Below are 55,275 nucleotides of genomic sequence, written 5' to 3'. Positions count from 1 at the left end.
CACCGTCCCTGCTCGCTCAGGACGCGGCGGCCACCGCGACCAGCTCACCGGCGAGGCCCGTCAGCCGCCGCGGCCCGGACCACACCGCGGTCAGCGGCCGCGTGATGCCGCGACCCTCGAAGGGCACCCGCAGCAGATGACCTCGCGCGAGGTGATCACGCAGGGCCAGCTCGCTCAGCACGGCCGGTCCCACGCCCGCCGCCACCGCGACCCGCACCGCGGCATTGCTGCTGAGCACCTGCGCCGGCTCGACGGGCACGTGCTCGGCCAGCAGCTCCTGCAGCGCCTCCCGGGTCCCCGAGCCCGGCTCGCGCACCACCAGCGGCGTCGCGGCCAGCTCGCGCAGGGAGATCTGGCCCGTGCGCGAGGCCCACTCGTGGTGCGGGCCGATCGCGACGAGGAGCTCGTCCTCCTGCACCACCCGCACGTGCAGACGGACGGGCACGTGCGGCGTCTCGACGAAGCCGAGCTGGAGGTGGCCCTGCTGCACCTGGTCGATGACCTGTGACGAGTTCAGCACGGAGACGTCGATCCGCGTGCCCGGCACCCGTGCACGGACCGCGGCCAGCCACGCCGGCAACAGGGTCTCCGCGATCGTCATGCTGGCCCCCACCCGCAGCCGGGTGGGCGGTGCGTCGCCCGTCTGGATCGCCCAGTCCCGCAATCCTTCGACCGACTCGAGCACCTCGCGCGCGTGCCCGGCGAGCGCCCGGCCGGACGGTGTGGGCACCGCTCCGGCCGGGCGTCTCTCGAGCAGGGCGAGCCCGACGGACGCCTCGAGCTCCGCAAGGGTCCGGCTCGCATTGGATTGCGCCATGCCCACCCGACGCGCGCCCGCACCGACGCTGCCCTCCTCCACCACCGCGACGAACAGCGCGAGCGTGCGGAGGTTCGGCCACCAGTCCTTCGTCACTCCCATATCGAAACCGTATGCCCCGGCATGGTGATTGACAACTGCCGGCCACGCCCTGGCCGCTGAAAGACTCCTCGCATGCTCCAACGCACCCCCGCCCCACCCTCCACCACCGCTCCCGTCCGTGCCGGGAAGGTGCAGAAGTACGTCCCCGGCCTCCTGCTCTGCGCCGGCGCGACCCTCATCGCGATGACCGTCAACGCCGTCCTGCCCGGCGTGAGCCCGCTGATCGTCGCGATCGTCGCCGGGATCGCGCTGACGAACGTGGTCCGTCTGCCCGCTTCGACCTCTCCCGGGATCACGCTGGCGGCCAAGAAGCTGCTGCGTCTGGGCATCGTCTTCCTCGGCCTGCAGCTGGTGATCTCCGACATCCTCTCGCTCGGCGCACCGATGCTGGTGGTCATCGTGTGCATCGTCGGCGGCGGTCTGCTCGGCACGGTGGCGATGGGCCGGCTGCTGAAGATGCGCTCCGGGCAGGCGCTGCTCATCGCCTGCGGGTTCTCGATCTGCGGGGCCGCTGCGGTCGCCGGCGTCGAAGGGGTGACCGACTCCGACGAGGAGGACGTGGTCACCGCGGTCGCGCTCGTGGTCATCTTCGGGACGCTGATGATCCCGCTCATCCCCTTCGCCGGCCAGATGCTCGGCATGGACCCCTATCTCAACGGGATGTGGGCCGGTGGCTCGATCCACGAGATCGCCCAGGTGGTCGCCGCCGGAGGCATCATCGGCGGCGGCGCGCTGGGAGTCGCGGTCATCGTGAAGCTCGCGCGCGTGCTCATGCTGGCCCCGATCGTCGCGATCCTCAGCGTCCGTCAGCGCCGGCTCGGGCACTCCTCGACCGAGGGCAAGAAGCCGCCGATCGTGCCGGTGTTCATCCTCGGCTTCCTGCTCATGGTCATCCTGCGCTCCACCCTCCCCCTGCCCTCCGTCGTGCTCGACATCGGCGGCCTGCTGCAGACGGCGCTGCTGTCCGCGGCGATGTTCGGCCTCGGCTGCGGGGTGAAGATCCGCAACCTCGTGCATGTCGGGGCCCGCCCGTTCATCCTGGCCGCGATGTCGACGGTGCTGGTCGCCGGGATCGCTTTCACCGGCGTCCAGATCAGCGGCCTCCTGGCCTGAGCACGCCGCTCCCACGCCGGGTCCCGCACCCGAGCCCACCACACACGACAGACGCAAGGACATCCCCATGACCTCCACCGCACCTGCCCGCGTGATCGCCGCCGTCGACGGCTCCGAGTCGTCCCTCCTGGCGCTGCGCACCGCTGCCGAGTACGCCGCGACCCTGCAGACAGAGCTGCTCATCATCACCTGCTGGAAGGCCCCGGATTTCTATACCGGAGCCATCGCCGGTGACGCCGAGATCTTCCGGACCGAGGCCGGACAGCAGCAGGAGGCAGCGATCGAGCGGGCGTTCCCCGGCGGCTGCCCGGTCACCGCCACGCGCCGCCTCACCCACGGTCGCCCGGCGCCCGCGCTGATCGCCGCCTCCGAGGACGCGCAGCTGCTCGTGCTCGGCACCCGTGGTCACGGAGAGTTCGCGGCGCTGATCCTGGGGTCGGTCAGCCTGGAGTGCATCACCCATGCTCACTGCCCCGTGCTGACCGTGCGCGCGCAGTGAGATCCGTGTGGGGCCAGATGCTGTGAGCGGCGGCGAGGCGCTGGTGGTGGGCCATTGACCGATCGGCAGGGCCCACGGGGCCGTCAGTCGATGATCTCGTCCTTCCCCGCCCGCCGCAGTTCGGCCAGCCCTTCCTGCATGGCCCGCACGCTCTGCTCGCTGTGCCGCGGCCAGTCCTCGAGCTTGCGCACCACCCGCACCGGCTCGAGCGTGCGATAGGACCGGGTCGGGTTCCCGGGGAACCTCGTGTCGGTGACGTTCGGGTCGTCCTCGAGCTCCCCCGTCGGCTCCACCACGTAGATGCGGGGCTCGGCAGCGCCGCGGGCGAGCTGGGCTCCCCAGGCCGCGGCGTGCAGGGTCGCGGTGACGTAGACGTGCCGCAGCGGAGCGTCCTCCCGGAAGTTCGAGGGCTGGGCCGGGGTGAGCAGCTCCCCCGGCACCAGCTGTGCCTTGGTGCCGTGGAGGTAGACCCCCTCCTCGTAGACCTCGAAGGGCTCGGGCTCGGTCATCGCGTTCTCTCCCCTCGCATCCTGCGCGAATGGCGCCGCCGCCACCCGCTGGCCATCTCCACGCTACGCGCAACCCTCCCGCTTCTCGGGCGCAGGATCTACCCTCGAAGCATCTGCATCCACTGCCGTGTGCGCCCTGCGACCAGGAGGAATCATGCTTCTCGAACGGATCTATGACGAGGACCTGTCCCAGACCAGCTACCTGATCGCCTGCCAGGCCAGCGGCGAGGCGATCGTGGTGGACCCGCGGCGCGACATCCAGGTGTACCTGGACCTCGCCGCGCAGCACGGCCTCACGATCACCGCAGTCACCGAGACCCACCTGCACGCGGACTTCCTCTCCGGCGTGCGGGAGCTGGCCGCCGCCACCGGCGCGACCGCCTTTGTGCCCGGCACCGGTGGCGAGGACTGGCAGTACGGCTTCGAGGCCGAGCGCCTGGGTGACCACGACACGATCGAGCTCGGCAACATCACGATCACTGCCCGCCACACCCCGGGCCACACCCCGGAGCACCTGAGCTACCTGGTCACCGACGGCGCCTTCGCGGACGAGCCCGGCTACATCCTCACCGGCGACTTCGTGTTCTCCGGGGACCTGGGCCGGCCGGATCTGCTGGACGAGGCCGTGGGCATGGAGAACACCCGCTTCGCCGGCGCGAAACAGCTGTTCGCCTCGCTGCAGGACGTGTTCCTCACCCTGCCCGATCATGTCCAGGTGTTCCCCGGCCACGGCGCCGGCTCCGCCTGCGGCAAGGCGATCGGTTCCCTGCCCTCGACCACCGTGGGCTATGAGCGCAGCTTCGCCTGGTGGGCCCCGCACCTGAAGAACGACGACGAGCAGGGCTTCATCGATGAGCTGCTGGACGGCCAGCCCGACGCCCACGCCTACTTCGCGAGGATGAAGCGGCAGAACCAGGAGGGCCCCGCCCTGCTCGGCGAGCGCGTGCTGCCCCGCGAGGTCTCGGCCGAGGAGCTGATGCGCGGACTCGACAGCGGCGACCTGGCCCTGATCGACACCCGACCCCTCGCCGAGGTCCACGCCGGCACCGTGCCCGGGGCGCTGAACATCCCGATGCTCTCCAAGGCCGCCGGCCACATCGCCTGGGCCTTCGACCCGGACACCGATGAGGCGCAGCTGGTGGTGCTCGCCCGGGACGCCGAGCACGCGGCTGTGTATGGCGACCACTTCGTGCGCGTGGGCATCGACTCCCTGATCGGGTACGTCCCCTCGCTCGAGGGCCTGCCCAGCACCGTCCCGTCGGTCATCTCCCCCGCCGAGCTCGAGGGACTGGGTGACGTGCCGCTGGTGGATGTGCGCACCCGCAACGAGTTCGCCGGCGGCACCATCCCCGGTGCCCAGCAGCTCTCCTGCGGGAAGGTGCTGTTCCACCAGAGCGAGCTGCCGGAACCGGACTCCGGACCGATCGTGACCTTCTGCCAGTCCGGGCTGCGCAACACCGTGGCCGCCTCGACCCTGCGCCGCGCCGGCTTCGACATCATCGAGCTCGACGGCAGCTTCGCCGGGTGGGCCCGCTGGAGCGCTGAGCAGTCCCGGACCGCCCCCGCCGAGAGGACCGCCTGACATGTGCCGACCCATCACCTGTTCCACCTGCAAAAAGACCACCTGGGCCGGCTGCGGTGAGCACATCGAGCAGGCCCTCGAGGGCGTGCCCACCGCGCAGCGCTGCCCGGGCCATCCCGAGGTCGCACCGACGAAGGGATTCTTCGCGCAGCTGCTGGGCCGGTGACGCTGCGCAGTGGCCCAGTTCCGCTGCGCCCTCTACGGCACCTCTCTCGAAGCCGGCATGGGCGCCAGGACCGTGTTGCTCAGCGGCACGGTCCGGGAGGACATCGTTCCCTCCGAGGTCCCGGCTCTGGTCGAGGCGATGCGTCGGCTCGTGGCAGAATACGCGCCCCGTGCAATCGTCTCCCGCGCCGAGGAACCCACCCTGCCGCTCTCGGACGCGACCGGGCAGCGACGCCGCTCGAGGAGCTGGTGAGCCGGGCCCGATCGGCGCGATAGCCGATCTCGCGGATGCCCGCGACGCCGAGGGCGAGCACCATGATGCATGAGTCGAGCCCGGTTGCTGGTAGGAGAGGTTCGCCGGGCTGCCGGCGCAGCAGCCGAGCAGGACGCACCGGCCGAGGAGGGCGCGCCTGCCGAGGACGCACCGGTGGAGGGCTCCGAGGTCCCGGCCGATCACACGTCTGCGTCGACGCAGGACGAGTCCTTCTCCTCCACCATGAACATGTCGAAGAAGGGCATCTTCGATCAGCTGACCTCCGCGTACGGCGGCCCGTTCACCCAGGAGCAGGGCAACGTGGGCGCGGGCGAGGTCCTCACTCGTCGTCGGCGCGCGGTTCTCGCGCCAGGTTCTCGGGAGCCCGGAGTGGGACGGGGATCCGCCCCATCCCCAGAATCTGCGCATGTGCGATGAGCTGGGATCGCAGATACGGCCATGCCTCAGCGAAGACGGCGGGGACCCATTCCTCGTCACCGTCCGACCGGCGCTCCGCATCGATACGGAAAGTGACCCGCCCCGAGAAGACCGGGCCGCGCTCCGAGGCGTCCTCGGCGGGGCCCGCACTGCCACCGGTAGTGGATCCGTCGTCGGCCCCGCCGTCGTGAACGGCGAAAACGTCCAGCAGAAGCGTCGCCAGGACAGGGGTGAGCCGGGCCTCCGGGTCGTTCAGGACGTTCACCTTCACGCGGATCGCCACCTCGCGCACGGCCGGGAGGTCGTCGTAGATGCGCTCACCGTCGAGTGCGATGAGCTGGATGTCTTCCACTGCAGCACCCCCGTCAGACACGCGCATCACCCCGGGTCCGTGCGGAGGAATCGGCGGGCGCCGAGTCCTCTCCGACGTAACGGATCGCCATCATGCCTTCCTCCCCCGCGGGAGCGACGATCCCTGTCCACTCGACGACGCTCTCGATCGTCTCGTGCCGCGGATCGCGGCTGGAAAGCTCTACGGTGCGATGTCGCTGGACACCTGGGCCCTCCGATCCCTCGCTCACCGCCGTCTCCATGCGCACGGTGAGGTACGTCGGATCGTCGCCGGCAGAGGTCTGCCGGCGTGACCGTCGCGGCTTCTTGCGGGGCGCGTCCGGCACGCCGGCGAGAGCGAGTTCGAGGTCGAACCCTGACGCCTTGAGCAGTCGAGCCAGTGTGGACACCCGAACGTTTCCGTCACCATTCAGGAGTTGCGAGATCCGGCCCTCGGAGACTCCCATAGCCTCCGCGAGGTCACGTCGAGTGGATAGCTCGCTCATCGCGTGCGCTTCGTTCATCAGGCCCACGGCACGCACCGCCGCGCGAGCAGCGGCGGCATCCTGACGGCGCTCCCTTCGCAGCTGCTCGATCAGCGAGCGGCGCGGTTCAGTGCTTGTCATGGCGCAGGTCCTCCTGTCTCACAAGTCTCGCGAAGCCGATCTCCTTGGGAGGGGTCTTCTGTGCTCTCTTCATGAAGCCCGTGCTGAGCCTCAAGATGTCCTCGAAATCGTCCGGCCAGGGTCGCGGCCTCTGGAAACCGGCGTAGGAGTCGTAGTCGATGGTGGGATCATCCGCTCCGGATCCGTCGGTGTCGAAGAACGTCACCCGAGCCGCCCGATGCTTCAGCTCCCAGACGCCGTCCTGAAGCTGGTTGTACGACCGCCCCGGAGGCGGGTCCCTCGCCGCGCGATGCGATCGCACGCCTCGAGGAACCACGCCCAGATGTCGACCTGCTCATCGGGAGCCAGTGGGGCTTCTCCCTTCGCACCAGGCTCCCCGTCCTGAAGGCCCCGCAGGAACTCGGCGGCCGGGGAACGACCGTTCGTGCGCACGGCGAACTCGATGGTGAAGCACTCGCCCTCGGCTACGAGCCCCCTCTCGACTTTAGCCAATCCTAAACCTCCTTGTGCGCCCGCGCAACGTCTTGCACCACGAACCTCTGGTGGTCTGGTCCGGTGACGTCATCCCCCGGCCGGGACAGACCGGTCAACGCTCCACATTCCGCAGGTGACGGAAACTGATCCACCCCGCCGGCACGGGACCCCTCCGGTGGGCCGCTCACATCACGGCGCAGAGCGTGCACCTCTCCCCCCGACCCCCACCAACGCCGCCCCGGCTCGCAGGCCGAGCCGACCGCAGCCCACCCACAGGGCTGCGGGAGCGCTCACCTCGAGGTGTCATCGGGGTGGGGTCTCTGCCGGTGGACGATATCGAGAAAAGCGCTCCTGACCTGGGATTATACGAGTTGTTCAGACTCGTATCGATCCGCAGGAAGGAGCACCTCTCAGGGGTCCCACCCGACCTTGTTCCAGAGCCTGCGCGACGAGCTGATGAAGATCGAACGGCGTATCGAGGATGTGATCTGCCAGGGACGGGAGGCATTCACCGAGGGCTCCGACTCCTATGACCGCGCGGCGAGCGAATCCTGAACCCAGCGTGCCTGCGCCGCCCCGCACTGTTCCCAGTGCGGGCGCGCGCGGGTATCGCCTGGCTCTTCGACCCGGGCGCTGGAACGATCGTGACCTTCTGTCAGTCCGGGCTGCGCAACTCGGTGGCGGCCCCTGCCCTGCGCCGCACCAGCTCTGACATCATCGAGATCGACGGCAGCTATGCCGGCTGGGCCCGGTGGAGCACTGCCCAGGCGTTCCCGACGTCACTGTGAGTCTCCCCTGAAGCGATAGTAGAAACCAGGACCACGACGGCTCTCTCGAGATGGCGCGAGATCACCCTGCTGCTCCAGTGCTCGCAGCACGCCGCCCACGTTCGTGCGCGCAGCACCCACGATGCTCCCGAGCTCCGTCGTGCTGATGCGCCCCCGCGCCCGCGCATACGAGCGCGCGATCTGTTCGCGCGAGGAGGCCCGGCTCGTGACTCCCGACGACCGGCGGAGAGCAGCGAGCGCCTCGACGCTCTCCACCTCCATCGCGACGGACGGCACTGGCGCCGACGGCGGGATGCCGTCGATCTCGTGACACACCGGCCGCCCGGCACGGCGGTGATCCAAGAGCCTCTCCACCGCCTGGCGAGACTCCGCGACCGTCAGCTGAAGCAGCGGGTGGAGATCCACCGGATCAGTCCACCTCTGCGCAGACAGGTGATGGAGAGCCATCAGGACCCTGAGGTCTCGACGCGGGTCGGGCTCGATGCTCGAGATCCACTCGATCCACCCCAGATCCGGGCGCTCACCCGCAAGCACCGTTCGTACGGCAACCCCGTCGAGCTCTTCGATCACGGGCGACGGGTGTCCATGGCGGATCATGTCTGCGAACATGCGGTCCACCCCGATCCCCTGCCGTTCGGCGATCCTCAACGTGGCCAGCAACTGACTGAGGTCCTTGTTCCGGGAGACCGGTGGGTGGTTGATGATGTTGTCGCTGCGCACGCCACCATAGAACCCGCCAGGGCTCGTGACCCGCAGCGTCCTGCCGATGTGCTCCACCGTCGTCGGTCTCTCGTCCGTCCATTCCCGATGGGCGACGCCATTGACGATCGCTTCTCGCACGGCGCGTTCCGGGAGCGCTCGAACGCGCCCGATCACCAGTCCCCGTTCGACATGCACTTCGGGGTTGTATGCCCGCACCACGGCGAAGACCTCCGCGAGCTCCTCGAGCACCGACCGTCCCGGTTCGTGGATCCGTTCCTCGCTGTCCGCACCTGCGCCAGGACGTCGGATGAGATCCAGTGCCGTAGTCCGGCGCCCCGCGAAGAGCAGCGCACCGGCATTGGTGAGCGTGCCGTCATCCTTGATCACGGCCAACCGCCGCAGCAGGTCATCGTCCGAGGCCTCGGCGAGGTCCTCCGCGCGGGGGTCTCCCGAGAGCTGAAGGAAGTCGCGCGCGATCTGCACCGCCTGAGCACGGACCTGAGAGGGCCGCAGGCCACTGCTCTGCGCCGACCAGTCGTAGCCCCAGGCGCGCGAACGTCGTTCGTGCCATGTGGCAGGGTCGACGTCTTGGCACTGGTCGCCGACGCGCCAGGTGATCCTGTTCTGCCATCGGATCGGTTCGACGGCCGGCGGGCAGCGGATGATGAGTACGCGCGCACCACGCACCTGTGCTTCCGTGACGACCGTCGTGTAAGCCTGCTGGAGCAGTTGGTAGAGACGGACCTGCAGCCAGTCGACGTCGAGTTCCGCACCGATCGGGTTCGCATCGGCGGCGACCCCGACGATCAGCGCTCCGCCGCCGGGGGAGTTCGCCATGCATGCGACCTCGCCTGCAAGTTTCTTCGCTGCGGACTCGTTGCGAGGCCCTCCTGGACGGAGAGCTCCTTCCGCGTCTCGTCGTCCCGCCTCCTCCTTGAAGTCGAACAGGCGACGCTCACCGGGGTTCTCACCTCGCTCGAGAGCTCGGAGAGCATCATGGACGGCGTCGGCGACCGGATCGATCCCGAAAAGTGTCATGAGGTGGCGCCCTCTCCGTCAGTCATACTTTTCCCTGCATGAAAGTATACAGACAGCGCCATCCGGGAGATGTTCATACTTTCTTGCCCTCCAAAGTATGGTTGACTCGTTCCGCACGACCTCCCCATACTTCTGCCGGCACATCCTCATCCAGATCGCGTGCTGCAGAGTCGCGTTCTCCGTCCGACCGCCGGTCGCCACCTACCACCGGATTCCAGCGGCTCGCTGGACGCGGCCGAGGCAGGCTCCCGGTGCCGAAGCGACCGCAGCCCATTGGCCACGAACGTGACGGTCGAGGAGCCCAGCACGGACAGCGGGGAGGACGGCGCGGACATGGCGGCGGCGAGGATGCCGGCCAGCAGCGACCGACACCCCGCCATCACCGGGGAGCCGCTGAGGATCCACAGCCCACTCGACTCCCGGAGCCGACGGGACATCGGTCCCGTTCGACGGGCACCCGATACAGAAAAGTTACACATGTCAGCAGGGACACAGTCGATGCGGGCGTCAACTGTCCGACCGGTAGTTGATGATAAGAGTACTCGGCACTCCTCCTCATGACCGGGGCGCCGACGCCCGAGAACCACTGCACAGCTCATCGGAACGACAGAGCCCACGCCGTGGCGACATGGGCACATCCCTTCCCACGTCGGGTGATTCCAACGCGCCCGAAATCAGCATCAGGAGCAGCCTGTGTCCTCCATGGATCCGCAGGGGCAGAACCAGCCCCAGTACGACCCCTCGTTCGGCCAGCCCCAGGGCGGCGCCCCCTACGGCGCCGTGCCGGGACAGCCCGCGCCCGCCGCCCCGAAGAAGCGCGGCAAGGGCAAGTTCATCGCCCTGGGCTGCGGCATCCTCGCCCTGCTCGTCATCATCCTGTTCGGAGGCTGCGCCGCGCTCGTCGCCACCAGCGGCGGCGACTCCGACGAGGCCGCCTCGGCCCCGGAGTCCTCCGAGCAGGCCGAGGCCTCCACCGAGGGGGAGGCTGCGGAAGTCGCTCCCGCCGAGGAGGCACCCGCCGAGGAGGCAGCGGCGGAGGAGGCGCCGGGCGAGGAGGCCGATGTCCCGGCCGATCACACCTCGGCGCTGACGCAGGCCGAGTCCTACTCCGACACCATGGGTATGTCGAAGAAGGGCATCTTCGACCAGCTCACCTCCGATTACGGCGGCCAGTTCTCCGACGAGGCCGCGCAGTACGCCATCGACAACCTCGAGGCGGACTGGAACGCGAACGCGCTGAAGTCCGCGGAGAGCTACTCCGACACCCTGAACATGTCGAAGCAGGGCATCTTCGATCAGCTCACCTCCGAGCACGGCGATCAGTTCACCGAGGAGGAGGCCCAGTACGCGGTCGACACCATCGACGCGGACTGGAACGAGAACGCCCTGGAGTCAGCCCGAGTCTTCCAGGAGGAGATGGCGATGTCCCCCGATGCCATCCATGACCAGCTGACCTCCGAGTACGGCGGCCAGTTCACCCAGGAGCAGGCCGACTACGCGATCGAGAACCTGGGCAGCTGAGGCTCCTGCACGCAGCACGAGGGGCTCGCCGGGATCTGTTCCGGCGAGCCCCTCACGTATTGGGTGAGCCTCACGCGGCAGCGGCATCGATGCTGCGATGCCTCACACCCCGTCGATCGCCACCAGCACGGGCCACGCCCCGTCGGAGTGGTTCGCCAGCACCGAGGCGGTGATCCCGGTGGCGGGATCGTGCCAGGTGCGCGCGGAGACCCCGGCGTCATAGCCCTCGAGGATCAGCAGCTCGGAGTCCAGGCCGCGCCAGAAGCCGCGCCCGTAGCGCATCTCCTCGTCCTCGACCACGACGCGCGGGGCCGTGAGGGCCTCGAGCGTGGACGGGGAGACGATGCGCCCCTCCAGCAGCGCGGGCCAGAAGCCGGCGAGATCGGCGACGGTGGTGACCGCGCCGCCGTCGCCGCTGCCCCGCACCGGGAGGTGCAGCGCATTGGTGCGCAGACCCTCCTCGTCGAGATAGCTGCGCGCCACGTCCCCGCCGAGCTCATCCATCCGCGGGAAGTCCGTCGCGATCATGCCGGCCGGGGCGAGCACGCGGGCGCGGACGAGCTCGTGGAAGCCGCAGCCCGCGATCCGCTGGGCGAGCAGGGCGAGCAGCACGTACCCGGCGTTGTTGTACTCGAAGTGGTCCCCGGGGGTCCTCACCTGCGGGTGGCCGTCCAGGACGCGCAGGAAGTCCTCCGCATCCACGAGGGTGTGGACGGGGACCTCGAGCACGTGGTCGGTGATCTCCACGGCGCTCTCGTCGAGGTAGTCCCCGATCCCCGAGGTGTGGGCCAGCAGGTGCCCCACCGTGACCGCGTCGTCGACCTCGGGCAGGTCCTCGCCGAGCAGCGGGCGCACCGGGGTGTCGAGGGTGAGGGCGCCGTCATCGATCAGCGCGCCGATCGCGAGGGCCGTGAAGCCCTTGGAGATGCTGGCGACCCCCAGGCGGTGCCCGGAAGTCATCGCGATGCCATATGCGCGATCGGCGAGGCCGTAGCCCTTCTCGAGCACGGTGGTGGCGCCGTGGTCCACGCGGATCACGCCGCTGAAGGCGCTGTCCTCGGCGGCGGTGTGGAGGGTGGCGGCGAGCTCGGCAGCAGAGCGGGGCGCCGCGCTGGGGGCGGGATCGTCCGTGATGTCGGTGGTCATGCTGGCACCGTAGCGAAGAGTCCCGGCCGGTCACAGCGATTTATCGGCGGCGAGCTCCGGACATGCCACGAGAGCCCGGATCCGACCGACCAGCAGGCGGGCATCGAGAAGCACCCGTGCCGCACAGTCGGTCGGTCCACTGGGTGCGTCATGCCGCGCCAGGGTGCACGATGGCCCGATGAGAATCGCAGTGACAGGTGGCTCGGGAAAGCTCGGACGAACGGTGGTCCGGCATCTGCAGGCCCACGAGCACCAGGTGGTGAACCTCGACCGCGCCGGCGAGCGCGGCCCGGGCTTCGTGCAGATAGACCTGACCGATGCCGGCCAGGTGCTCGATGCGCTCACAGGCATCGACGAGCAGGCACCGCAGGGCTTCGACGCCGTCGTGCATCTCAGCGCCATCCCCGCCCCGGGCCTGGCGACCAACACCGCGACGTTCCACAACAACCTGCTGGGCACCTTTAACGTGTTCACCGCCGCGCTCAGGGCGGGGATCCGGAACATCGTCACGGCCTCCAGCGAGACCGTCCTCGGGCTCCCCTTCGACACCCCGCCGCCGTACATCCCGGTGGACGAGGAGTATCCCGCCCGCCCGGAGTCCACCTATTCCCTGTCCAAGCATCTCGAGGAGCAGCTGGCGATCGAGCTCACGCGGTGGCATCCGGAGCTGAAGATCATCGCGCTGCGGTTCTCGAACGTCATGGACCAGGAGGATTACGCCGCCTTCCCGTCCTTCGACGCCGATGCGCAGCTGCGGCGCTGGAACCTCTGGGGCTACCTCGACGGTCGCGACGGTGCCGAAGCGGTGCGGCTGGCGCTCGAGCATCGGGAGACCGGCTTCGACCGCTTCATCATCGCCGCCGCGGACACCGTCATGTCCCGCGACAACACCGAGCTCGTCGCCGAGGTGTTCCCGGATGTCCCTGTGCACGGGGACATCTCCGGCCACGGGACCCTGCTGTCGATCGAGAAGGCCCGCCGCGTGCTGGGGTACGACCCGCAGCACAGCTGGCGCTAATCCCGCCCGCTCGCGCTCGTGCCAGTCAGCGCCATTCATCGGTGCGGCGACGCGGCCGGCGGAGCCCATCCGTTCGGTCGGCCCGCTTGCGGGTTTCTCCCACCGGCATAGTCTGGATCGTGAGCGGAGCGCCCCGCTCCGTGGTGAATCCGCTCGGTGCGAGCGCCGTGCCGGGCGTGCCCTCGACGCTCCTCAGCGGAGCCCACGATCGGAGGCTCGACGATGAACGCCACCCATTCCGCCCCTCCCACCTCGGCTCGGGCCAGGACACGCTCTCCGGTGCAGCTGGCCGCGCTGTTGTTCGGGCTCGTCTTCCTGGTCGTCGGCATCGCCGGTTTCGTACCCGGCGTGACCGCCGACTTCGATTCGATAGAGATGGCCGCTCGCTCCGAGGCGATGCTGCTGGGCATCTTCCAGGTGTCCTTCCTGCACAACATCATCCACCTGATCTTCGGCCTCGCCGGCCTCGGACTGTCGAGGGTCTCTCGCACAGCGCGGGGGTATCTGCTGGTCGGCGGGATCATCTACGCGGTGCTGTGGATCTACGGCCTGCTCGTCGACAAGGACTCCACGGCGAACTTCGTACCGCTGAACTCCGCCGACGACTGGCTGCACTTCGCCCTCGCGCTGGCCATGATCGGACTGTCGTTCCTTCCGCGGCGCTGAGCCGTCCCGCCTGCGCAGCTCCTGAGCCGGCGCGGTGAGCGCGCCGCCGAGGAACAGTCGGCGCCTGACTCGATCACCTGGTGGCGGAAGCCCCGATGAACGCAGAAGGTGCTCGACATCGATGCAGGGCCCTCACCGCCAGCGCACACAACACCCGCGAGCGCACGTCACGGGACCGACGTCGACTTCCTCGGGTGGGGCCTCGATTCGCCCACGGAGGTGCGGCGCGGCTTCTCTCAGCGATAGCAGTCGCGCTCCCTGTTCTCAACAGGGTCGATCGTCGTAGCTGGCCAGGAAGCTGTCGACACGGCGCCGGACGACGGCGTGCTCGTCCGGAATCATCGCGCAGCGCTCGCGCAGGGTCCCGAGATCGAGCAGTCGAGCCGTGATGAGTGCGTCCACGAAGTCAAGGTCCTTCGCCCGGCGCGCTCCGAGCTTGGAGATCGCGAGATCGTGGGGCTCCAGGAAGTGCGGATCTGCGGGCTCTGAGGAGCGAAGCTGCCAGCTGATCAAGCGGCCGCGCCAGCCGCTTGGCAGGTAGATAGCCGTCTCGATGTGGACGCCCTCCGCGTAGACCCCGTAGGACAGGTGGAACCCGGACATCTCTCCGATCGCGCCTTCGACCTCGTCCGCCTTGATCCGCTCTGGATCGTCGAGGAAGGCGATGTCGGCTTCGAGGGAGGCGGTGGCCGCAGGAGGCAGAGCGTCCTCGTCGAAGGTCCCCAGGATGGCCTGAGAACCGAGGACGAGGATGCGCCGATCGCCAGCGATATCGCAGGCGGCGCGCAGAATATGAGCGAGCTCCTGTCGCTTCACGCCGCGGTGTGCTCCTGGCCCCAGTGCTCCCGGAACGACGAGAGCACTCGACGGCGATCGTCCTCTGGGAGCACACCCGCGAACGGGCTGTTCTGCCGCAGCTCGCTGGAGTGCTCATCGGTGCCCACGAGCACTGCGACGACGTCGTCGACTCCGCTGTCCAGGATCTGTTTCCACTGGCGGAGGTAGCCCGCCGCCATGCCGTCCGCACGGTGCTTCGGCAGCCACCTCTCGATGTTCTGCTGCGCCTGATCCAGGACTGTGCTCGGGTCGATCATCAGCGGCCCCAGCAACGCCCGGTGCAGCCACAGGCTCTTCTCCTGCTCACGGGTGAGCTCGGGCTCGAGCACCTGCTGGGCGTCGCTGCGGCGGATCCGCCGATGCGTACCCACGCGGGAGAAGCTGAGTTCGCCACGGTCACAGAGATCTACGACGTGCTGACGGGAGACACCGAGCATGCTCGCCGTCTCACCCGTGGTCAACCAGTCGCTCTCCATGTCCTCAGTGTTGTACCTAAACACCAAAAACGCAACGGACTCCGGGCGTGATTCGCGTGGCGTCCTCGAGGACCAGCCTGGCCTGGCGCACGCGGATACGTGGGCGATGTGCCGCGGTCTCGCGCCGCCGCATCCGATCGACACACTCAGTGCCGCTGGTCCACCAGCATCGCGTCGTATCCGGAGCGGAAGTCCGGATGGCGCAGGGGGCCGAGCAGCTGCTTCCTCAGCGCCCCGCTCAGCACGGTGCCGTGGCCGGGATCGGGCTCGGCGGCGGGCGGCACCGGCAGTGCGAGCCGATCGGCGATATGGGTGACCACCTCGCCGAGACGGGCAGGTGCATCGTCGACGGCGTGCAACAGCTGCGGCGGGTCCGGGTGCTCGAGCAGGGCGACCAGGAGTCGGGCGAGGTCCTCCTCGTGGATCCGGTTGGTGCGCCGCCGGTGCGCGACGGGCCGTCCTGCGCGCACCGTGCGCAGCAGCCGGTCCCGGCCCGGACCGTAGATCCCGGCCGGTCGCACCACGATCGCGTCGAACAGCTCCCGCGCCGCCCGCTCGCCGTCCAGGAGATTGCGGGCCCGGTCGCCGAGCGGCTGCGGAGCATCCTCCTCGGTGAGCACGGGGGCGGGGTCTGCACGCGCCGCGTACCCCTCGAACACCCGGGTGGAGGAGACGAAGACGGTGCGCGCCGGGAGCTGCGGGAGGGCGGCGGCCAGGTGGCGCAGCACCGTCTCGTACCCGCCGGGGGTCTCCGGTGGCGGCAGGGTGATGACCATCGCGTCGGCCGGGGGGAGCATCCCCTCCACGGGGTGCGCCAGATCCGCCGGCACGGCACCGAACCCCTCGGGCAGGCCGCTCACGTCGCGGCGCAGTGCGTGCACCTCTCCCCCGGCCGCCACCAACGCCGCCCCGGCTCGCAGGCCGAGCCGGCCACAACCCGCCCACAGGGTGCGGGCCGGTGTGCTCTCGCCGCTCATGCCTTCTCCTCGGTGTACATCCGCTGCCGCTCCCGCTGACCATGGGTGAGGCTGCGCAGATCGGTCTCCTTGTCGAAGCTCGACCCCAGCGCCCCGGCGACGATCCCCATCGCTGCGCTCAGCCACGCGATGTCCAGGTACCGCACCACCTCGGCGTCACGCCCGATGACCTCGGAGAGGTACTCCGGCGCGATCACGATCAGCGCCCCGGTGAAGATCAGCACCACGAGGGCGAGATACAACAGGCCCACGATCATCAGCAGGGTGAGGGCGGTGGAGAGGTTGTAGAGCAGCACCACCCTCGCGAGGCCCTGGTTCTTCGGCGCATCCCACAGCTTGTTGCCGATGATCAGCCAGGCGGTGATCGCGAGCATGGCGAGCACCCCGATGCCCACCAGGCGCTGGGTGGACAGGTACATCGACATCGACCAGATCGAGCTGTAGAAGATGCCGAACGCCCCGGTCGCGGCGGCGGCCGCCAGAGCGCTGGAGAGCCTCGGCGCGGTGCGCAGCGGCTCGTTGCCCATCACCATGCCGGTCACCGTCCGGGCACCCCCGAGGAACCGTGACGCCAGCAGGAGCGGATGCGCCTCGGTGCCGTCCCCCTCCCGCCACGTCGTCCACCAGCGCTCGTAGCGGGAGGTGTCGCGGGCGTCGTGCAGCGGCTTCATCCGCACCGTGCAGCTCATCATCACGTCGAGGATCCGGCGGCCTGTGGTGACCACCCCCAGGGTGGGACAGGAGATCACCGCGATGTTCTGCTCGGGGAAGATCTCCGCGATCAGCGGGTGGCCGTCCTGCAGGCGCGGGATCTCGGTCAGCAGCAGCACCACATCCGGATCGCCGAAGGACTCCGACAGCTCCACCGCCTGGGAGAGGTCCAGCGTCTCGTCCGCCCGCAGTCGCAGCATCGCCGTGCTCACCTCGAGGCTGATCGGCGGGCTGTAGGCCTCATCGAGCAGCTGCTGCAGCTGACCCTCGATGGCTCGGGCCCTCGCCGTGGGCAGCCCGGGATCGGCCACCAGCAGCACCCTGGCGCCCGTCGCAGGGTCCGCTGCGTCCGAGGCGCCGTGCGTGTCGTCCATGGTGCCCACCCTTCCAGACCAGCGGGTCCAGGGCGCACCCGATTGTCGAGACCGACCGGACGGTCGCGCGAGCGCCTCCTGCGCCGGTGGGTCGGCGGGCGGCGGAGAGGTGAGGAGGCGTCCTAGGGTGAGGCGCATCCGACGCCGTCCGTCGTGCGAGCGGACCGCTCCTGAGGAAGGACATCATGACAGCAACTCCGAGCAGCGATCCCCCGCCTCCGCCCGGCGTCTGGGCCGGTCCGCTGGGCAGGGCCGGAGCGCGTGCCGCGCAGCTGCTCCTGATCGCCACGGTGGTCGTCGGTGCCGTCTGGCTGCTCCAGCGGGTGATGGTCGTGGCGGTCGCCGTGCTCGTCGCATGGATCCTCGCCGCCGCCGTCGCGCCGCTGGTGCGCTGGTTGCTGCATAAAGGGTGGCCCCCGCTCGCCGCGGCCGCCGTCGCCTTCCTCGGGATCGTGATCATGGTCGCCGCGGTGATCGGCGCCGTGGTGCTCGCCATCCGCGCCGAGTGGGACACGCTCGTGGACTCCGCCGGGGACAGCTGGGCGGAGCTGAGGGACTGGCTCTCCTCGGGCCCGCTGCCGATCGAGGTCCCGGATCTCGAAGGCGCGATCCAGGGGCTCAGCGACTACGTCTCCAGCAACGACCTCGCCAGCAGCACCCTCACCGGGGTCTCGGCCCTGACCGAGATCCTCACCGGTCTGCTGCTGATCGCCGTGCTGCTGTTCTTCTTCGTGAAGGACGGCACGCGGATCGCCGATTTCACCCTGCGATGGTTCCGCGGCGAGACGCGGGCGAAGCTCGCCGAGTCCATCGATCGCGCCTCCTCCGTGCTCGGCGGATATATGCGCGGCACCGCCACCGTCGCCCTGGTCGATGCCGTGCTGATCGGGCTCGGACTGGCCATTCTCCAGGTGCCGCTGACGATCCCGCTCGCGGTGATCGTGTTCATCGGCGCATTCATCCCCGTGCTCGGTGCCACGGTGACCGGGGTGCTGGCCGCCACGGTCACGGCGGTGACCAACGGGCCCCTCGATGCCGTGATCGTGATCGTCATCGTCCTCGTCGTCAACCAGCTCGAGAGCAACCTGCTCCAGCCCCTCGTCATGGGTCGCGCGCTGAGCCTGCACCCGCTGATCGTGCTGCTCGCCCTCACGATCGGCACGATCGTCGGTGGGATCATCGGCGCGATCCTGGCCGTGCCGTACACGGCACTGGCATGGCTGCTGATCCAGATCTGGTCCGATCGGTATCAGACCGGGGACGACCCGGTCCTGGGGAAGGACCCCCTGGATCCGCGACACCGCGTGGCCGACCGCGCCACCGCGTCCCAGCGCGTAAAGTATCAGCTCCTGCGGCTCGGTCGTCGCCGGCAGGACGACGGCGCCACCGTCTCCCCGGCCACGGGCGACCCCGAGGACGGGGGGAGCGCCGCAGCGTCGCGACGAGGTGTGCGGCCCCGCGTTGCCGACGACCCTGCCGAGCACCGTCCGGACTCCTCCGACGCCCCGTGACCCGCGCGGAAACAGCTGCTCCTCGGCGAGCCTCCGGCTCATCACTCCATCCAGCAGCACTCACCACCGGCGGGTGGCCGGCTACGGTCCCATCGTGCAGTGCTCCATGTCGACGCTCTCGGCGGTCGAGATGGCGCGGCCGTGGAGGTCGCAGGAGCGCACAGCAGCCCTGGCACGGCGACGGAGGCTGCGAGGAACACGCCCAGGACATCCGCCGCGCCGCCACCTCGCCCCAGGCACTGGCCGATCTGGGCGGCGGATCGCCGACCCTGCACGGCCGGAGGTGCTCCGCGGCTGTAGGAATCTACAAATCCGGCACGGGAATGCTGTCCACCCCTCTGTGGCACCGGTCACCGCGGACCCTCTATGGTCGGGGGTGACACGCCCTCGATGCGTCCAGCCTGCCGCGGGACCGCACGAAGGGCTGACCCACTGACAGGAGGGACAGCGATGTCCAAGGTCACGGACGACGCCGCCGCCCAGCTCACCGCGGTGCTGCGCGACGGCATGACCATCGCGGTGGGAGGGTTCGGCCTGTGCGGGATCCCCACCGATCTGATCACCATCGTGCGCGACAGCGGGGTCAAGGACCTCACTGTCGCCTCGAACAATCTCGGGGTGGACGGCAAGGGCCTGGGGATCCTGCTGGAGAACGGGCAGATCACCAAGGTGCTCTCCAGCTACGTCGGGGAGAACAAGCTGTTCATGAAGCAGTACATCGACGAGCAGCTGGACGTCGAGTTCGTCCCCCAGGGCACCCTCGCCGAGCGGATGCGCGCCGGCGGCTCCGGCATCCCCGCCTTCTATACGCCCACCGGGTACGGCACCCCGATCGCCGAGGGCAAGCCCACCGCCGAGTTCGACGGCCGCACCTATGTGCTCGAGCGGGCGATCAACGCCGACCTCGCGCTGGTCCACGCCCACACCGCCGATCACTACGGGAACCTCCGATACCGACTCACCGCCCGCAACTTCAACCCGCTGGCAGCGATGTGCGGCGAGGTCACCTTCGCCGAGGCCGAGCACATCGTGGCACCCGGCGGCATCGCACCCGACGACATCCACACCCCGGGCGTGTTCGTGCACCACCTGATGCAGGCCACTGCCGAGAAGGACATCGAGCAGCGCACCGTGCACCCCCGACCCGAGACGCCGCATTCCCAGACGCAGGAGGTGGCCTGAAATGGCCTGGACCCGTGACGAGATGGCCGCGATCGCGGCGGCCGAGCTGCGCGACGGCGACTACGTGAACCTCGGCATCGGCATGCCGACCCTGGTCGCCAACAACCTGCCCGCAGGCGTGAACATCACCCTGCAGTCCGAGAACGGCGTGACGGGGATGGGTCCCTGGCCGTACGAGGGCGAGGAGGACCCGGACCTCATCAACGCCGGCAAGCAGACCATCACGCTGCTGCCCGGTGCGACCATCTTCGACTCCGCCACCAGCTTCGGCATGATCCGCGGCGGGAAGATGGGCATCGCGATCCTGGGCGCCATGCAGGTCACCGGCACCGGCGACATCGCCAACTGGCAGATCCCCGGCAAGCTCGTCAAGGGCATGGGCGGGGCGATGGATCTGGTCGCCGGTGCGAGGCGGGTGGTGGTGATGATGCAGCACGCCGCCAAGGACGGCTCGGCGAAGATCGTCCACGAATGCTCCCTGCCGCTGACCGGTGTGGGCGTGGTGGGCCGGATCATCACCGAGCTGGCCGTCTTCGACGTCACGGGAGACGGGCTGGTGCTCACCCAGCTCGCCCCAGAGGTCACCGAGGAGCAGATCCGCGAGCTCACCGAGCCCGACTTCACCGTCTCCCTCACCAGCTGACCCGCGGCTCCGCGGCCCGGAGGTCCAGCCTCCGGGCCCGGCCGGCCCCGTCGACGGGCGGGTCCGCGCTCCCGCACGCCTGTTCCCCCTCCGAAAGGCTCCCTATGCGTCCCAGCGATGACCCGATCGTCGTCCTCGGTCATGCCCGCACCCCCGTCGGCTCCTACGGGAAGTCCCTCGCCGTCGTGCCCGCGCACGTCCTCGGGGCGACCGCCGCGACGGCGGCCCTCGAGCGAGCGGGGGTCGCGGCCGACGAGGTCCAGGAGTGGGTGATCGGCTGCGTCGGCGCGACCGGGCGCGACGCCTACATCTCCCGACGCGTCGCGATCGAGGCCGGCGCCGCGGTCACCTCGACCGCGATGACCGTGAACCGGCTGTGCGGCTCCGGGATGCAGGCGATCGCCCTCGGCGCCGCGGAGCTGAGGAGCGGCGAGTCGGACCTCGTGGTCGCCGGCGGCACGGAGAACATGTCCGCCCAGCCGTTCCTGGACTATTCCGCGAAGCAGGGCTACTCGCTCGGGGATCGGGTGCTGATGGACGGCACCTCCGCGCTGATCACCGACCCCTTCGACGAGGTGCCGATGGGGGTGACGGCGGAGAACGTCGCCGCCAGGTACGGCGTCACCCGGCAGCAGCAGGACGCCTTTGCGCTGGAGTCCCAGCGCCGCGCCCAGGAGGCGCTGACCTCCGGCGCCGTCGCGGCGGAGATCACTCCGGTCACGATCAGCGGCCGACGCGGGGACACGGTGGTGGACACCGATGAGCATCCCCGCGCGGTGACGCCGGAGAAGCTCGCCGCGATGCGCACGGTGTTCCAGCGCGAGGGCGGCACCGTCACCGCCGGCAACGCCTCGGGCATCAACGACGCCGGCGCAGCGATGGTCCTCACCCGCGCCTCAGTCGCGAAGCGGCGCGGCCTGACCCCGCTCGCAGAGCTGGTCGACTTCACCAAGGTGGGCATCGACCCGGCAGTGATGGGCTACGCCCCCAAGCCCGCGATCGAGAAGATCCTGGACCGCCACCGGCTCAGCACGGCGGATCTGGGCTGGATCGAGCTGAACGAGGCCTTCGCCGCGCAGGCCGTGCCGATCGTGCGCGATCTGGGCCTGGACCCGGCGCTGGTGAACCCGCTGGGCGGCGCGATCGCCTGGGGCCACCCGATCGGTGCGACCGGTGCGATCATCTCCGCCCGCACCATCGAGAACCTCCGGGTGACCGGTCGGGAGCTGGGCCTGGCGACCATGTGCATCGGCGGCGGGCAGGCCGTGGCCAGCCTCTGGCGGGCGCTGTGAGGCGCGGCTGAGCGCTGCCAGGCGCTTCTCACCCGAGCGTTCGGCATCGAGTGCAACGCACGGCACCCCATTCAGCGACTGAGTGGTGCCGTGGGTCGCACTCGACCGCCAGGGCGGCGCAGCGCCGCGCACCCCGGCGCCCTGCCGGACGGCGGCACGCGGAACGGCGCCTCCACGTACCGTCATTGTCGAGGACCCACCCGTCGGACGAAGGAGCACCCCGTGACCATCATCGAATTCGAGGGCGCTGCGCCCCAGGTGCCCGAGACCGCCTGGGTGGCGCCGAACGCCACCCTGATCGGGACGGTGACGCTCTCCGAGAGCTCGAGCGTGTTCTACAGCGCCGTGCTGCGCGGGGACATGGACTCGATCACGATCGGCGAGCGCTCGAACATCCAGGACGGCTGCGTCGTCCACACCGACCAGGGATTCCCGGCGGTGGTGGGTGCCGGGGTCTCCGTGGGCCACCGCGCCGTGCTGCACGGCTGCACCGTCGAGGACGACTCTCTGATCGGCATGGGCGCCGTGGTGCTCAACGGCGCCGTGGTCGGGGCCGGCAGCCTGGTCGCCGCGGGCGCCGTGGTCACCGAGGGCATGCAGATCCCGCCCGGCTCGCTGGTGGCCGGGGTGCCGGCGAAGGTCCGCAGGCAGCTGGACGAGGAAGGGCTCGAGGCGCTGCGGGAGAACGCCCGCGTCTACGTCGACCTCGCCGCCAAGCACCGGGCCGCGAGTGCGGGCTGAGGTCGGTGGTTGAAGGCACCGAGAGTGCGCACGACGAGCCGCTCGAACAGCACTGAGGTCCTGCTGTAGCATTGACGCACCTTGACATCGGTGGACACCCCACACCGACAGGAGGACCCGATGAGCACTGTCACTCCGCAGCCAGCACAGCCTGCACATGCATGGCGCGACCAGGTCCTGGCCGGTTTCAGACGCGAGCTCGACACGATGATCGAAGATCACGAGATCACGGAGTTCACCGAGCAGACCGCCTCCGAAGCCGTCAGCGCGAGCTCTGAACGTCTCCGGGAGATTGCCAGGAATCGGGACCGGTTCGGCACCTTCTACACCTCCCAGAAGATCGGGGAGAAGCTCGGAGGGATCAGCCGCCAAGCCGTCTCAGCTCGCGTGCAGAAGTCCACGCTCCTCAGGGTGACCACGAGCGATGATGTCTCGGCCTTTCCGTCCTTCCAAATCCGTGCAGGCGACGTTCCCGGACCGATGAAGAAGCTCTTCCAGACCCTGTTGCCAGCGGCACCGGACCCTTGGGGGGTCCTGTACTGGATGACCAGTCCCCTGGAGGAGTTCGGCGGGCGAACCGCCGTGGAGGTCGTCGATGACGGCGACTGGACGGAGATCAAGCTGCTGAAGGGAATGGCGCAGGACGACGCCTCCGGTTGGGCTGCCGGATGACATCCGACGCTGATGCGCGCTGGCTCAGCACTGTCGGGCCACCCCCGCCCACCTCCGTGCTCGCGACCTTCCCCAGACTGACGTGGCGCCCGTCCCGCGACTGTTGGCGGACCCATGACCACCGCGGCCCCTGGTTCTTCTCATCGTTTCCGGGCCGGTTCAACCTGTTCGGTCAGAGGGCCCGCCGGTGCACACGCGGTCGGAACCATCGATCGTGCACTCCCCCTCACGGATATCCTCGCCCAGATCGGCACCTATCAGGTCGTGCAGCCGAAGGATTCCAGGAGTCTGTCGTTCGAGACGTGAGCCAGTCTCCTGCCAGCCGCTGCCAGGCGCTCGGGTCAGGACTGAGCTGAGTCCCGTACGGTCCCGCCCGCCGGGCTCTGCAACCGAGCGCCCACCCCGCGTATCCTGCATGGATGGAACTCACTCCTGCCCTCGTCGCGGCGCTGCCCAAGGTCGCGCTCCATGATCACCTCGATGGGGGGCTGCGCCCCGGCACCGTGCTCGAGCTGAGCCGCGAGCTGGGCCTCGCGGTGCCCGGAATCGGGGACGCGGCCAGCACGGCTCAGGCGCCCGCCGGGCCCGACGGTGCTCCGCCGGCCGACGATGCCGCGGAGGCCCGGGCGGTCGCGGACTGGTTCCACACCGCCGCGGACTCCGGCTCGCTGCCCGAGTACCTCTCCACCTTCGAGCACACGGTCGCGCTCATGCAGACCGCCCCGCAGCTGCGGCGCATCGCCCGTGAGTTCGTCGAGGACATGGTCGCCGACGGGGTGGTCTACGCCGAGACCCGCTGGGATCCGCACCAGCACACCGCCGGCGGGCTCACCCTGGACGAGGCCGTGCAGGCCGTCCAGGACGGGCTCGACGAGGGCGTCGCCGCGGCCGCCGAATCCGGCAGGCGCATCGTGGTGGGCCAGCTGCTGTGCTACCTGCGCCACCTCGAGCCCACCGACGACCTGGTGGACATCGCCATCGCCCGCCGCGGCACCGGGGTGCTGGGCCTGGATCTCGCCGGTCCCGAGGCCGGGTTCCCGGCCTCAGGGTTCCGGGCCCAGTTCGAGCGTGCCCGCGAGCACGGCGTGCGGGTGACGATCCACGCCGGGGAGGCCGAGGGCCCCTCCTCGATCGCCGACGCGCTGGACTGCGGCGCCGAGCGGATCGGGCACGGCGTACGGCTGCTGGAGGACCTCGGTGACGGGGCGGATCCGGCCTCCCTGCAGCTCGGGCCCACCGCCGCGCGCGTGCACGACGCACAGATCTGCCTGGAGGTGTGCCCCAGCTCGAACCTGCAGACCGGTGCCGCCGCCGACTACCCCTCCCACCCCGTCGGCTCCTTGCACCGCCTGGGCTTCGCGATCGCGCTCAGCAGCGACAACCGCCTGATGAGCCGCACCCGCACCTCCCGGGAGATGCTGCTGGTGGCGCAGACCTTCGACTGGTCGCTGGCGGACCTCGAGCAGGTCGTGCTCACCGGGCTCGAGGCGGGCTTTGCACCGGCGGACCAGCGCCAGGCGCTGCGGGACGAGGTGGTGGCGCCGGCCTTCCGTGCGGTGCGCGAGGCGGATCAGCACCTGGACGAGCGCCCGGGTCGGGCCCCTGGCCCGGACCCGGAGGAGAACCTGGAGATCTGACCGCGCCGGGGGCCGGATCGAGCAGGACGCCCGGCCCCGGACCGGCCCGGGCCCGCGCGGACCGTCGACCCGGTTCCCCCGACTGAGCGCTCAGACCGTGGCCGGGTCCACCCTCCGGCCCGGCGCTCCCGGCCGGGTCACCAGGGTGCTGGCCGTCTCCGGCGCGCCCTCGGTGCGCAGGTAGCGCTCCCGCCAGGCGGCGGCGAAGCCGTCCGCGTCGGCCGTCGGGACCAGTGCCCAGACGCTGCCGCCGAAACCCGCGCCGAAGGCGGAGGCGGTGCGGGCACCGAGCTCCTCGGCGCTGCGCGACAGTGCGATGGTCTGCGGGACCTGATTGCGCAGGTGCGTCTCGGCCAGCTGCTGTGAGGTGGTCGTCGCGGCGGCGAAGGCCTCGAGGTCCCCGGCCCGCAGCGCCGCGTGGGCGCGCGGCACCAGCACCGCGGATTCGAGCAGGAACTGGTCCAGCCGGTCCCGCTCCACGCCCTCGGCCGCGAGGCGGCGCAGCGGGGCGAGCCGCTCATCGCGCGCCAGCGGCGAGGCCTCCAGAGCCCCGCCCGTGGGCAGCGGAGCAGTCAGCTCCGCTCCCGGCAGCAGCGGGTTCTCCAGGTCCGGCCCGACCAGGGAGCGCAGCGCCCCCTGCAGGGTGGCATCGCTCCGGCCGGTCATGCGGTTCCATCGTGCGGTGAGGTCGGCCAGCAGTGCCGGCCCCCGGTTGTAGAGCTCCTGGGCGCCGCCGGTCTTCTCCGCGAGCACCCCGCTGACGGCGACCACGAAGGACCACTCGCTCGGCAGCGCGACCCGGTCGATGACGCGCATCGGGTCGAACTCCGCGTAGGAGATCAGCCCCTCCTCGCTCGCGAGCATCCCGGTGTGGTCCAGGGAGCCGCCGCTGGTGCCCACACCGGGCCGGCCCGCCAGGGTGCCGAAGCTCTTGCCGTTCTCGATCGAGGCGGCGTACCCGGCCAGTGCCATCCGGTCCGGCAGCTGGGAGGACCAGGCCGCGGTCTCCGGCAGGCCGTTGAGATCCGCGAGCGCCATCGCGGCACCGGTGATCATCGCCGAGGAGCTGGACATGCCCGAGGCCGGCGGCAGATCGGAGGAGACGGTGAGCCGGGCCGGGCGCAGCGGGCCGAAGTTGTCGGTGAGCCGGGCCAGGACGGTGTGGACGTAGCGCCCCCAGTGCCCCGCCGGGAGCGTCGGCAGCGCCTCGGCCTCCAGGTGGAGCGCGCCCGGGTAGGCGTCGCTGACCGCCTCGAGGGTGCCGGGAAGGCCGGTGGTCTCCTCCACGCGGACGGTGATCCCGCGGTCCACCGCGCAGACCAGCACCCGCCCGCCCCCGTAGTCGGTGTGCTTGCCGAGCACCTCGATCCGCCCGGGCATCGCCCAGGTGATGGGGGTGGGCGTCACAGGGAGACCTCGACGCCGGCCAGGCGGCGCTGCACCTCATCGATGTCGTCACGGCGAGAGAGGTCCAGGACACCGCCGGCGAAGGGCAGCACCCGCACCGTCCCCAGCTCCCGCACGGCGTCGACGATCTCCAGCTCCCCGCGGGAGGAGGGCTCGATCCGGGCGCAGGCCTCGAAGATCTCCGAGGTGAAGGCGAAGCAGTTCATGCTCACCAGGGCGTCCGGACCCGCGGCCGCGATGGCCTCGGCGTCGGGCTTCTCCAGGATCTGCTCGAGGAGGCCGTCGGTCTGCTCGATGAGGGCGAAGGCGGCGATGCGGTCGGCGGCGATGTTGCTGTCCGTGACCAGGGCGGAGCGCTCGAAGCCGAGCAGGGCGTTGCCCTCCGCCTGCAGCAGGTGGCCGATCCCCTCGCCGGGGTAGAGATTGTCGCCGTTGACCATGATGAACGGCTCCTGGCCCACGGCCTCGCGGGCGGAGGAGACGGCGTCTGCCGTGCCCCGCGGCTCCTCCTGGACGGCGAGGACCACCTCCAGCCGGGACGGGGCGAGCTCGGCGAGGTGACGGGTGAAGTCCTCGTGCTCGGGGGCGACGACGAGCACCGCCCTGCGGATCCCGGCATCGGCCAGGGCGCTGAGCGAGTAGTCGATCAGGCGGTGCTCGCCGATCGGCATCAGCGCCTTGTGGCCCGAGGCCGCGGCGGCGGCCTGCTCGGCGCTCAGACTGCTCTGGCCCTCGGCCCGCATGCGGGTCCCGAGGCCACGGGCGAGGACGACTGCAGTGGTGATGGTGGGGGTCATCATGCTCCCAGGTCGTAGTGGTCGGCGATGGTGCGGGAGAGCTGCTGGGCCTCCTCGGCGGTCTCCGCCTCGGAGAACACCCGGATCACGGGCTCGGTGCCGGAGAAGCGGATGGTCAGCCAGGAATCGTCGGCGAAGTAGACCTTGCAGCCGTCCTCCCAGGAGATCCGGTCGATCTCGCGGTCGAAGGCCGGCAGCTCGTGCTCGACGAAGATCCGCTTCTGCAGCTCCTCGCGGCGTTCGGGGGTGTAGCCGTAGGCCGCCTCCTCCATCACCAGCGAGCCGTGGCGCTCCACCAGCTCCGCATAGAGCTGGGAGAGCTTCTTACCGGAGCGGGCGACCATCTCCACCAGCAGGCCGGCCGCCTGGATGCCGTCCTTGCCGGGGATGTGACCGCGCACCGTCAGGCCGCCGGAGGACTCGCCGCCGATGACCGCATCGGTCTCGAGCATCTTCGCGCTGATCCACTTGAAGCCGACGGGCACCTCGTGGCAGACCTCGCCGTGCGCGGCCGCGACCCGGTCCAGCAGGTGGGTGGTGGAGAGGTTGCGGACCACCGGTCCGGTCCAGCCCTTCCCGGTCAGCAGGTATTCGTACAGCAGCACCAGTACCTGGTTCGGGCTGAGGTAGGCGCCCTGGTCGTCGATGATGCCCAGGCGGTCCGCGTCGCCGTCGGTGGCGATGCCGAGGTCCGCACCGTGCTCCAGGACGGCCTGGCGCAGCGGGGTCATGCTGCCCTCGGCCGGGGAGGGCATGCGACCGCCGAACAGGGGATCGTGGCGGGCGTTGATCACCTCGACCTGGCAGCGGGCGCTGACCAGGATGGTCTGCAGGCTGGTCTGGGCCACGCCGAACATCGGGTCCAGCACGATGTTCAGGTGCGCGTGGCGGATCGCCTCGAGGTCCAGCTGGTCGATGATCGCATCGAGGTACCAGTTGATCGAGTTCTGCTCGGTCACCAGCTCGCTGTCGTGCACCTCGTGCGGGGCCAGGGAGCGCACGTCCTTCGCGCTCAGGGTCGCCACGTGCGCGGTGAGCTCGTCGGTCACCCCGAGGTCGGCGTCGCGCCCGCCCTCGGTGAAGATCTTCAGCCCGTTGTACAGGGCCGGGTTGTGGGAGGCGGTGACGGCGATGCCGTAGGCGGCGCCGGTCTGCTGCACCGTCCACATGCACATCGGGGTGGGCACCGGGCGGGTGATCACCCGCACCGGGATGCCGTTGCCGGCGAGCACCTCGATCGCCCACCAGGCGGAGACGTCGGAGAGGAAGCGGCGGTCGTAGCTGATCACCAGTCCCCGCTCGACGACGCCCTCGGCGTGCATCCGATCGGCGAGCGCCTGGGCGAGCAGGCGCACGTTCTCCCGGGTGTACTCGTCCCCGATGATGGCCCTCCAGCCACCGGTGCCGAACTTGATCATGCTCGCTCCTTCGTCGAGGGCGGCAGGGGTGCGCTCATCGCGCGGGAGCCCCGACACCTAAAACGTTCACGTTCAGAACAAACTAGGGGCAGCGGTGCCCGGTGTCAAGGGATCGGGGCGAGGAATCGGTGCGCGGATCAGGCCGAGGCGTCGGCGCTCAGGGGCGGGGCGAGGAGGGGATCCTCGAGGACCCGCTCCAGCGCCGCTGCGGCACCGCCGATGGCCGCGGCGTCCAGGCCGAGCGCGGACCCGCTGACCTCGACCCGTCCGTCGGCGGCGAGCAGGCGCGCATCCAGCGCGGACTGCACCCGGCCCACCAGCAGGTCCGCGAAGTATCCGAAGTAGCCTCCGAGCACGATCGCCTGCGGGTTCAGCACGTCCACCAGCACGCCGATGCCGCGCACCAGGTCGTCCACCAGGAGCGTGAAGCGCTCGTGCAGGCGCGGATCGCCCGCCTCCAGCAGCACCCGCAGATGCTCGAGCCGGTCCAGCATCGGCAGGCGTCCGGACCGGGCGGGGTCATCCTCGTCGAGGACCGCGAGCACGGTGTCGAAGCCGACCATCGTCTCCCAGCAGCCACGGCGCCCGCAGCGGCAGCGCACCCCCGCCGGGTCCAGGCCGATGTGCCCCACCTCGCCGGAGAACCCGGACCAGCCGCGGATCAGCCTGCCCTCGGCGAGGATCCCCGCGCCGACGCCCATGTCGCCGGTGAGATAGACCAGGTCCGTGATGCCGCGCCGGGCCAGCCGCGGCGCCTCCGCGAGCGCCGAGAGCTTCGCATCGTTCTCCAGTGAGAGCGCCGGGTGCTCGGGGCCGAGGCGGGCGGCGAGCTCCTCCCCGAGCGGCACGTCCGTCCAGCCCAGGTTCGCGGCGACGCGCACGCTGCCCCCCTCGTAGTCGATGGGTCCGGGCGGGGCGATGGTGACCCCGGCGACCCAGAGCCCCTCCCGGGAGGCGACCTCGAGGCTCTCGGCCAGCTGCTGCGCGACACGGTCCAGGACCAGGCCGGGAGGGTATGCCCGGCCGTCCGCCACCGTCGCGTCCAGCACGTAGGGCATCGGGACCGACGAGGTGAAGCGGACCTCCCCCGCGAGGTCGCGCAAGCAGACGGCGAGGTAGTCGACGTTCAGCTCGAGCCCGATCCCGGCGACATGCAGCGGCGAGATGCGCACCTCGGTGCCGGGCCGGCCCACGGTGCCCCGGCGCTCGACCTGGCCCTCCTGCACCAGCCCGAGCTCGGCGAGATCGCTGACCAGCGAGGTGACCGAGGCCTTGGACAGTCCCGTCTCCTGGGCGAGGGTCGCGCGGGAGCGACCGCCGCGGGTGTGCAGGTGGCGCAGCAGCAGGCTCAGGTTGGCCGAGCGCATCGCGGCGTGGCCGACGGGTGCCGCCCGGCGGCTCCCGCGCCCCGGCCCGGGCGAGGAAGTGGCCGAGGACGTCATGGGCTCATCGTAGACGGAGCGCCGACGAGCACCCGGTCCGGAGCCGGGTCCGGCGTCGCCAGGACGCCGCAGAGCCCGTCGCGGCGCCCTCGCGCACGACATCGAACTGTTTCCTCGGCGGAGGGTGCATCCGGCCCGAACGGTGGCAGGATCGATGATGTGACCGAGGACACCTCACACTCGCCCCGCTCCGACGAGCCCCCGCAGCACTCGCACGCACACCGCCACCTCGACCATCGGGGCGTGCCGCGGCCCCGTCAGCCGGTGCCGCTGCTGATGCTCGGTGCGCTCGGCGTGGTGTTCGGGGACATCGGCACCAGCCCCCTGTACGCGATGCAGACGGTCTTCAGCTCCCACCACAACGCGGTCGCACCCAACGAATCCGATGTGCTCGGGGTGGTCTCGATGGTCACCTGGTGCCTGATCACCATCATCACCGTCACCTACATCGGGCTGATCATGACGGCGAACAACCAGGGCGAGGGCGGGGTCCTGGCGCTGACCGCGCTGGTGCTGCGCAAGCTCGGTCCGGAGGCGAGCCCGCGGGAGGCGGGGGTCGCGCTGGTGCTGGGGGTCCTCGGCGCCGCCCTGTTCCTCGGCGACTCGCTGATCACGCCCGCGATCTCGGTGCTCTCCGCCTTCGAGGGCATCGAGGTCACCGGTGCCGTCCCCGACGCGGTGATCCTGCCCGGGGCGCTGATCGTGCTCACCGCCCTGTTCGCCGTGCAGCGCTGGGGCACCGGGCGCATCGGCGGCTCCTTCGGCGTGGTCATGGCGGTATGGTTCCTGACCCTCGCTGCGATGGGGCTGCCGCACGTGCTGGCCCAGCCCACGATCCTGCGCGCCCTGTCCCCGAGCTACGCGATCGCGTTCATGGTGGACCGGCCGCTGGTCGCCTTCATCGCGATGGGCGCGGTGGTGCTGACCATCACCGGCGCTGAGGCGCTGTACGCGGACATGGGCCACTTCGGCCATCACCCCATCGCCCTGGCCTGGGGGTGCCTGGTGCTGCCCGCGCTGCTGCTGAACTACTTCGGGCAGGGGGCGCTGATCCTCTCCGATCCGGACGCGATCGCGAACCCCTTCTTCTTTCTGGTGCCCGAGTCGCTGCGGATCCCGCTGGTGGTGCTCGCGACGATGGCCACCGTGATCGCCTCGCAGGCCGTCATCGCCGGAGCGTTCTCCGTGGCCCGTCAGGCCATGCGGCTCTCCCTGCTGCCGCGGATGAGGATCACCCAGACCTCCTCCGTCCACGGCGGACAGATCTACGTGGGCACCGTGAACCTGCTGCTCTTCCTCGGAGTGGTCACCCTGGTGCTGGTGTTCCAGCACTCCTCCGCCCTCGCCGCCGCCTACGGCGTCGCCGTCACCGCGACGATCATCCTGGTGCTGGCGCTGTTCCTGCTCTATGCGCGCCAGATCCTGCACCGGCCGCTGTGGCAGGTGGCGCTGCTGGCCTTGATCGTGGGCGGGCTCGAGCTGGTGCTGCTGGCCGCGACGCTGATCAAGATCCCGGACGGCGGCTGGCTGCCGCTGCTGATCGCGGCGATGCTGACCACGATCATGCTCACCTGGCGGCGCGGGGCCCGCCTGGTGGCCGAGCGGCGCAAGGAGATGGAGGGCCCGCTCGAGGACTTCATCGCCCGCTGCGCCCGCACCGTGCAGAGGGTGCCGGGACTGGCCGTCTACCCGCACGGCGAGCCCACCACGGTGCCGCTCGCGCTGCGCACCAGCGTGCAGATGCACCACGTCCTCCACCAGCACGTGGTGATCCTGACCCTCGAGCACCAGCATGTGCCGCATGTGCACCGCGACGACCGGGTGCACGTGAACGTCCTGGGCGACGGCGCCGACGGCCTGGTGCAGCTCACGTACCAGGTCGGCTTCCACGACTCGCAGGACGTCCCCGCCGCGCTGCGCGCCGCCGTGGAACAGCACGGCCGTCGCGATGGCGACCGCCCCGCCGACGGCCCGGCCTTCATCCCCGAGCTCGACCTCGACCTCGACGAGGCGATCTACGTGCTCTCGATGCTGCGCCTGGAGAAGGCGCCGGGCGGCGGCGCGAGCACGCAGGCCGGCGGGATGCCGCGCTGGCAGCGGGCGCTGTTCCGACAGCTGAACCGGACCTCGGCCCAGCGCACCCTGGTGCTGCACCTGCCCACCGATCGCACCGTGGTGATGGGAGCGGAGACCGAGCTGTGAGGACCCTGCCGGCGGTGCAGCGGGCGCTTCCCCTCCGCCGCCCGGGCCCGGCCGCGCGGTGGCGGTTCAGGCCTGCGTGACCCGCTGGAGGATCTCCAGGTAGCGGCGGGCGAGCACGTCATCATCGGCATGGTCCGCGACCCAGGCACGGCCGCTGGCCCGCACCGCCGTGCGGGAGCGCTCCGCCGCCAGCTCCCGCCACAGGTCGGCGAGCGCGTCGACGTCCTCGGGCGGGAGCACATCACCCGCCTGCGCCTCACGGACCACATCCGCTGCCTCCCCCGCCAGCAGCGCGGTGATGTGCCGACCGGTCGCGAGGATCTCGTAGAGCTTCGAGGGCACGGTCCAGGCGAAGGGCTCCCAATAGCGCAGCGAGACGATGACGGTGTCCGCCCAGGCGTACTGCGAGCCCACCTGGCGGTGCGGGATCCGCGGGATCACCTCCACCGGGGCGTCGAGCTCATAGGCCAGCGCCGCCAGCGCCGGGGCCTCCACCCCGTGGCCCACCATCCTCACCTGCACGTCCACGCCCTCCCGGCGCAGTGCGGCAGCGGCCCGGACCACCGTGTCCAGCCCCTGCGAGCGGCCCATGTTGCCCAGGTACAGGCAGCGCAGCTCGGGATGGTCACCGCTGGGGTGATCACGCTGGCGCGCCACCAGGGAGAGGTCGGTGCCGTTGCGCACCACGGACACCGGCTCCACACCGCGCTCGCGCAGCACCTCGGCGAACCGCCCGGTGGTGGTGACCACGCCGCGGGCCCCGCTCTGCCAGTCGGTCACCCGCTGATGCACCCTGCCCTTCACCAGCGCCACCGCCCAGGACAGCGCCCGCCGCGGCGCACTGCGCCGCGCCGCATGCACGGCCTCGGGGTCCAGTGCACCGGCGGGGCCGACATGGGTGACCAGATCCGGCCAGGCATCGCGCATCTCCACCACCAGCGGCACGTCCCACAGCAGCGAGAGCGCCCGGCCCACCATCAGGGTGGGGATCGCCGGAGCGGTGGCGATGATGACGTCGGGCCGGGTGCCGGGCCGGGCGAAGCGCCGCCGCAGCCGTCGCAGGGCATCGGAGGCCGCGACCAGGTGGTCCGCGGTGCGGGAGGTGATGTCCGTGCGGTGCGGCAGATAGGCGGTGCGCAGGATGACCTCGCCGTGCCGTCCCCGCTCGACCGAGCCCACCCTGTGGCTGCGACGCTGGGTGGGGGTGGGGCGACCGGCCGGGTAGTGCGGCACCGGCGCGGCGACCGTGACCCGGTGCCCGGCGGCGATGAAGCGCGAGATCAGTGCCGACCAGCGGCGCTGAGGAGCCCCGAACTCCGGGCCGTAGTAGTGGGTGAGCAGCAGCAGTCTCATGCGCGGGCGGACCCCTCCTCGAGATGCAGTGCCGCCGCGGCCGCCCGCAGCTCCTGGGGCGTGGCATGCAGGGTCAGCGGAGGGGGCGCGCCCGCCTTCGCGGTGGCGGCGTCGACGAGCAGGTGCAGGACGTGGTCGCCGTCCTGCTCGGTCGCGTCGTCGACAGCGGGACGGTGCGGGGCGGAGGACTTCTCGAGCGTCTCCGGCAGGGCGGCGATCGCAGCCGCCGGGATCAGCACGCTGCCGGCGCTGAGCTGCTGCGGCATCACGGCAATCGCGGCCAGCTCGCCGGTGGCGTCGCGGAGGTAGACGTCACGCACCCGGCCCACGGTCCTCCCATCGCTGCCGTACACGGTCGCTCCGGCCAGGGCCTGCAGACGGCGACGCCGCGCCCGGAGCCCGGGATCCTGCGCCGGCCGTTCGGCGGGACGGTCGCCCGGGGCGGACTCGGTCGCCGCCTCGTCGGGCACCGAGGGCGGGGCGGCGTCACCCGACCCGTCGGGTGTCGTACCGGGGCTCATCGGTCACTTCCGCAGGCGATCACAACCTGGGAGTCTACCGACCGGCCCGTCGCCGGGGGCCGGCATCCGCGGTGACCGGCCCTCCACGGCCGCAGGGACGCGAGCTCAGCCGGTGACCAGCTGCTGCACGAACGCCTGCACATCGGCGATCGGGTCGCCGTCGGCCGCCTTCTGCAGCTCGCGCACGGTGCGCTCGCGCACCGTCAGGCCCAGCAGCAGCGAGAACAGCGTGCGCGCCAGGAACTTCGGATCCGACCCCTCGACCAGGCGGCCGTTGGCGGCCAGACCCGCCAGCACCTGCTCCAGCACGTGCTCGTGCACCAGGCGCAGCCGCGCGATGCGGAAACGACCCGGATGGTCCGGGTTGACCACCTCGGCGCTGAGCGTGGCCAGCAGCGCCATCGAATGCTCCCGCGGGTCCCACGGGCCGGCCAGCGCCGCCACCAGGGACTGCGGGGAGGACTGCAGCACCTCGACGGAGTCCAGCAGCCCCTGCGCATGCGCCTCGAGCCGGTCGACCACCGCCCCCAGCAGCGCCTCCTTGGAAGAGAAATGGTGCAGCATCCCCGGATGGGAGATGCCCACCTCACGGGAGATGTCGCGCAGGCTCGCACCGTGGTAGCCGCGCTCGGCGAACAGGGCGGCGGCGGCGTCGAGGATCGCCTCCCGACGGCTGGAGACGGCCGGCTTCTCGGCCGTGCGCCCACCCGACACCGGATCGCCCACCCCGACGGGCGGGGCCTCGACCACGGTGCGCAGGTCCGGGCCGCCCTCGAGCTCGGCGGCGGAGATCGTGTCCAGGGTGCGCAGGACGCGGGAGAGCGGGTCCACGCTCGTGGCGGCGGACCCGCCGTCCGCATGCTCCTGGCCGACCCGATCGGAGAACAACGATGACAACGGTGACGGGCCGGTCCCGGGGCCGGGAGGACCACTAGCAGCAGCGAGGGTCATCGGGGATTCTCCTTCAGGGGTCAGTTCTGCGCGATCAGCTCCGCGATCTCGATCGCATTCAGGGCGGCGCCCTTGCGCAGATTATCCGCCACGACGAAGAACACCAGCCCCTTGTCGTCCGGGACCGACTGGTCCTTGCGGATCCGGCCGACGAATGTTCCATCGCGGCCAGCGGCCTCGAGCGGGTTCGGCACGTCCACGACCTGCACGCCCGGCGCCGCCTCGAGCAGCTCACGGGCACGCTCGGCGGTGATCGCCCGATCGAACTCGGCATGGACCACCAGCGCGTGGCCGCTCATCACCGGCACCCGCACGCAGGTGCCCGCGACCGGCAGGTCCGGCAGGCCCAGGATCTTGCGCGACTCGTGGCGGAGCTTCTGCTCCTCGTCGGTCTCATCGCTGCCGTCGTCCATCAGGTTGCCGGCCACGGCCACCACGTTGAACGCGATCGGCTTGACGTAGACCTCCGGCTCGCCGAGCTCCACCGCCGAGCCGTCGATCGCGAGCTTCTCGAGATCGTCGACGCCCTTGCGCACCTGGCCGGCCAGTTCCGCCACCCCGGCGACGCCGGAGCCGGAGACGGCCTGGTAGGTGGCGATCTTCAGCCGCGCCAGCCCGGCCTCGTCGTGGAGGGCCTTCAGCGTGGGCATCGCGGCCATCGTGGTGCAGTTCGGGTTCGCGATGATCCCGCGCGGCGGGTTCACCAGCGCCTCCGGGTTCACCTCGGAGACCACCAGCGGCACCTCGCCGTCGCGGCGGTAGGCCGAGGAGTTGTCCACCACGGTCGCGCCCGCCTCGGCGAAGCGCGGGGCCAGCGCCTTCGAGGTGGAGCCGCCGGCGGAGAAGATCGCGATGTCGACCTGCTGCCCCTCGGCGGTGATGTCCGCCGTCTCGGCGTTCTCGATGGTCAGCGACATCCCCGCGTACTGCACGGTCTTCCCGGCGCTGCGGGCCGAGGCGAACACGCGGATCTCCGAGTGCCTGACCGACCGGTCGGCGAGGAGGGCCAGCATCACACGACCCACCTGACCGGTGGCGCCGACCACGCCGATGACGGGGCCGTCGGCCGCATAGCCGGGGGTCTGCGAGAAGTCGATGGTGCTCTGGGTGCTGATGTTCATCGTCCGGTCCCTCCGTAGACCACGGCCTCGGTCTGCTCGGCGTCGAGGCCGAACGCCGTGTGGATCACGCGCACCGCGTCATCGAGCTTGCTCTGCTCGGTGACCACGGAGATGCGGATCTCCGAGGTGGAGATCATGTCGATGTTGATGCCCGCCTCGCCGAGGGAGCGGAACAGCAGCGCCGAGACGCCCGGATGCGAGCGCATCCCGGCGCCGACGATGCTGACCTTGCCGATCTGGTCGTTGTAGCGGACCTCGGAGTACCCGATCTGCTCGTGCGCGTCCTCGATGGCCTTCAGCGCGGCGGGGACGTCCGCCTCCGGCAGCGTCAGCGAGATCGCGACCGTGTCGTCGACGGTCGAGGAGTTCTGCACGATCATGTCGATGTTCGCGCCGGTGCCGGCGACCACGTCGAACAGCATCGCGGCGCGGCCGGGGATGTCCGGCACCTCGACCACGGTGATCTTGCCTTCGCTGCGGTCGTGGGCGACGCCCGAGATGATCGGCGCCTCGAGGCCCGGTGCGGTGATGTCCTGCATGGGGAGCTCCTTGCTCGGGTCTGCGGCGTCGCGTCGGACGACGTCCGCGGTGGGGAGGGTGACGTCGGGGTCCAGGGGGATCTCGCGCTCGGGATCGTCGGCGACGATCGTGCCCACGCGGCCCGAGTACGAGGAGCGCACATGCAGCGGCACCCCGTAGCGGCGCGCGTACTCGACGCTGCGCGCCATCAGGATCTTCGAACCGTTCGCGGCCATCTCCAGCATCTCCTCGCTGGAGATCAGCGGCACCCGGCGGGCGGCGGAGGCGATGCGCGGGTCCGCGGTGAACACGCCGTCGACGTCGGAGTAGATCTCGCAGACGTCCGCGTCCAGCGCTGCGGCGAGCGCCACCGCGGTCACGTCCGAGCCGCCGCGGCCCAGCGTGGTGATCTCCTTGGAGTCGTGGGAGACGCCCTGGAAGCCGGCGACGATCGCGACGGCGCCGTCCTCCACGGCCTCCTGGATGCGGCCCGGGGTGACGTCGCGGATCTGCGCGTTGCCGTGGTCGCTGTCCGTGATCAGCCCGGCCTGCGAACCGGTGTAGGCGCGCGCGGTGACGCCGACCTCGTTCAGCGCCATCGACAGCACCGCCATCGAGATGCGCTCACCGGCCGTGATCAGCATGTCCATCTCGCGCGGCGGCGGGTTCGGGGTCACCTGCTCGGCGAGATCGATCAGATCATCGGTGGTATCCCCCATCGCGGAGACCACCACGACCACCTGGTGACCGGCCTTCGAGTACAGGGAGATGCGCTTCGCGACGCGCTTGACGGAGTCGGCGTCAGCGACGGAGGATCCTCCGAATTTCTGGACGACCAGGCTCATGAGGCGGTTTCCTTCACGGTTGAGGACAGGCGGGGTGGTGCGGGCAGGACTGCCGGGGCAGGCCGTGCGTGGGGCCGCCGGTGGGCGGACCCGGATGGGCCGCCGGCAGCGGCCCGACGGGCTCACCGTGCGGCGGTGACCCGGGATCGGAGTCCGCGGGAGCGGGTCCGGACGGGCTGCGGGGTGCAGGCCCTCGGGCCGGATCGACGCGGCAGGGCCGCCCTGGTCGCGCCGCGCCGTCGGACGGTGGTCCCGCTCGTCCGGCGCGGCTCCGGGCGCCCCGCGAGCGGGCACCGGCCGACGTCGAGTCTACGAGAATGCCTGGTCCACGCCACCGAGACCCCGCGGAGCGAGACGCCCGCACTGGTCACGACGATTCTGCAGCGTGACCGGCGCAACATTGCCCGATCGGGGCGCACCGCCGGACGGAGGCGGCGGTCGGGCGGCATTCAGGCAGCGAGCGGGACGTCGCGTGAAGCAGGTCACAGTTCTGCAACGGCCTGTGGTAAGCGCTAGCCATGCGCCTGGGCATGCGCTTACCGTCGACGGCGGGCATTCGACGGCCGAGACGGTCAGGACGCCTGACGGGCCCAGGCGAGGACGCCCTGCCACCACCTATCGAGGACATTTCATGAGCGTGACTCAGACTCCGCGGACGAGGCGGCGCACCACCTTCGCGGTGAAGCTGCGCCGGGACCACCCCCTGCTGATCATGGCGCTGCCCGCCGTGCTCCTGCTGCTGGTGTTCACCTACATCCCGCTGCTCGGGAACGTCATCGCCTTCATGGACTACGTCCCGTTCATCCCGATCCATCAGAGCCCCTGGGTCGGTCTCGAGAACTTCCAGCGCCTGTTCAGCGATCCGCGCTTCTGGACCGCACTGGTGAACACGCTGCAGATCACCACCTTGAACCTGGTGCTCTACTTCCCCGTCCCGATCCTGCTGGCGGTGCTGCTGTACTCGGTCACCCGCCCGTACCTGCGCACCGTCGTGCAGTCGGTCCTCTACCTCCCCCACTTCCTGTCCTGGGTGATCGTCGTGGGACTGTTCCAGCAGGTCCTCGGCTCGACCGGCGTGGTCAACCGGATGATCCTGGAGAACGGTGGCACCCCCATCGACTTCCTCACCAACCCCGCCACGTTCAAGCTGCTGGTGACCTCGCAGGTGATCTGGAAGGACGCGGGGTGGGGGACGATCATCTTCATCGCCGCCCTCGCCGCGATCGACAACAGCCTCTACGAGGCCGCCGCCATCGACGGCGCCGGAGCGCTCTCACGGTTCTGGCACGTCACGCTCCCGGGCATCCGGCCGATCATCATCCTGCTGCTGATCCTGCGGCTCGGCGAGGCACTGAACGTCGGCTTCGAGCAGATCCTCCTGCAGCGGGACGCCGTCGGCCCGGAGGCCGCCGAAGTGCTCGACACCTACGTCTACTACAACGGAGTGGTCGCGAGCGACTGGAGCCTCGGCATCGCCGCCGGCCTGCTCAAGGGGGTCATCGGCCTGATCCTCGTCCTCGCCGCGAACAAGGCGGCGCACATGTTCGGAGAATCAGGCATCTACGAGAGGAGCCCGCGATGACCGCCGGCAGCCCCGCCCCTACCGCACCCACACCCACGACCGACGCCGCCTCCGACGCCACTGTCGCGCTCGAGCCCCACCCCAAGCGCAAGGTCCGCGCGGCGAAGTACCAGCGCCCACCGTGGCAGGGTCGCCCCTCGCTCCCGACCATGGCGGCCAAGGCCCTCACCCTGGTCCTGGTCTGTGCGGCGATCCTGCTCCCCCTGCTCGTCGTCGTCTCGACCAGCCTGGCGACGCCCGAGCAGCTCGCCCGCAGCGGCGGGTACGTCATCATCCCCACGGGCATCTCCTTCGACGCCTACGCGGCCATCCTCTCCGGAGGCGTGGTCACGCGCTCGGTGCTGGTCAGCATCGGGGTCACGGTCGTCGGCACCGCGCTCAGCCTCATCTCCACGACCCTCATCGCCTACGCGCTGTCCCGTCCGGGCTCCCTGTTCCACGGGCCGATCCTGGGCTTCGTCCTGCTGACGTTCCTGTTCAGCCCCGGCATCATCCCCGTGTACCTCATGGTCAAGGAGCTCGGGCTGCTCAACCAATACGCCTCGCTCATCCTGCCGGTCGCCGTGAACGCGTTCAACATCGTCATCGTGCGCGGCTTCTTCATGAACGTCCCGGACGAGCTGCTCGACGCCGCACGGATCGACGGCGCCTCCGAATGGCGGATCTTCGGCCGCATCATGCTCCCTCTGTCCCGGGCGGTGATCGCGGTCGTGGGTCTGTTCTACGCGGTGAGCTACTGGAACGCCTTCTTCCAGGCCCTGCTCTACCTGCAGGACAGTGCCAAGTGGCCGCTGCAGCTGGTGCTGCGCACCTACGTGATCCAGGGAGCACCTCTGGTCGTCGACACCGGGTCGACGACCCCTCCGCCCGCCGCCTCCATCCAGATGGCCGTGATCGTGATCGCCGTGATCCCGATCCTCTGCGTCTACCCGTTCCTCCAGCGGCACATGACCAAGGGCGTCCTCACCGGCGCCGTCAAGGGCTGACCCCACAACCCCGATTACAAGGAGCTCCAACCATGTCCATCTCACCCACACGTCGCCACCTCCTGGTCTCGGCCGCGCTCGGGGGCATCACCCTCGGCGGCGGTCTGACCGCCTGCTCCAGCGGCGGCTCCGCGTCCGGAGGCGGCAGCGGCGCCGGTTCCGGCGAGGTCGCCGACTGGCCCACCTACACCGAGCGCACGGACGTGCCGGAACCCGACATCCCCGGCACCGCCGACGGCGTCGCCCCCGCGTACTTCTCGTACCCGGAGGACACGTTCCAGTCCGTCGAGGGCGAGATCGGTGACGGCTCCGAGGTCAAGGCGCTGGCCCTGACCTACGGCCAGCCGCCGGTGGCGATGGAGTCCAACGCCTACTGGCAGATGATCAACGAGAAGACGAATCTGACATACACCCCGCAGATCGTCCCGGCCAACGACTTCTCCACCAAGTTCCCGACGATCATGGCCGGCGGCGACCTGCCGGACCTCATGCAGGTTCCCGTCTTCATGGGCCTGCCGAAGCTGCCGCAGCTGTCACAGTCCCAGTGGACGGATCTGTCCGGCCACCTCTCCGGCGATGCCATCAACGACTACCCGAACCTCGCCAACCTGCCCACGTACGCCTGGAGGACCTGCCGCATCGGCGGCCGCCTGATCGGCACCCCGCTGCCGCGCCCTCCGTTCGGCAACGTGCTGTTCCAGCGACTCGATCTCATCGAGGAGATGGGTCTGGATCCCGCGCCCACGTCCAAGGAGGATTTCGTCGCGCTGTGCCAGGACCTGACCGATCCGCAGGCCGGTCGGTACGCCCTGACCGGGTACTCGGTCGCCACCGGCGTCGATTGGCTCGACAACATCATCGACCCGATGTTCGGGGTGCCCAACGACTGGGAGCTCGACGGCGGCGCGCTGACCGCCAGCTACGAGACCGACCAGTTCTTCGAGGCCCTCGAGTTCAAGAAGCAGCTCTGGGATGCCGGCGTCTTCCATCCGGACTCCCCCTCCATGCAGTCCGCGGAGACGGCCGCGAAGTTCATCTCCGGCGACGTCGTCATGCGCACGGACGGCCTGTCCTGGTGGGCGGCCAATCAGGCTGATCATCAGGACCTGTCCTTCGGCGCCATGACCCCGTTCTCCGCGAACGGCGGCGAGCCGATCAACTACCAGGGCGCCGGTGCGTTCTCGTTCACGGCGATCAAGAAGGGTCTCGACGAGGAGCGCGTCAAGATGCTCCTGCGCTTCATCGACTACTGCGCCGCCCCCTTCGGCTCCACGGAGTACTTCGACCAGAACTTCGGCGTCAAGGGCAAGGACTACACGGTGAACGACAAGGGTCAGCCCGAGCTGACCTCGCAGGGCACCAACGAGCTGGGGATCAATCTCAAGTACATCGGCGCCCCTCCGGCCGTCCTGTTCTGGCCGAAGCGCGTCGACGATGCCCTGAAGGCACAGAGCGAGCTGCAGAAGAAGCTCGTCCCGATGCTGATGGAGGACCCGACGCTCGGGTACTACTCCGAGACCGCCGAGCGGTCCACGACGATCGCCCAGCCGATCACCGACGCCTCGACGGGATACATCCTCGGACGCAACAGCCTCGATGACGTCACCTCCGCCATCTCCCGCTGGAAGAGCGCCGGTGGCGACAAGATCCGCGAGGAGTTCGAACAGGCGATCGCCGAGGGCTCCTGAGTCACTGTTCCCCGGTGGGGCGAGCACTGGCTCGCCCCACCGGGGACCCGCACGACCCCGGACGCCATCAGCGGGAGTTCTCGCTGATGGCGTCCGGTGCGATGGGACCCGCGCTTCGATGCCGCCCCGTGCTGCGGCGGGCCGGTCTCCGCCCCGCTCCAGCCGCGCCCTACTCCCCCGGCACCTCGCGCTCGATCTCGGCAAGCCAGGCCCGCGAGGTGGCGTCCGAGGGCATCCGCCAGTCGCCGCGCGGCGACAGCGACCCTCCGGCCAGCACCTTCGGTGCGTTGGGCATGGCGGAGCGCTTGAACTGGCTGGAGAAGAAGCGGCGGGTGAACACGGTCAGCCAGTGCTTGATCTCGGCGCGGGAGTAGGCGCGCTTGTCGTCGTCGGCGTATCCGGCGGGCCACTGACCGGCGGATTCGTCGCCCCAGGCCTGATGGGCGAGAAAGGCGATCTTCGCGGGGCCGTAGCCGCGACGCAGCTGGTGGTAGAGCGTGAAGTCGTGCAGTGCGTAGGGGCCGATCGAGTCCTCGGTGGACTGCGCCTTCTCCCCCGTCTTCGTGGGGATCAGCTCCGGGGAGATCTCGGTGTCCAGCACCGCCTGCAGCAGGTCTGCGGTCTCCTGGTCGAACAGCTGCTCGGCGATCACCCAGCGGATCAGGTGCTGGATCAGGGTCTTCGGCACGCCGGCGTTGACGCCGTAGTGGGCCATCTGGTCGCCCACCCCGTAGGTGCACCAGCCCAGTGCCAGCTCGGAGAGGTCCCCGGTACCCACCACGATGCCGCCGCGGTGGTTGGCCAGGCGGAACAGGTAGTCGTAGCGCATCCCGGCCTGGACGTTCTCGAAGGTGACGTCGTAGACCTCCTCGCCGCTGCCGGCGGGGTGGCCCATGTCCTTCAGCATCTGGGTGGAGGCGGGGCGGATGTCGATCGTCTCGAAGCTCGCGCCGATCGCCCGTGAGAGCAGCTCGGCGTTGGAGCGGGTGTGCTCGGTGGTGGCGAAGCCCGGCATCGTGAACGCGAGGATCTCGGAGCGGTCGCGGCCCAGCTGATCCATCGCCCGCGCACAGACCAGCAGCGCATGGGTGGAATCCAGGCCGCCGGAGACCCCGAGCACCGGCCGGGTGCCGCCGGGCCTGTCCCCGCCGATCGCGGAGAGCCGGCGCACCAGCCCCGCGACCTGGATGGAGAACGCCTCGTAGCTGTCCTGCGCGAGGCGGGTGGGGTCATCGGGCACGAAGGGGAAGCGGTGCAATGGCCGGCGCAGCGGACCGGTCGCGGGACGCCGCGCCTCGGATGCCGACGGCATCTCCTCGGCGTCATCCTCCGGGGAGGCCTCCACCACCTCGTCGTCGAACACCAGGTAGGGCTCGGGCTCGAACAGGTTCGTGGCGGCCCACGAGCTGTACTTCTCGAGCGAGGCGGCGTGGGTGCGGCGGTTGTCGTCGACCGTGTTCTGGCGGCGACGCTCGGCGACGATCCGATCCAGGTCCACGTCCACGATCGTGGCGCGCGGCCCCTGCGGGAAGCGCTCGGACTCGCCCAGCAGGTCACCGCACTCGTACACGAAGGTCTGGCCGTCCCAGGCGAGATCCGTGGTGGACTCCCCCTCCCCCGCGGCGGCATAGACGTAGGCCGCCTGACAGCGGGCCGAGGCCGAACGGGCCATCAGCTTGCGATCCTCCGCGCGGCCGACGGTGATCGGTGAGCCCGAGAGGTTGGCGATCACGGTGGCGCCGGCGAGCGCGGCCTCGGCCGACGGGGGGATCGGCACCCACATGTCCTCGCAGATCTCCACGAACACCTTCAGCCCCGGCACATCCGGCACCGTGATCAGGGAGTGCGGAGTCAGCACGTGCTCGCCGCCGAGCACGCTGACGCCCACACCGTCCGCGTCGTCCCCGGGGGCGTACCACCGGCGCTCGTAGAACTCGCGGTAGGTGGCGAGGTTCTGCTTGGGGTGGATGCCGAGGATCTCGCCGCGGTGGATGGTGACCGCGCAGTTGAACACCCGGCTGCGGTCGGTGGCGCGCAGCGGGGCGCCGACCACGATCAGCGGCATCAGCTCGCGGCTGGCCTCGACCAGGCCGGCCAGGGCCCGCTCGGCCGCGTCCAGCAGCGGCTCCTGCATCACCAGGTCCTCCAGCGAGTACCCGGTCAGCGACAGCTCGGGGAAGACCGCCACGCCCACCTGCTGCTCGTCGAGCTCGGCCAGCATGTCGAGGTGGCGCTCGGCGTTGGTGGCGGGATCGGCGAGCGCGACCGGCAGGGTCACCGCCGCCACGCGCACGAAGCCGTGGTCGTAGATGCTGGCGTGGGGGTCGGTGGCCGCTGCGCCGCGGGCTGCGGGATCCGTCGCTGAGCTCATGGGCCGAGCGTAATCGAGCCCCCGTCCTCGAGGGGGACGCCGCCCGCTCCGCCCACGGGTCCAGGCCGGCCGGAAGGGGATCCGTGTCCGCGGCGGGCCAGCCCGGCCGGGCCGAAAGGGGATCCGTGTCCGCGGCGGCCCGCAGCACAGGGCCCGACAGAGCCAGGCAGGGCCAGGCCGCGGCTCCTGACCAGTCCACCCTCCATCCGCCTGCTATACCGTGTGCTGGTGACTCCTCCTCCTTCGCCGCACCGGGGCCAGGGCTGGAGCCGCGCCCGGGGCCGTGATCGATGAACGCCCGTCGGCCCCTGCTGGGGTGGCTGCTGATCGCCCCCAGCCTGATCGGTGTGAGCGCCTTCCTGATCCTGCCGGTGCTGCTCGCCTTCGTCGTCTCCCTGTTCCGTTGGGATCTGCTGGGCACCCGGCAGTTCCTCGGGCTGGAGAACTACCGGACCCTGCTGAGCGACGGCGCGCTGGCGAACTCACTGCTGGTCACCGGGATCTTCACCCTGATCTCGGTGCCGCTCTCGCTGGCGCTGGGGCTGATCCTCGCCACCCAGCTGGTGCGGGCCCTGCCGGGCTCGGCCGTCGTGCGGGTGATCGTGGTGATCCCCTGGGTGTGCGCGCCGCTCGCGCTGGGCGTGGTGTGGAAGTGGATCTTCCAGCCGTCCGTCGGCGCACTGAATCAGATCCTCGGCGTGCGGATCGAGTGGCTCACCGATCCCGCCCTCGCGCTGCCCGCGGTGGCATTCGTGGCGATCTGGCAGAACGTCGGCTACATCTCGCTGTTCTTCCAGGCGGGCCTGACCCGCATCCCCGGCTCGATCTACGAGGCGGCGCGGATCGACGGCGCCGGTCCCGCCCAGCAGCTGTGGTTCATGACCATCCCGCTGCTGCGGCCCACCACGTTCTTCCTCGCGGTCACGCAGGTGGTGGCCAGCTTCCAGGTGTTCGACATGGTCTTCGCCCTCACCGGCGGCGGACCCCAGCACCGCACCGAGGTGATCGCCTCGCTGATCTACCACGAGGCCTTCGTCTCCAGCCGCCTGGGCCGCGCGAGCGCGGTCGCGGTGATCCTGTTCCTCCTGCTGGTGGTGATCACGGTGGCCCAGCAGCGCTGGTTCTCCCGCCGCATCACCTACGACATGAGCTGAGAGGAGGAGAGAAGATGACCATCGACCCCGCACCCCGCACCGCCGCCTCAGCTCCCCCGGCGCGCTCCCCGGGCACCCCGGCCGACGGGCGCAACCCGTCCCCTCGGCCGCGAGCCCTTCCCGGCTCGCTGCTGCTGCGGCGGCTGCTCGCCCACCTCGCCACCTATCTGGTGCTCGCCGTCGCCGCAGTGCTGACGCTGGGCCCTTTCCTGTTCTCCGTGATGACGGCGTTCACCTCCACGCAGCAGTTCGCGCAGCAGGGCCCGCTGGCGATCCCGGCGCCGGCGGTGCTGGAGAACTTCCTGGGGCTGTTCACGCCGTCCGCCGGCCAGGACGGCTTCGTGACCCCGGTGGTCGTCACCGTGCAGATGGTCGCGGTGATCCTGGCGGGTCAGATGGTCTTCTCGGTCCTGGCCGCCTATGCCTTCGCCCAGCTCCGCTTCCCTGGCCGTGACCTGCTGTTCTGGGTGTACGTGGCGACGCTGATGGTGCCGCAGGTGGTGGTGGTGGTGCCGCTGTACCTGATGATGAGCGAAGTGGGGCTGCGCAACACCTTCTGGGCGCTGGTGCTGCCCTTCGTGCTCGGCTCCCCCTACGCGATCTTCCTGCTGCGGGAGAACTTCCGCGGCGTGCCCGGCGAGCTGATGGACGCGATGCGGATCGACGGCGCGGGCACCCTGCGCCTGCTGTGGCACCTGGTGGTGCCGCTGAACCGGCCGATCATCGTCACGCTCGTGCTGATCACCGTGGTCACCCACTGGAACAACTTCATGTGGCCGATGGTGATCACGTCGGGCCCCCAGTGGCGGGTGATCACGGTGGCGACCTCCGCCCTGCAGTCGCAGTACAACAACAACTGGACGCTGGTGATGGCGGGGACGACGCTGGCGATGCTGCCGCTGGTGCTGCTGATGATCGTGTTCCAGAAGCAGATCACCCGCTCCGTCGGCGACACCACGCTGCGCTGACCGGTGTCATGCGGGGACATCCGTGCCCCCATCGCCTGCGCGGATGGTTGATGATGGGACCACACGTCCCCCTGGAAGGAGCACTCCATGCTCAAGCGTCGTACTCTCCTCTCGTCCTTCGCCGCCGCCGGCCTGCTCGGCACCGCCGCGGCCTGCTCCCCCTCCAGCGACGGCGGTGACGGCGGTGCGGGCGGCAGCGACGGCGGCTCCGGCGGGGGCGCGGGCACGCTGACCTTCCGGCTCTGGGACCAGAACGCGGTGCCCGCCTACGAGGAGTCGTTCGCCGCGTTCACCGAGGCCAGCGGCTGGGACGTGACCATCGACGTGGTGCCGTGGGGTGACTACTGGACGCGCCTGCCGCTGGACGTGGCCAGCGGTGATGCGGCGGACGTGTACTGGATGAACTCCGCGAACTATGTCCAGTACAAGGACTCCGAGGCGCTGCTGGACATCAACCAGGTGATCCCCGACGGCGCCGCCCAGTGGGAGCAGTCCGTGGTGGACCTCTACACCCGCGATGGCGGCCTCTGGGGCGTCCCGCAGATCTGGGACTCGATCGCCCTGTTCTACAACACAGCACTGGTCGAGGAGGCGGGCGTGGACCCCTCGGCCCTCGCCTTCGACCCCACTGCGGAGAGCGATCCGCTGCGCGACGCCGGGACCGCGCTGACCGTCGACGGCGCCGGCAGGCACCCGGGCGAGGACGGCTTCGACGTCGACTCCCGCGAGCAGTTCGGCTTCAACTCGCAGGCCGACCGCCAGGCGATCATCGGCCCGATGCTGGCCTCCAACGGCGCCCAGTGGCAGGAGGACGACAAGTACGTCTTCGCCTCCCCCGAGGGCATCGAGGCGTTCGGGTACATGGCGGACCTGATCAACGTCGAGCACGTCGCCCCGAGCGCCGCCGACACCAATGAGAACGGCGACTTCACCCGCGACCTGTTCACCCAGGGCAAGCTCGGCCTGTTCCAGTCCGGCCCCTACAACCTGCTGCCGATCTCCGAGGGCGTGGCAGATTCCTTCGAGTGGGCGCTGGCGGCGCCGGTGGCCGGCCCGGCCGGAGCGAAGTCGCTGGTCCATGGCGTGGTCGCGGTGGGCAATGCGCAGGCCGAGACGGCCCAGCAGGCCGGTATCACCGAGCTGCTGACCTGGCTGGGCTCCAAGGAGGGGCAGCTGCCTCTGGCCGAGAAGGGCGTCGCCTTCCCCGGCCACGTGGAGGCGCAGGACGCGTTCATCTCCTTCTGGGACGAGAAGGGCGTGGACGTCAGCGTGTTCGTGGAGGCTGCGAAGAACGCCGCGGAGGCCGACACCGGCGCTCGCGCCAACGCCGGTCTGACCGCCGTGATGCCCATCTTCCAGGAGGTCTTCATCGGCCGGCTCACCGCCGAGGAGGGCATCCCGCAGGCGCAGGAGGAGGGCAACGCCGCCATGGCCGGGTGAGACCGGCCGCTGGTGCGCGGAGCCAGCGAGTGCGGGGGTCGTACACCGTCAGGTACTGGCCTCACGGCGACCTCTGCGGAGATATCGCCGTAGTCATCGCTGCCGCGCCAGTACCCGACCACGCACCTCCACCACTTCCCCACAGATCGTGCGCGGACCGTGCGCGCAGGTCCCTCCCGCGCCCGGTGCCGGCATGCCACTCTATGCACATGACACAGCACACCTCCCCGAGCGGGGGTACGGGCCGGGGTCCGCAGGAGGGCCGGAATCCGCAGGAGGGCCGGGGTCCGCAGGAGGGATATGCCGGGAACGGCTACGCCTACCGCGCCACGGGGACAGATGGCCTCGCACCGCAGCTCGCGTCCCCGCCCGGCCCCTCCGGGGGATCCGTCCCTGCCGCAGCTCCCGGGAACCCCGCTCCCCCGGGCTCCGCACCCGGAATCGTCGCCGAGCACGTCTCCCGTGCCTTCGGCAGTGTGCAGGCGGTGCTGGACCTGAGCTTCACCGCGCCGCGCGGGGCGGTGACGGCGCTGGTGGGGCCCAACGGCTGCGGCAAGTCGACGTTGATGCTGATGCTCGCCTCACTGCTGTCCCCGGACTCGGGCCGGGTGCTGATCGGCGGGGTGGATCCGGCGGTCGACTCCCCGAGCGTGCGGGCGAGCGTGGGCTGGATGCCGGACCAGTTCGGGGCCTGGGACTCCCTGCGCGTGGCGGAGGTGCTCGAGGTGGTGGCCCGCGCCTACTTCCTGCCCAGCGCACAGCGGCGCCAGCGGATCGACGACCTGCTGCACCTGATGGATCTGGACTCCCTCGCCCAGCAGCCCGCGCATGTGCTCTCCCGCGGCCAGAAGCAACGGCTGGGACTGGCCCGTGCACTGATACACGCCCCCTCGGTGCTGATCCTCGACGAGCCCGCCTCCGGGCTCGACCCCGCCTCCCGACGCCGCCTGCTGCAGGTGGTGCGATCGCTCGCGGCCACCGGGACCACCGTGCTGATCTCCAGCCACATCCTCACCGAGCTCGAGGAGATGGCCGACCACGTCGTGTTCATGGACGCCGGGCGGGTGGTGGATGCCTCGAGCGTGCGCGACCTGGCCGCTCGGCCCCGGCCCTGGCGGATCGCGTCCCTGCATCAGCAGCGGCTGGTCGAGGCGCTGAGCAGTCTCGGGGTGTTGCACGACGAGGTGCTCGGTCCGGAGCGCACCGCCTCGGGCCATGCCGAGGTGCTCGTGCAGCTGCCCGACGAGGCGACCGCCGCACGACTGCTGAGGGACCTCACCACCGCCGATGCGCAGGTGATCGGCTTCGGTCCGGCCAGCGGACGGCTCGAGGCCGCCTATCTCGCCTCGGACGCCGCCCACCGGGAAGGAGCCCTGTGATGAGCACGCCGGCGACGCCACCGAGCGGGCAGCCCGGGCCCGGCGCCCCTGCCGGTCGCCCGAGCGGGGCCGGCGGTCCCGAGGACCGCTCCTCCGCCGCGCACTCCCGCGACAACCGCTCCCCCGGGGGCCGCAGCCACGCCCTGAACGGCACCCTCGCGCTGCGCCCCCGGGGGCTGTGGCTGGTGACCTCGCTCGAGCTGCGCCAGCGGCTGCGGTCGGTGCGCTGGTACGTGGCGCTCACCGTGTGGACCCTGGTGCTGCTGGGCATCGGGGTGCTGGGACTGGCGCCGACGCTGTACACCGCGCAGTGGGACGGCCTGGAGCCGGTCGCCGCGATGATCTTCAGCCTGCAGATCATCCTGGTGCTGTTCGCGATGCTGCTGGTGGTGCCGGCGCTCTCGGCCGGGTCGATCAACGGCGACCGCACCGCGGGGACGCTCGCGACGCTGCAGGCGAGCCTGCTCAGCCCGCTGGAGATCGCGCTGGGCAAGCTGCTGGCCGGTTTCCTCACCGGTCTCGCCTTCCTGGTGCTCGCGCTGCCGTCGGTGGTGCCGATCGCGCTGCTGGGCGGGATCGGCCCGCTGTACTTCCTGCGCGTGGTGCTGGTGATCGGGCTGCTCACGCTGTGCGTGACCGCTGTCGGGCTGGGGCTCTCCGCGGTGACCCAGCGGCAGCTGGGCTCGGTGGTGCTGGCGTACGTGATCGTGTTCGGGGTGACGGTGGTGCTGCCGATCGCCTGGGGCAGCTCGGCGATCTTCCTCGAGCAGGAGCGGGAGGTCACCCGGTACAGCTCGGCCTACCTGTCCTCCGACGGTGCGGAGGCGGGGCGCTGCGTGGCGGTGACCCGCACCGACTCGGTGCCGCGGATCGATCTGAGCATGCCGCTGCTGTGGGGCAACCCGGTGGTGCTGCTGGCCGAGGCGGCCCCGCCGCTGCCCGCGGACACCTGGTACGGGGGCGGCAACGGCGAGGACCCCGATGTGCTGCGTCTGCTGAAGACGGGCGTCCGCACCGCCGCCACCATCACCCATCCGGCGCACAGCAACTTCTGCGAGCCGGGTCAGGAGGGCTATCCCGAGCATCTCGCCGAGGCCCCGGACCGGCCGGTCTGGCCGATGGGCCTGGGGCTGTGGATGATCGGCGGCGGCCTGTCCCTGGCGGTGGCGGTGTGGAGGCTCGCGGTGCCGATCCGGCGCCTGGGCGCGGGCACCCGCATCGCCTGAGGGCGGGCCCGCCGGCATCCGGGCGACGGCGCGGGCACCGGATCCGGTGCGGGCTCCGAGATCGTCCCGCCTCTCAGCGGCGGCGGTCCCGCAGCCCGCCGAGCGACTCCGGGATGCCGTGCTGCGGGGCCTCGAGCGCCGCGGGCTCCTGCCCGCCGCCGGTGAAGGCCGAGCCCTCGCCGCCGAAGTCGGGCAGGGTGCCGCGGGCGAGGTCCGCCTCGCGCACGGCGGTGTCGCCGGCTCCGGGTTCGCTGTCGTCCACCCAGAGCCGTTCGCCGGCGGTGTCGAGGTCGAAGATCTCGAGCAGCTGCGGCGCATCGGGGTCGCCTCCTGCGGCCTGGAGGCGCTTGCGCAGCGCTGCCCGCACCGCCGGGTCCTTGGCGCGATCGGCGCGGGTCCCCAGGTCGGGGGCTACCAGCGCGTACGGGCTCTCGCGCAGCATGAAATCACCGGCGGGCCCGTAGAGCACGTCCCGCAGTCCCGCGCGCATCGCGGCTTCGGCGGCCAGTCCCTGCAACGGCACGAGCACCAGCACGATCATCACGATCCACGCCCAGCTCAGGGCGGTCGCGACCTGCAGCAGGTGCAGCACCAGCGCCGCCAGGACGGCGCCCAGCAGCATCCAGCCCGCCGCGAACCAGCCGGTCAGGCCCACCACGCGGGCCTCCCAGGGATTGACCCGGGCGCGATGCGCCCACTCCTCGTAGGTGCGCTGGTCCCTGACCTGGTCACGCTGGGTCGCGGCCAGGAGCACCGAGAGCGCCGGTGACAGGGCCAGGCCCCCGAGCACCAGTGCGCAGAGCGGGGCCGCGACCGCCGGCTGCTGCCACGGCAGCGGGGAGGTCATCTGCGTCAGATCCATGCTGGCGAGTCCGGAGAGCACGGTGACCAGGTCGGTGATCGCGAAGATCGCCCAGCCGATGCCGAGCGCGGCCGGGACCACCCAGGTCAGGCTCGAGCGGGCGATGAGCCCCAGTGCGCGCAGCGCACCGCGCGGGGTGGCGGCGCCACCCAGTGCGGGGGTGCCGAGGTTCGGCGGCAGGTGCCGACGGTCCTGCGCCCGCACCTGCGCGGCGGCTGCGGCGCGCTTGTCGAGGTCGCGCTCGAGACGCGCGGTGGTGACCAGGGCTCCCGCCTCGGTGATCCCCAGCAGCGACGAGGCCGGGACGAGCCGGCGCACCAGCACCCAGGCGAGCTGGAGCGCGGCGAGCCCCAGGCACCAGGCGGACAGCGGACCGGCCCCCAGACCGGACCAGGGCTGGGTGAGGTCCAGCAGCACGGTCAGCGGCAGGAGCAGCACCACCAGGATCGGCGGGAGCATCAGCAGCGCCGTGACCCGGGTGGCCACCTCCCGCTGGAACGCGCGTTCGCTGAGGAAAAGGCGGGGCCGAAGGCCGGCGAGGAGCGAAGGGGCCAGCAGCGCCATGGGCAGACTCAGCAGCGTCGCGGCGGCCGGGACCACGAGGAAGGCCGTGCCCAGTCCGGAGGGGGTGAAGCCCAGGCTCATGATCGCGGCGTCCAGGAAGCTCGGGTCACCGAGCGCGGCCAGGAGCGAGAAGAACCAGAACGCGGGTGAGGCGCCGGAGACGTACAGCATCAGCAGCAGGTACCACAGGCCCAGCAGCACCAGGCCCGGCGCCCACAGGATCCGCAGCAGCCGCCGCCGGATCGCGGCCTTGGACTCGGCGATGATCTCTCCCGGCGGCACCAGGGAGCTGGAGTCCCGGGGCAGCTGCTGCGGCGGGGGCAGCTCTCGCAGCGGCGGCAGGGGGCGGGCGTGCGGCGAGGTCATCGAGGGGGTCCCGCTCAGACGGAGCGTCGACCCAGGAACGCGCGGCCCAGGGTCATCTCGTCGGCGTAGTCGAGGTCGCCGCCGACGGGCAGTCCGGAGGCGAGGCGGGTGACGGTGAGCTCGAGCGGGCCCAGCAGGCGCGAGAGGTAGGCGGAGGTGGCCTCGCCCTCGATGTTCGGATCCAGCGCCAGGATCACCTCCTGGGTCTCGCCCGAGCCGAGGCGGCTCATCAGCTGGGTGATGCGCAGGTCGTTGGGGCCGACGCCGCCGATCGGGTCGATGGCGCCGCCGAGCACGTGGTAGCGGCCCTTGAACTCGCGGATCTTCTCGATCGCGACGATGTCCTTGGACTCCTCGACCACGCAGATCACCTCGTCGGTGCGGCGGGGATCGGTGCAGATGCGGCAGCGTTCGTCGGCCGAGACGTTCCCGCAGATCTCGCAGAAGCGCACCGTGTCCTTGACCTGGACGAGCACCTCCGCGAGTCGGCGCACGGCGGCGTCGTCGGCGTCCAGCAGATGGAATGCGATCCGCTGCGCCGACTTGGGGCCGATGCCCGGCAGCCTGCCGAGCTCGTCGATGAGGTCCTGGACGATGCCTTCGTACACGGCCTCAACTGTAGTTGTCCGCACCGACCGGCGACGCCTGCGGGCTCTCCACTGTGAGCGGATCCCGAGTGAGCTGTTCCCGCCCGGAGCCGGATACAGTGTGCTCCGACCACGCCGGCCCCCGTCCCGGGGCGTCCGGCAGCCCGACCTCGCTGAGGAGTGACGTGGCCACACTGCCCTCCCCCCTGCTCGACGCGGTCCACGACCGCGTCCTGACCGGCCTCGCCGACCTCGTCGGCCCTGACCACGCCCTCGCGGAGGAGATCGCCGGCCGCGTGGTCGGCTACCTGCGCAACACCGCCGAGACCACGGTGAGCGTCGAGGAGGACGGCACCACCTTCGTGATCACCGGGGACATCCCCGCCATGTGGCTGCGGGACTCGGCCGCGCAGCTCACGCCGCTGCTGCGACTGGTGGCGGGCGGGGTCGGCGCCGACGAGGACCGGGCGGTGCTGGTCTCGCTGCTCAGCGGGCTGCTGCGCCGTCACTGGCAGTACCTCGAGATCGACCCCTACGCCAACGCCTTCAACCGTCTCCCCGACTCCTCGCACTGGGACGAGGACGAGACGGAGTTCGAGAACCCCTGGGCGTGGGAGCGCAAGTTCGAGCTCGACTCGCTCTCCTACGGACCGGATCTGGCGTGGCGGCTGTGGCGCGCGACCGGGGACACCTCCTGGATGGATGAGCGGTTCCTGCCCGCGGCGCGGGCGATCCTCGCCACCGTCGCGACCGAGCAGCATCATGAGGAGCGCTCGCAGTACCTCTTCCGCCGCACGGGCGTGCCCTCCCAGGACACCCTCGCCCGCGATGGTCGCGGCTCCCTGACCGCCGCGAACGGGCTGGTGTGGGCGGGTTTCCGTCCCTCGGACGATGCCTGTGAGCTGGGATACAACATCCCGGGCAACCATTTCCTGGCCCTCGCGCTGGAGCGGCTGGCCGAGCTGCTCGAGCAGGTCGCCGGCGCTGCGGACGAGGCGGCCGAGGCGCGTCTGCGGGCCGCCGAGATCCGTTCGGCGCTGCGTGAGCATGCGCTGATCGACGGCCCCGAGGGGCAGCCGATCTGGGCGTACGAGATCGATGGCCGCGGCGAGCACCGCTTCCTGGACGACGCGAACGTGCCCAGCCTGCTGTCGCTGCCCTACCTGGGCTGCGCCGACGTCGAGGACCCGGTGCAGGTGGCGACCCGCGCCGCCGTCCTGTCACGGCACAACCCGTACTACTACGCGGGCCTGTTCCTGGAGGGCGTCGGCTCCCCGCACACGCCGAAGGACCATGTCTGGCCGATCGCGAAGTCCATCGAGGGTCTCACCACCGCGGACCGTGAGGAGAAGCTGCGCATCCTGCACCAGCTGATCCGCACCGACGGCGGCACCGGGATGATGCACGAGGGCGTCCACGTCGATGAGCCGACGACGTTCACCCGGGAGTGGTTCTCCTGGTCGAACTCGATGTTCTGCGAGCTGGCCCTCGACCTCGCCGGAGTGGGCCGCGACCTGCACGTCCCGCCTGCGGGCTGAGCAGTGGCGGCACCGGGATGGGCGCGGTACCGTCAGGGCGGGCCGCTGCTCCCCGGCGCGGCCCGTCGTCGACTCTGAACAGGACGTGGACCGATGCCGTCGATGCCGCCTCCCTATGACGCCGCGGAGCCGGCCGCCGGATGCCAGGTGGCCCAGGCGCCCGAGGTGCCCACTGCCGTCGTCATCCAGCACAACTTCCCGATGCACGAGATGACGTCCCTGATGGACGGGACCTTCACGCATCTGGCCACGGCGCTGCAGGGGGTGGGGATCGGCCTGATCGGTCCGGCGTTCGCGCTGCATCATCGCGCCCCGGTCTCCACCGCTGATCTGGAGGTGGGCTTCCCGATCGACGCGCCGCTGACCGCGCCCCTCACCCTGCCGGGCGGGTTCGAGGTGACGGCATCCGTGCTGCCGGCCGGCCGGGTGGCCTGGACCTCGCACCTGGGCGGATACGGCGGGCTCGCCGAGAAGTGGGGCGCCTTCACCGAGGACATCGGTGAGTCCGAGGAGCAGATGACCTACCCGTTCTGGGAGTTCTACGTGACCCCGCCCTCGCCGGACGTCAACCCGGCGACGCTGCGCACCGATCTGTTCAGCCTGCTCGAGCCGCGCGCGGCCTGAGCGCCGGGTCCTCGGCAGGTCATGCCCGAGGGACGTCGCGGTCCTCGTCGTTCCACAGCGTCACGGTCACGGTCCGCGAGGCATCCTCCGGCGCCGCACCCCACAGGAGCAGCAGCGTGCCGTCCGGGGTCTCGGCGAACACCTCCGACGGGTCCCCGCCCGCATGCTCGCGCGCCCATCCGATGACCTCCGCGACCGAGTCGGCCTCGGTCAGCCACCAGTCGGAGGTTCGCCACTGCTCGTGCGGCCGCTCCACCTGCACCCATACCCGCACCAGATATCGGTCGGGAGAACCGACGTCGCTGAACGGTTCGAGACATGCTGAGACGTCCATCGTGCGCTCCTGGTCTGTCAGCCCCTGCCGTGCAGGACATCGGGACACACCCTAGCTGCGGATCGCCGTCACACCACCTCGTCCAGTTCAGCGCGCATGAGGATGGCGCTCTTCAACAGCGACCGCAGCACGAGGGTGATGCATGCCAGGGCGAGGAGGGTGAGGCAGGCCATCGCCTGGATGAGCGCGA

The 55,275-nt window shown here is 70.6% G+C and carries 54 protein-coding genes (1 of these 54 only partly in view); 29 read left to right on the top strand and 25 right to left on the bottom strand.

Annotation, left to right across the window (positions count from 1 at the left end):
- Positions 1–16: 16 nt before the first annotated feature.
- Positions 17–919: a LysR family transcriptional regulator gene (locus CFK38_RS04600; protein WP_096802024.1), complete on the bottom strand. Its 903-nt coding sequence runs from the start codon at positions 917–919 to the stop codon at positions 17–19.
- A gap of 72 nt (positions 920–991) precedes the next feature.
- Between CFK38_RS04600 and CFK38_RS04595 the strand changes: the two genes are divergently transcribed.
- A complete protein-coding gene (locus CFK38_RS04595) occupies positions 992–2,032 on the top strand; it encodes a YeiH family protein (protein WP_096802023.1) in 1,041 nt (346 codons plus the stop codon).
- A gap of 67 nt (positions 2,033–2,099) precedes the next feature.
- Positions 2,100–2,531, top strand: coding sequence for a universal stress protein (locus CFK38_RS04590; protein ID WP_157773349.1), 432 nt, complete (start codon positions 2,100–2,102; stop codon positions 2,529–2,531).
- Between the two features lie 83 nt (positions 2,532–2,614).
- On the opposite strand, the gene arr is transcribed toward CFK38_RS04590, so the two are convergent.
- Positions 2,615–3,040, bottom strand: coding sequence for an NAD(+)--rifampin ADP-ribosyltransferase (gene arr, locus CFK38_RS04585; protein WP_096802021.1), 426 nt, complete (start codon positions 3,038–3,040; stop codon positions 2,615–2,617).
- 154 nt (positions 3,041–3,194) lie between these two features.
- Between arr and CFK38_RS04580 the strand changes: the two genes are divergently transcribed.
- From CFK38_RS04580 to CFK38_RS17875, 4 genes are all read left to right on the top strand, one after another.
- Positions 3,195–4,622 carry an MBL fold metallo-hydrolase gene (locus tag CFK38_RS04580; protein ID WP_096802020.1) on the top strand — a complete coding sequence of 476 codons (1,428 nt, stop codon included), beginning with the start codon at positions 3,195–3,197 and terminating at the stop codon, positions 4,620–4,622.
- A 1-nt stretch (position 4,623) separates the two neighbouring features.
- Complete coding sequence (locus CFK38_RS17275) at positions 4,624–4,788, top strand: hypothetical protein (RefSeq protein WP_096802019.1); 165 nt, start codon at positions 4,624–4,626, stop codon at positions 4,786–4,788.
- Between the two features lie 9 nt (positions 4,789–4,797).
- Positions 4,798–5,040, top strand: coding sequence for a hypothetical protein (locus CFK38_RS04570; protein ID WP_096802018.1), 243 nt, complete (start codon positions 4,798–4,800; stop codon positions 5,038–5,040).
- Positions 5,041–5,109: 69 nt separating this feature from the next.
- Positions 5,110–5,478, top strand: a complete 369-nt coding sequence (locus CFK38_RS17875) for an Ltp family lipoprotein (RefSeq protein WP_096802017.1) — start codon at positions 5,110–5,112, stop codon at positions 5,476–5,478.
- Here the strand turns inward: CFK38_RS17875 and CFK38_RS17270 are convergent.
- Genes CFK38_RS17270 through CFK38_RS04550 form a run of 3 tightly spaced genes read right to left on the bottom strand, consistent with a single transcriptional unit; the run spans position 5,381 to position 6,639 of the window.
- Complete coding sequence (locus tag CFK38_RS17270) at positions 5,381–5,830, bottom strand: hypothetical protein (RefSeq protein WP_172895746.1); 450 nt, start codon at positions 5,828–5,830, stop codon at positions 5,381–5,383. The genes CFK38_RS17875 and CFK38_RS17270 overlap by 98 nt on opposite strands.
- A gap of 13 nt (positions 5,831–5,843) precedes the next feature.
- A complete protein-coding gene (locus tag CFK38_RS04555; RefSeq protein WP_096802015.1) occupies positions 5,844–6,434 on the bottom strand; it encodes a helix-turn-helix domain-containing protein in 591 nt (196 codons plus the stop codon).
- Positions 6,421–6,639, bottom strand: coding sequence for a hypothetical protein (locus tag CFK38_RS04550; RefSeq protein ID WP_096802014.1), 219 nt, complete (start codon positions 6,637–6,639; stop codon positions 6,421–6,423). Before CFK38_RS04550 ends, CFK38_RS04555 begins: the two co-directional genes overlap by 14 nt.
- Positions 6,640–7,337: 698 nt before the next feature.
- On the opposite strand from CFK38_RS04550, the gene CFK38_RS17740 reads away from it, so the two are divergent.
- Both CFK38_RS17740 and CFK38_RS04540 read left to right on the top strand, forming a co-directional pair.
- On the top strand, positions 7,338–7,463 hold the full coding sequence (locus CFK38_RS17740; protein ID WP_275542287.1) for a hypothetical protein: 126 nt from the start codon (positions 7,338–7,340) through the stop codon (positions 7,461–7,463).
- Positions 7,464–7,552: 89 nt separating this feature from the next.
- Positions 7,553–7,696: a hypothetical protein gene (locus CFK38_RS04540; protein WP_172895744.1), complete on the top strand. Its 144-nt coding sequence runs from the start codon at positions 7,553–7,555 to the stop codon at positions 7,694–7,696.
- Here the strand turns inward: CFK38_RS04540 and CFK38_RS04535 are convergent.
- Entirely contained in the window at positions 7,688–9,436 is a 1,749-nt protein-coding gene (locus CFK38_RS04535) for an ATP-binding protein (protein ID WP_096802011.1), read from the bottom strand. The two genes, CFK38_RS04540 and CFK38_RS04535, sit on opposite strands and share 9 nt — an antisense overlap.
- Positions 9,437–10,138: 702 nt before the next feature.
- Between CFK38_RS04535 and CFK38_RS04530 the strand changes: the two genes are divergently transcribed.
- The gene (locus tag CFK38_RS04530) at positions 10,139–10,957 is read left to right on the top strand and encodes an Ltp family lipoprotein (RefSeq protein ID WP_096804216.1); all 819 of its coding nucleotides are present in this window, start codon (positions 10,139–10,141) and stop codon (positions 10,955–10,957) included.
- Between the two features lie 102 nt (positions 10,958–11,059).
- On the opposite strand, the gene CFK38_RS04525 is transcribed toward CFK38_RS04530, so the two are convergent.
- Positions 11,060–12,103, bottom strand: coding sequence for a serine hydrolase domain-containing protein (locus CFK38_RS04525; RefSeq protein ID WP_096802010.1), 1,044 nt, complete (start codon positions 12,101–12,103; stop codon positions 11,060–11,062).
- 178 nt (positions 12,104–12,281) lie between these two features.
- Here CFK38_RS04525 and CFK38_RS04520 point away from each other — a divergent pair, with 178 nt between their 5' ends.
- Together CFK38_RS04520 and CFK38_RS04515 are read left to right on the top strand one after the other, a co-directional pair.
- Positions 12,282–13,121: an NAD-dependent epimerase/dehydratase family protein gene (locus CFK38_RS04520; RefSeq protein WP_096802009.1), complete on the top strand. Its 840-nt coding sequence runs from the start codon at positions 12,282–12,284 to the stop codon at positions 13,119–13,121.
- A 222-nt stretch (positions 13,122–13,343) separates the two neighbouring features.
- Positions 13,344–13,787 (top strand): DUF4383 domain-containing protein, encoded by a 444-nt coding sequence (locus CFK38_RS04515; RefSeq protein WP_096802008.1) that lies wholly within the window; start codon positions 13,344–13,346, stop codon positions 13,785–13,787.
- A gap of 264 nt (positions 13,788–14,051) precedes the next feature.
- Here the strand turns inward: CFK38_RS04515 and CFK38_RS04510 are convergent, their stop codons facing one another.
- The 4 genes from CFK38_RS04510 to CFK38_RS04495 all read right to left on the bottom strand — a co-directional run bounded on the left by CFK38_RS04510 (position 14,052) and on the right by CFK38_RS04495 (position 17,162).
- Entirely contained in the window at positions 14,052–14,603 is a 552-nt protein-coding gene (locus CFK38_RS04510; protein WP_096802007.1) for a DUF6036 family nucleotidyltransferase, read from the bottom strand.
- Positions 14,600–15,100, bottom strand: a complete 501-nt coding sequence (locus CFK38_RS04505) for a helix-turn-helix domain-containing protein (RefSeq protein ID WP_096804215.1) — start codon at positions 15,098–15,100, stop codon at positions 14,600–14,602. Before CFK38_RS04505 ends, CFK38_RS04510 begins: the two co-directional genes overlap by 4 nt.
- Before the next feature lie 146 nt (positions 15,101–15,246).
- Complete coding sequence (locus tag CFK38_RS04500) at positions 15,247–16,077, bottom strand: sugar nucleotide-binding protein (RefSeq protein WP_096802006.1); 831 nt, start codon at positions 16,075–16,077, stop codon at positions 15,247–15,249.
- The gene (locus CFK38_RS04495; protein WP_096802005.1) at positions 16,074–17,162 is read right to left on the bottom strand and encodes a hypothetical protein; all 1,089 of its coding nucleotides are present in this window, start codon (positions 17,160–17,162) and stop codon (positions 16,074–16,076) included. The genes CFK38_RS04500 and CFK38_RS04495 overlap by 4 nt, the downstream gene beginning before the upstream one ends.
- 185 nt (positions 17,163–17,347) lie before the next feature.
- Between CFK38_RS04495 and CFK38_RS04490 the strand changes: the two genes are divergently transcribed.
- The 7 genes from CFK38_RS04490 to CFK38_RS04460 all read left to right on the top strand — a co-directional run bounded on the left by CFK38_RS04490 (position 17,348) and on the right by CFK38_RS04460 (position 24,840).
- Positions 17,348–18,673 carry an AI-2E family transporter gene (locus tag CFK38_RS04490; protein ID WP_245851221.1) on the top strand — a complete coding sequence of 442 codons (1,326 nt, stop codon included), beginning with the start codon at positions 17,348–17,350 and terminating at the stop codon, positions 18,671–18,673.
- 450 nt (positions 18,674–19,123) lie between these two features.
- On the top strand, positions 19,124–19,855 hold the full coding sequence (locus CFK38_RS04485) for a CoA transferase subunit A (RefSeq protein ID WP_096802003.1): 732 nt from the start codon (positions 19,124–19,126) through the stop codon (positions 19,853–19,855).
- 1 nt (position 19,856) lies between these two features.
- Positions 19,857–20,498 (top strand): CoA transferase subunit B, encoded by a 642-nt coding sequence (locus CFK38_RS04480; protein WP_096802002.1) that lies wholly within the window; start codon positions 19,857–19,859, stop codon positions 20,496–20,498.
- Between the two features lie 104 nt (positions 20,499–20,602).
- Positions 20,603–21,790, top strand: a complete 1,188-nt coding sequence (locus tag CFK38_RS04475; RefSeq protein WP_096802001.1) for a thiolase family protein — start codon at positions 20,603–20,605, stop codon at positions 21,788–21,790.
- Between the two features lie 222 nt (positions 21,791–22,012).
- Positions 22,013–22,531, top strand: coding sequence for a gamma carbonic anhydrase family protein (locus tag CFK38_RS17735; RefSeq protein ID WP_096802000.1), 519 nt, complete (start codon positions 22,013–22,015; stop codon positions 22,529–22,531).
- A gap of 120 nt (positions 22,532–22,651) precedes the next feature.
- Complete coding sequence (locus tag CFK38_RS04465; protein WP_096801999.1) at positions 22,652–23,203, top strand: sigma-70 RNA polymerase sigma factor region 4 domain-containing protein; 552 nt, start codon at positions 22,652–22,654, stop codon at positions 23,201–23,203.
- A 419-nt stretch (positions 23,204–23,622) separates the two neighbouring features.
- Entirely contained in the window at positions 23,623–24,840 is a 1,218-nt protein-coding gene (locus tag CFK38_RS04460; protein ID WP_096801998.1) for an adenosine deaminase, read from the top strand.
- Between the two features lie 90 nt (positions 24,841–24,930).
- Here the strand turns inward: CFK38_RS04460 and CFK38_RS04455 are convergent, their stop codons facing one another.
- The 4 genes from CFK38_RS04455 to CFK38_RS04440 all read right to left on the bottom strand — a co-directional run bounded on the left by CFK38_RS04455 (position 24,931) and on the right by CFK38_RS04440 (position 29,904).
- Positions 24,931–26,247, bottom strand: coding sequence for a GHMP family kinase ATP-binding protein (locus CFK38_RS04455; RefSeq protein ID WP_096801997.1), 1,317 nt, complete (start codon positions 26,245–26,247; stop codon positions 24,931–24,933).
- Entirely contained in the window at positions 26,244–27,047 is an 804-nt protein-coding gene (locus CFK38_RS04450; protein WP_245851220.1) for a sugar phosphate nucleotidyltransferase, read from the bottom strand. Before CFK38_RS04450 ends, CFK38_RS04455 begins: the two co-directional genes overlap by 4 nt.
- Positions 27,044–28,462, bottom strand: a complete 1,419-nt coding sequence (locus CFK38_RS04445) for a phosphoglucomutase/phosphomannomutase family protein (protein ID WP_096801995.1) — start codon at positions 28,460–28,462, stop codon at positions 27,044–27,046. Before CFK38_RS04445 ends, CFK38_RS04450 begins: the two co-directional genes overlap by 4 nt.
- Before the next feature lie 137 nt (positions 28,463–28,599).
- Positions 28,600–29,904, bottom strand: coding sequence for an ROK family transcriptional regulator (locus tag CFK38_RS04440; protein WP_096801994.1), 1,305 nt, complete (start codon positions 29,902–29,904; stop codon positions 28,600–28,602).
- A gap of 243 nt (positions 29,905–30,147) precedes the next feature.
- On the opposite strand from CFK38_RS04440, the gene CFK38_RS04435 reads away from it, so the two are divergent.
- Positions 30,148–32,106, top strand: coding sequence for a potassium transporter Kup (locus CFK38_RS04435; RefSeq protein WP_245851219.1), 1,959 nt, complete (start codon positions 30,148–30,150; stop codon positions 32,104–32,106).
- A gap of 66 nt (positions 32,107–32,172) precedes the next feature.
- On the opposite strand, the gene CFK38_RS04430 is transcribed toward CFK38_RS04435, so the two are convergent.
- From CFK38_RS04430 to CFK38_RS04410, 5 genes are all read right to left on the bottom strand, one after another.
- Positions 32,173–33,459 (bottom strand): glycosyltransferase family 4 protein, encoded by a 1,287-nt coding sequence (locus CFK38_RS04430; protein ID WP_096801993.1) that lies wholly within the window; start codon positions 33,457–33,459, stop codon positions 32,173–32,175.
- Positions 33,456–33,980 (bottom strand): PRC-barrel domain-containing protein, encoded by a 525-nt coding sequence (locus CFK38_RS04425; protein ID WP_096801992.1) that lies wholly within the window; start codon positions 33,978–33,980, stop codon positions 33,456–33,458. Before CFK38_RS04425 ends, CFK38_RS04430 begins: the two co-directional genes overlap by 4 nt.
- Positions 33,981–34,085: 105 nt before the next feature.
- Entirely contained in the window at positions 34,086–34,931 is an 846-nt protein-coding gene (locus tag CFK38_RS04420) for a TetR/AcrR family transcriptional regulator (protein ID WP_096801991.1), read from the bottom strand.
- Between the two features lie 20 nt (positions 34,932–34,951).
- Positions 34,952–36,052, bottom strand: a complete 1,101-nt coding sequence (locus CFK38_RS04415; RefSeq protein WP_096801990.1) for an aspartate-semialdehyde dehydrogenase — start codon at positions 36,050–36,052, stop codon at positions 34,952–34,954.
- On the bottom strand, positions 36,049–37,416 hold the full coding sequence (locus CFK38_RS04410; RefSeq protein ID WP_096801989.1) for an aspartate kinase: 1,368 nt from the start codon (positions 37,414–37,416) through the stop codon (positions 36,049–36,051). The genes CFK38_RS04415 and CFK38_RS04410 overlap by 4 nt, the downstream gene beginning before the upstream one ends.
- 631 nt (positions 37,417–38,047) lie before the next feature.
- On the opposite strand from CFK38_RS04410, the gene CFK38_RS04405 reads away from it, so the two are divergent.
- The 3 genes from CFK38_RS04405 to CFK38_RS04395 are packed head-to-tail and all read left to right on the top strand — an operon-like array spanning position 38,048 to position 41,672.
- On the top strand, positions 38,048–38,998 hold the full coding sequence (locus CFK38_RS04405; protein ID WP_096801988.1) for an ABC transporter permease: 951 nt from the start codon (positions 38,048–38,050) through the stop codon (positions 38,996–38,998).
- On the top strand, positions 38,995–39,984 hold the full coding sequence (locus CFK38_RS04400) for a carbohydrate ABC transporter permease (protein WP_096801987.1): 990 nt from the start codon (positions 38,995–38,997) through the stop codon (positions 39,982–39,984). Before CFK38_RS04405 ends, CFK38_RS04400 begins: the two co-directional genes overlap by 4 nt.
- Before the next feature lie 32 nt (positions 39,985–40,016).
- The gene (locus tag CFK38_RS04395; protein WP_096801986.1) at positions 40,017–41,672 is read left to right on the top strand and encodes an extracellular solute-binding protein; all 1,656 of its coding nucleotides are present in this window, start codon (positions 40,017–40,019) and stop codon (positions 41,670–41,672) included.
- 169 nt (positions 41,673–41,841) lie between these two features.
- On the opposite strand, the gene CFK38_RS04390 is transcribed toward CFK38_RS04395, so the two are convergent.
- Entirely contained in the window at positions 41,842–44,043 is a 2,202-nt protein-coding gene (locus CFK38_RS04390) for an NAD(+) synthase (RefSeq protein WP_157773346.1), read from the bottom strand.
- A 290-nt stretch (positions 44,044–44,333) separates the two neighbouring features.
- Between CFK38_RS04390 and CFK38_RS04385 the strand changes: the two genes are divergently transcribed.
- The 5 genes from CFK38_RS04385 (at position 44,334) to CFK38_RS04365 (ending at position 50,210) form a co-directional block, all read left to right on the top strand.
- Positions 44,334–45,197 carry a carbohydrate ABC transporter permease gene (locus tag CFK38_RS04385; RefSeq protein WP_096801984.1) on the top strand — a complete coding sequence of 288 codons (864 nt, stop codon included), beginning with the start codon at positions 44,334–44,336 and terminating at the stop codon, positions 45,195–45,197.
- 14 nt (positions 45,198–45,211) lie between these two features.
- Positions 45,212–46,165, top strand: coding sequence for a carbohydrate ABC transporter permease (locus CFK38_RS04380; protein WP_096801983.1), 954 nt, complete (start codon positions 45,212–45,214; stop codon positions 46,163–46,165).
- An 87-nt stretch (positions 46,166–46,252) separates the two neighbouring features.
- Positions 46,253–47,605: an extracellular solute-binding protein gene (locus CFK38_RS04375; protein ID WP_096801982.1), complete on the top strand. Its 1,353-nt coding sequence runs from the start codon at positions 46,253–46,255 to the stop codon at positions 47,603–47,605.
- A 209-nt stretch (positions 47,606–47,814) separates the two neighbouring features.
- Positions 47,815–48,984, top strand: coding sequence for an ABC transporter ATP-binding protein (locus tag CFK38_RS04370; RefSeq protein WP_245851218.1), 1,170 nt, complete (start codon positions 47,815–47,817; stop codon positions 48,982–48,984).
- Positions 48,984–50,210, top strand: coding sequence for an ABC transporter permease (locus CFK38_RS04365; protein ID WP_245851217.1), 1,227 nt, complete (start codon positions 48,984–48,986; stop codon positions 50,208–50,210). Before CFK38_RS04370 ends, CFK38_RS04365 begins: the two co-directional genes overlap by 1 nt.
- Before the next feature lie 73 nt (positions 50,211–50,283).
- Here CFK38_RS04365 and CFK38_RS04360 read toward each other — a convergent pair whose 3' ends face one another.
- Positions 50,284–52,002, bottom strand: a complete 1,719-nt coding sequence (locus CFK38_RS04360) for a hypothetical protein (RefSeq protein WP_096801981.1) — start codon at positions 52,000–52,002, stop codon at positions 50,284–50,286.
- 14 nt (positions 52,003–52,016) lie between these two features.
- Positions 52,017–52,610 carry a recombination mediator RecR gene (gene recR / locus CFK38_RS04355; protein WP_096801980.1) on the bottom strand — a complete coding sequence of 198 codons (594 nt, stop codon included), beginning with the start codon at positions 52,608–52,610 and terminating at the stop codon, positions 52,017–52,019.
- A 164-nt stretch (positions 52,611–52,774) separates the two neighbouring features.
- Here recR and CFK38_RS04350 point away from each other — a divergent pair, with 164 nt between their 5' ends.
- Positions 52,775–54,127, top strand: coding sequence for a glycoside hydrolase family 125 protein (locus tag CFK38_RS04350; protein ID WP_096801979.1), 1,353 nt, complete (start codon positions 52,775–52,777; stop codon positions 54,125–54,127).
- A gap of 93 nt (positions 54,128–54,220) precedes the next feature.
- Positions 54,221–54,751, top strand: coding sequence for a GyrI-like domain-containing protein (locus CFK38_RS04345; RefSeq protein ID WP_096801978.1), 531 nt, complete (start codon positions 54,221–54,223; stop codon positions 54,749–54,751).
- Positions 54,752–54,770: 19 nt separating this feature from the next.
- On the opposite strand, the gene CFK38_RS04340 is transcribed toward CFK38_RS04345, so the two are convergent.
- Complete coding sequence (locus CFK38_RS04340; protein WP_096801977.1) at positions 54,771–55,085, bottom strand: hypothetical protein; 315 nt, start codon at positions 55,083–55,085, stop codon at positions 54,771–54,773.
- Positions 55,086–55,153: 68 nt separating this feature from the next.
- A protein-coding gene (locus CFK38_RS04335) for a DUF2975 domain-containing protein (RefSeq protein ID WP_096801976.1) crosses the window boundary here: on the bottom strand, positions 55,154–55,275 show its final stretch. It continues 373 nt past the right edge of the window; the window shows 122 of its 495 coding nt (coding positions 374–495); its start codon lies off the right edge, out of view; the stop codon is at positions 55,154–55,156.

The organism is Brachybacterium vulturis (assembly GCF_002407185.1).
Taxonomy (GTDB): domain Bacteria; phylum Actinomycetota; class Actinomycetes; order Actinomycetales; family Dermabacteraceae; genus Brachybacterium; species Brachybacterium vulturis.
Note: the sequence above shows the minus strand (reverse complement) of the source record. Positions and strands in the feature narration are given on the sequence as shown.

Excerpts from the sequence above, each read along its gene's own strand:
- CFK38_RS04530 (WP_096804216.1), top strand. The coding sequence starts at position 10,139 with ATGGATCCGCAGGGGCAGAACCAGCCCCAGTACGACCCCTCGTTCGGC.
- CFK38_RS04505 (WP_096804215.1), bottom strand. The coding sequence starts at position 15,100 with ATGGAGAGCGACTGGTTGACCACGGGTGAGACGGCGAGCATGCTCGGT.
- CFK38_RS04460 (WP_096801998.1), top strand. The coding sequence starts at position 23,623 with ATGGAACTCACTCCTGCCCTCGTCGCGGCGCTGCCCAAGGTCGCGCTC.
- CFK38_RS04525 (WP_096802010.1), bottom strand. The coding sequence starts at position 12,103 with ATGACCACCGACATCACGGACGATCCCGCCCCCAGCGCGGCGCCCCGC.
- CFK38_RS04490 (WP_245851221.1), top strand. The coding sequence starts at position 17,348 with ATGACAGCAACTCCGAGCAGCGATCCCCCGCCTCCGCCCGGCGTCTGG.
- CFK38_RS04445 (WP_096801995.1), bottom strand. The coding sequence starts at position 28,462 with ATGATCAAGTTCGGCACCGGTGGCTGGAGGGCCATCATCGGGGACGAG.
- CFK38_RS04405 (WP_096801988.1), top strand. The coding sequence starts at position 38,048 with ATGAGCGTGACTCAGACTCCGCGGACGAGGCGGCGCACCACCTTCGCG.
- CFK38_RS04515 (WP_096802008.1), top strand. The coding sequence starts at position 13,344 with ATGAACGCCACCCATTCCGCCCCTCCCACCTCGGCTCGGGCCAGGACA.
- CFK38_RS04485 (WP_096802003.1), top strand. The coding sequence starts at position 19,124 with ATGTCCAAGGTCACGGACGACGCCGCCGCCCAGCTCACCGCGGTGCTG.
- CFK38_RS04370 (WP_245851218.1), top strand. The coding sequence starts at position 47,815 with ATGACACAGCACACCTCCCCGAGCGGGGGTACGGGCCGGGGTCCGCAG.
- CFK38_RS17875 (WP_096802017.1), top strand. The coding sequence starts at position 5,110 with ATGAGTCGAGCCCGGTTGCTGGTAGGAGAGGTTCGCCGGGCTGCCGGC.
- CFK38_RS04395 (WP_096801986.1), top strand. The coding sequence starts at position 40,017 with ATGTCCATCTCACCCACACGTCGCCACCTCCTGGTCTCGGCCGCGCTC.
- CFK38_RS04475 (WP_096802001.1), top strand. The coding sequence starts at position 20,603 with ATGCGTCCCAGCGATGACCCGATCGTCGTCCTCGGTCATGCCCGCACC.
- CFK38_RS04340 (WP_096801977.1), bottom strand. The coding sequence starts at position 55,085 with ATGGACGTCTCAGCATGTCTCGAACCGTTCAGCGACGTCGGTTCTCCC.
- CFK38_RS04480 (WP_096802002.1), top strand. The coding sequence starts at position 19,857 with ATGGCCTGGACCCGTGACGAGATGGCCGCGATCGCGGCGGCCGAGCTG.
- CFK38_RS04385 (WP_096801984.1), top strand. The coding sequence starts at position 44,334 with ATGAACGCCCGTCGGCCCCTGCTGGGGTGGCTGCTGATCGCCCCCAGC.
- CFK38_RS04495 (WP_096802005.1), bottom strand. The coding sequence starts at position 17,162 with ATGGACGACACGCACGGCGCCTCGGACGCAGCGGACCCTGCGACGGGC.
- CFK38_RS04400 (WP_096801987.1), top strand. The coding sequence starts at position 38,995 with ATGACCGCCGGCAGCCCCGCCCCTACCGCACCCACACCCACGACCGAC.
- CFK38_RS04360 (WP_096801981.1), bottom strand. The coding sequence starts at position 52,002 with ATGACCTCGCCGCACGCCCGCCCCCTGCCGCCGCTGCGAGAGCTGCCC.
- CFK38_RS04465 (WP_096801999.1), top strand. The coding sequence starts at position 22,652 with ATGAGCACTGTCACTCCGCAGCCAGCACAGCCTGCACATGCATGGCGC.
- CFK38_RS04380 (WP_096801983.1), top strand. The coding sequence starts at position 45,212 with ATGACCATCGACCCCGCACCCCGCACCGCCGCCTCAGCTCCCCCGGCG.
- CFK38_RS04600 (WP_096802024.1), bottom strand. The coding sequence starts at position 919 with ATGGGAGTGACGAAGGACTGGTGGCCGAACCTCCGCACGCTCGCGCTG.
- CFK38_RS04425 (WP_096801992.1), bottom strand. The coding sequence starts at position 33,980 with ATGAGCCCCGGTACGACACCCGACGGGTCGGGTGACGCCGCCCCGCCC.
- CFK38_RS04580 (WP_096802020.1), top strand. The coding sequence starts at position 3,195 with ATGCTTCTCGAACGGATCTATGACGAGGACCTGTCCCAGACCAGCTAC.
- CFK38_RS04590 (WP_157773349.1), top strand. The coding sequence starts at position 2,100 with ATGACCTCCACCGCACCTGCCCGCGTGATCGCCGCCGTCGACGGCTCC.
- CFK38_RS04420 (WP_096801991.1), bottom strand. The coding sequence starts at position 34,931 with ATGACCCTCGCTGCTGCTAGTGGTCCTCCCGGCCCCGGGACCGGCCCG.
- CFK38_RS17275 (WP_096802019.1), top strand. The coding sequence starts at position 4,624 with ATGTGCCGACCCATCACCTGTTCCACCTGCAAAAAGACCACCTGGGCC.
- CFK38_RS04535 (WP_096802011.1), bottom strand. The coding sequence starts at position 9,436 with ATGACACTTTTCGGGATCGATCCGGTCGCCGACGCCGTCCATGATGCT.
- CFK38_RS04345 (WP_096801978.1), top strand. The coding sequence starts at position 54,221 with ATGCCGTCGATGCCGCCTCCCTATGACGCCGCGGAGCCGGCCGCCGGA.
- CFK38_RS04390 (WP_157773346.1), bottom strand. The coding sequence starts at position 44,043 with ATGAGCTCAGCGACGGATCCCGCAGCCCGCGGCGCAGCGGCCACCGAC.
- CFK38_RS04430 (WP_096801993.1), bottom strand. The coding sequence starts at position 33,459 with ATGAGACTGCTGCTGCTCACCCACTACTACGGCCCGGAGTTCGGGGCT.
- CFK38_RS04555 (WP_096802015.1), bottom strand. The coding sequence starts at position 6,434 with ATGACAAGCACTGAACCGCGCCGCTCGCTGATCGAGCAGCTGCGAAGG.
- CFK38_RS04595 (WP_096802023.1), top strand. The coding sequence starts at position 992 with ATGCTCCAACGCACCCCCGCCCCACCCTCCACCACCGCTCCCGTCCGT.
- CFK38_RS04375 (WP_096801982.1), top strand. The coding sequence starts at position 46,253 with ATGCTCAAGCGTCGTACTCTCCTCTCGTCCTTCGCCGCCGCCGGCCTG.
- CFK38_RS04500 (WP_096802006.1), bottom strand. The coding sequence starts at position 16,077 with ATGAGCGGCGAGAGCACACCGGCCCGCACCCTGTGGGCGGGTTGTGGC.
- CFK38_RS04520 (WP_096802009.1), top strand. The coding sequence starts at position 12,282 with ATGAGAATCGCAGTGACAGGTGGCTCGGGAAAGCTCGGACGAACGGTG.
- CFK38_RS04415 (WP_096801990.1), bottom strand. The coding sequence starts at position 36,052 with ATGAACATCAGCACCCAGAGCACCATCGACTTCTCGCAGACCCCCGGC.
- CFK38_RS04450 (WP_245851220.1), bottom strand. The coding sequence starts at position 27,047 with ATGATGACCCCCACCATCACCACTGCAGTCGTCCTCGCCCGTGGCCTC.
- CFK38_RS04410 (WP_096801989.1), bottom strand. The coding sequence starts at position 37,416 with ATGAGCCTGGTCGTCCAGAAATTCGGAGGATCCTCCGTCGCTGACGCC.
- arr (WP_096802021.1), bottom strand. The coding sequence starts at position 3,040 with ATGACCGAGCCCGAGCCCTTCGAGGTCTACGAGGAGGGGGTCTACCTC.
- CFK38_RS04365 (WP_245851217.1), top strand. The coding sequence starts at position 48,984 with ATGAGCACGCCGGCGACGCCACCGAGCGGGCAGCCCGGGCCCGGCGCC.
- CFK38_RS04440 (WP_096801994.1), bottom strand. The coding sequence starts at position 29,904 with ATGACGTCCTCGGCCACTTCCTCGCCCGGGCCGGGGCGCGGGAGCCGC.